General features: G+C 58.3%; 54 protein-coding genes and 2 pseudogenes (2 of these 56 running past the window's edge). 14 read left to right on the top strand and 42 right to left on the bottom strand.

Annotated features, from left to right (window positions below):
• From E2K80_RS05320 to E2K80_RS05250, 16 genes are all read right to left on the bottom strand, one after another.
• Positions 1-96, bottom strand: the beginning of a protein-coding gene (locus E2K80_RS05320) for an NAD(P)/FAD-dependent oxidoreductase (protein ID WP_135373448.1). It extends 1,107 nt beyond the left edge of the window; 96 of the gene's 1,203 nt are visible here — the first part of the coding sequence; it begins with the start codon at positions 94-96; its stop codon lies beyond the left edge, outside the window.
• The gene (locus E2K80_RS05315) at positions 93-908 is read right to left on the bottom strand and encodes an NAD-dependent epimerase/dehydratase family protein (RefSeq protein WP_135373446.1); all 816 of its coding nucleotides are present in this window, start codon (positions 906-908) and stop codon (positions 93-95) included. Before E2K80_RS05315 ends, E2K80_RS05320 begins: the two co-directional genes overlap by 4 nt.
• Positions 905-2,119, bottom strand: coding sequence for a pyridoxal phosphate-dependent aminotransferase (locus E2K80_RS05310; protein WP_135373444.1), 1,215 nt, complete (start codon positions 2,117-2,119; stop codon positions 905-907). The genes E2K80_RS05315 and E2K80_RS05310 overlap by 4 nt, the downstream gene beginning before the upstream one ends.
• Positions 2,116-3,735, bottom strand: coding sequence for a hydantoinase B/oxoprolinase family protein (locus E2K80_RS05305; protein WP_135373442.1), 1,620 nt, complete (start codon positions 3,733-3,735; stop codon positions 2,116-2,118). Before E2K80_RS05305 ends, E2K80_RS05310 begins: the two co-directional genes overlap by 4 nt.
• 2 nt (positions 3,736-3,737) lie before the next feature.
• Complete coding sequence (locus tag E2K80_RS19915) at positions 3,738-4,232, bottom strand: hypothetical protein (protein ID WP_338014580.1); 495 nt, start codon at positions 4,230-4,232, stop codon at positions 3,738-3,740.
• Between the two features lie 155 nt (positions 4,233-4,387).
• Entirely contained in the window at positions 4,388-5,824 is a 1,437-nt protein-coding gene (locus E2K80_RS05300) for a hydantoinase/oxoprolinase family protein (RefSeq protein WP_338014579.1), read from the bottom strand.
• Positions 5,821-7,491, bottom strand: coding sequence for a thiamine pyrophosphate-binding protein (locus E2K80_RS05295; RefSeq protein WP_135373440.1), 1,671 nt, complete (start codon positions 7,489-7,491; stop codon positions 5,821-5,823). The genes E2K80_RS05300 and E2K80_RS05295 overlap by 4 nt, the downstream gene beginning before the upstream one ends.
• A gap of 110 nt (positions 7,492-7,601) precedes the next feature.
• The gene (locus E2K80_RS05290) at positions 7,602-8,333 is read right to left on the bottom strand and encodes an aspartate/glutamate racemase family protein (protein WP_135373438.1); all 732 of its coding nucleotides are present in this window, start codon (positions 8,331-8,333) and stop codon (positions 7,602-7,604) included.
• A 9-nt stretch (positions 8,334-8,342) separates the two neighbouring features.
• Positions 8,343-9,092, bottom strand: coding sequence for an SDR family NAD(P)-dependent oxidoreductase (locus tag E2K80_RS05285; protein ID WP_135373436.1), 750 nt, complete (start codon positions 9,090-9,092; stop codon positions 8,343-8,345).
• The gene (locus E2K80_RS05280; RefSeq protein ID WP_135373434.1) at positions 9,089-9,832 is read right to left on the bottom strand and encodes an SDR family oxidoreductase; all 744 of its coding nucleotides are present in this window, start codon (positions 9,830-9,832) and stop codon (positions 9,089-9,091) included. Before E2K80_RS05280 ends, E2K80_RS05285 begins: the two co-directional genes overlap by 4 nt.
• Before the next feature lie 3 nt (positions 9,833-9,835).
• Complete coding sequence (locus tag E2K80_RS05275; RefSeq protein ID WP_135373432.1) at positions 9,836-10,501, bottom strand: amino acid ABC transporter permease; 666 nt, start codon at positions 10,499-10,501, stop codon at positions 9,836-9,838.
• A gap of 11 nt (positions 10,502-10,512) precedes the next feature.
• Positions 10,513-11,184 carry an amino acid ABC transporter permease gene (locus tag E2K80_RS05270; RefSeq protein WP_135373430.1) on the bottom strand — a complete coding sequence of 224 codons (672 nt, stop codon included), beginning with the start codon at positions 11,182-11,184 and terminating at the stop codon, positions 10,513-10,515.
• Positions 11,185-11,188: 4 nt separating this feature from the next.
• A complete protein-coding gene (locus tag E2K80_RS05265) occupies positions 11,189-12,034 on the bottom strand; it encodes an amino acid ABC transporter ATP-binding protein (protein ID WP_238475665.1) in 846 nt (281 codons plus the stop codon).
• Positions 12,003-12,821: a substrate-binding periplasmic protein gene (locus E2K80_RS05260; protein WP_135373426.1), complete on the bottom strand. Its 819-nt coding sequence runs from the start codon at positions 12,819-12,821 to the stop codon at positions 12,003-12,005. Before E2K80_RS05260 ends, E2K80_RS05265 begins: the two co-directional genes overlap by 32 nt.
• Before the next feature lie 106 nt (positions 12,822-12,927).
• Positions 12,928-14,346, bottom strand: coding sequence for an FAD-binding oxidoreductase (locus tag E2K80_RS05255; RefSeq protein ID WP_135373424.1), 1,419 nt, complete (start codon positions 14,344-14,346; stop codon positions 12,928-12,930).
• A 4-nt stretch (positions 14,347-14,350) separates the two neighbouring features.
• Positions 14,351-15,778: an aldehyde dehydrogenase family protein gene (locus E2K80_RS05250; RefSeq protein ID WP_135373422.1), complete on the bottom strand. Its 1,428-nt coding sequence runs from the start codon at positions 15,776-15,778 to the stop codon at positions 14,351-14,353.
• Positions 15,779-16,256: 478 nt separating this feature from the next.
• Between E2K80_RS05250 and E2K80_RS05245 the strand changes: the two genes are divergently transcribed.
• On the top strand, positions 16,257-17,702 hold the full coding sequence (locus tag E2K80_RS05245; RefSeq protein WP_135373420.1) for an IS1182 family transposase: 1,446 nt from the start codon (positions 16,257-16,259) through the stop codon (positions 17,700-17,702).
• 459 nt (positions 17,703-18,161) lie between these two features.
• Here the strand turns inward: E2K80_RS05245 and E2K80_RS05240 are convergent.
• A pseudogene (locus tag E2K80_RS05240) lies at positions 18,162-18,311 on the bottom strand (IS110 family transposase); the annotation flags it as partial.
• A 48-nt stretch (positions 18,312-18,359) separates the two neighbouring features.
• On the opposite strand from E2K80_RS05240, the gene E2K80_RS05235 reads away from it, so the two are divergent.
• From E2K80_RS05235 to E2K80_RS05225, 3 genes are all read left to right on the top strand, one after another.
• Entirely contained in the window at positions 18,360-18,977 is a 618-nt protein-coding gene (locus tag E2K80_RS05235) for an ATP-binding domain-containing protein (protein WP_135373418.1), read from the top strand.
• Between the two features lie 116 nt (positions 18,978-19,093).
• Positions 19,094-19,822, top strand: coding sequence for an IS30 family transposase (locus E2K80_RS20015; protein WP_135372300.1), 729 nt, complete (start codon positions 19,094-19,096; stop codon positions 19,820-19,822).
• Positions 19,731-20,021 (top strand): IS30 family transposase, encoded by a 291-nt coding sequence (locus tag E2K80_RS05225; protein WP_168193041.1) that lies wholly within the window; start codon positions 19,731-19,733, stop codon positions 20,019-20,021. The genes E2K80_RS20015 and E2K80_RS05225 overlap by 92 nt, the downstream gene beginning before the upstream one ends.
• Positions 20,022-20,232: 211 nt before the next feature.
• Here the strand turns inward: E2K80_RS05225 and hppD are convergent, their stop codons facing one another.
• Positions 20,233-21,330 carry a 4-hydroxyphenylpyruvate dioxygenase gene (gene hppD, locus E2K80_RS05220; protein ID WP_135373416.1) on the bottom strand — a complete coding sequence of 366 codons (1,098 nt, stop codon included), beginning with the start codon at positions 21,328-21,330 and terminating at the stop codon, positions 20,233-20,235.
• A gap of 146 nt (positions 21,331-21,476) precedes the next feature.
• On the opposite strand from hppD, the gene E2K80_RS05215 reads away from it, so the two are divergent.
• Positions 21,477-21,932 carry an Lrp/AsnC family transcriptional regulator gene (locus E2K80_RS05215; protein ID WP_135373414.1) on the top strand — a complete coding sequence of 152 codons (456 nt, stop codon included), beginning with the start codon at positions 21,477-21,479 and terminating at the stop codon, positions 21,930-21,932.
• A 26-nt stretch (positions 21,933-21,958) separates the two neighbouring features.
• Entirely contained in the window at positions 21,959-23,923 is a 1,965-nt protein-coding gene (locus E2K80_RS05210) for a monovalent cation:proton antiporter-2 (CPA2) family protein (protein ID WP_135373412.1), read from the top strand.
• A gap of 25 nt (positions 23,924-23,948) precedes the next feature.
• Here E2K80_RS05210 and cobT read toward each other — a convergent pair whose 3' ends face one another.
• Positions 23,949-24,965, bottom strand: coding sequence for a nicotinate-nucleotide--dimethylbenzimidazole phosphoribosyltransferase (cobT, locus tag E2K80_RS05205; RefSeq protein ID WP_135373410.1), 1,017 nt, complete (start codon positions 24,963-24,965; stop codon positions 23,949-23,951).
• Between cobT and cobS the strand changes: the two genes are divergently transcribed.
• A complete protein-coding gene (gene cobS, locus E2K80_RS05200; protein ID WP_338014578.1) occupies positions 24,964-25,833 on the top strand; it encodes an adenosylcobinamide-GDP ribazoletransferase in 870 nt (289 codons plus the stop codon). The genes cobT and cobS overlap by 2 nt on opposite strands.
• Positions 25,834-25,917: 84 nt before the next feature.
• Here cobS and E2K80_RS05195 read toward each other — a convergent pair whose 3' ends face one another.
• The 6 genes from E2K80_RS05195 to E2K80_RS05170 form a co-directional block, all read right to left on the bottom strand.
• Positions 25,918-26,193, bottom strand: a complete 276-nt coding sequence (locus E2K80_RS05195) for a glucose-6-phosphate isomerase (RefSeq protein WP_135373408.1) — start codon at positions 26,191-26,193, stop codon at positions 25,918-25,920.
• Positions 26,194-26,404: 211 nt separating this feature from the next.
• Positions 26,405-26,923: a CarD family transcriptional regulator gene (locus tag E2K80_RS05190; RefSeq protein ID WP_135373406.1), complete on the bottom strand. Its 519-nt coding sequence runs from the start codon at positions 26,921-26,923 to the stop codon at positions 26,405-26,407.
• Positions 26,924-27,200: 277 nt separating this feature from the next.
• Positions 27,201-27,536 (bottom strand): ferredoxin FdxA, encoded by a 336-nt coding sequence (fdxA, locus tag E2K80_RS05185; protein WP_135373404.1) that lies wholly within the window; start codon positions 27,534-27,536, stop codon positions 27,201-27,203.
• Between the two features lie 98 nt (positions 27,537-27,634).
• A complete protein-coding gene (locus tag E2K80_RS05180; protein WP_443216566.1) occupies positions 27,635-27,994 on the bottom strand; it encodes an RNA-binding S4 domain-containing protein in 360 nt (119 codons plus the stop codon).
• Complete coding sequence (locus E2K80_RS05175; protein WP_135373400.1) at positions 27,988-30,870, bottom strand: helicase-related protein; 2,883 nt, start codon at positions 30,868-30,870, stop codon at positions 27,988-27,990. The genes E2K80_RS05180 and E2K80_RS05175 overlap by 7 nt, the downstream gene beginning before the upstream one ends.
• A 65-nt stretch (positions 30,871-30,935) precedes the next feature.
• Positions 30,936-31,496, bottom strand: a complete 561-nt coding sequence (locus E2K80_RS05170) for a tetratricopeptide repeat protein (protein ID WP_135373398.1) — start codon at positions 31,494-31,496, stop codon at positions 30,936-30,938.
• A 73-nt stretch (positions 31,497-31,569) separates the two neighbouring features.
• Here E2K80_RS05170 and E2K80_RS05165 point away from each other — a divergent pair, with 73 nt between their 5' ends.
• From E2K80_RS05165 to E2K80_RS05155, 3 genes are all read left to right on the top strand, one after another.
• Positions 31,570-31,863: an SCP2 sterol-binding domain-containing protein gene (locus tag E2K80_RS05165; protein ID WP_135373396.1), complete on the top strand. Its 294-nt coding sequence runs from the start codon at positions 31,570-31,572 to the stop codon at positions 31,861-31,863.
• A 4-nt stretch (positions 31,864-31,867) separates the two neighbouring features.
• Entirely contained in the window at positions 31,868-32,821 is a 954-nt protein-coding gene (locus E2K80_RS05160) for an alpha/beta fold hydrolase (RefSeq protein ID WP_135373394.1), read from the top strand.
• A 305-nt stretch (positions 32,822-33,126) separates the two neighbouring features.
• Entirely contained in the window at positions 33,127-34,416 is a 1,290-nt protein-coding gene (locus tag E2K80_RS05155; protein ID WP_135376485.1) for an MFS transporter, read from the top strand.
• Positions 34,417-34,580: 164 nt separating this feature from the next.
• Here the strand turns inward: E2K80_RS05155 and E2K80_RS05150 are convergent, their stop codons facing one another.
• The 8 genes from E2K80_RS05150 to E2K80_RS05115 all read right to left on the bottom strand — a co-directional run bounded on the left by E2K80_RS05150 (position 34,581) and on the right by E2K80_RS05115 (position 44,780).
• Positions 34,581-35,282: an ABC transporter ATP-binding protein gene (locus E2K80_RS05150; protein ID WP_135373392.1), complete on the bottom strand. Its 702-nt coding sequence runs from the start codon at positions 35,280-35,282 to the stop codon at positions 34,581-34,583.
• Positions 35,275-36,621, bottom strand: coding sequence for an ABC transporter permease (locus E2K80_RS05145; RefSeq protein ID WP_135373390.1), 1,347 nt, complete (start codon positions 36,619-36,621; stop codon positions 35,275-35,277). Before E2K80_RS05145 ends, E2K80_RS05150 begins: the two co-directional genes overlap by 8 nt.
• An 875-nt stretch (positions 36,622-37,496) precedes the next feature.
• Positions 37,497-38,894 (bottom strand): proline--tRNA ligase, encoded by a 1,398-nt coding sequence (gene proS / locus E2K80_RS05140; RefSeq protein ID WP_135373388.1) that lies wholly within the window; start codon positions 38,892-38,894, stop codon positions 37,497-37,499.
• 112 nt (positions 38,895-39,006) lie between these two features.
• Complete coding sequence (locus tag E2K80_RS05135) at positions 39,007-40,521, bottom strand: UxaA family hydrolase (protein ID WP_135373386.1); 1,515 nt, start codon at positions 40,519-40,521, stop codon at positions 39,007-39,009.
• Between the two features lie 109 nt (positions 40,522-40,630).
• Positions 40,631-41,836, bottom strand: coding sequence for a mannonate dehydratase (uxuA, locus tag E2K80_RS05130; RefSeq protein ID WP_135373384.1), 1,206 nt, complete (start codon positions 41,834-41,836; stop codon positions 40,631-40,633).
• A gap of 37 nt (positions 41,837-41,873) precedes the next feature.
• A complete protein-coding gene (locus E2K80_RS05125; protein WP_135373382.1) occupies positions 41,874-43,151 on the bottom strand; it encodes a TRAP transporter large permease in 1,278 nt (425 codons plus the stop codon).
• Positions 43,151-43,669, bottom strand: coding sequence for a TRAP transporter small permease (locus tag E2K80_RS05120; protein ID WP_135373380.1), 519 nt, complete (start codon positions 43,667-43,669; stop codon positions 43,151-43,153). The genes E2K80_RS05125 and E2K80_RS05120 overlap by 1 nt, the downstream gene beginning before the upstream one ends.
• A 61-nt stretch (positions 43,670-43,730) precedes the next feature.
• Positions 43,731-44,780 (bottom strand): sialic acid TRAP transporter substrate-binding protein SiaP, encoded by a 1,050-nt coding sequence (locus E2K80_RS05115; protein WP_238475663.1) that lies wholly within the window; start codon positions 44,778-44,780, stop codon positions 43,731-43,733.
• A 321-nt stretch (positions 44,781-45,101) separates the two neighbouring features.
• Between E2K80_RS05115 and E2K80_RS05110 the strand changes: the two genes are divergently transcribed.
• The gene (locus E2K80_RS05110; RefSeq protein WP_168193106.1) at positions 45,102-45,773 is read left to right on the top strand and encodes a GntR family transcriptional regulator; all 672 of its coding nucleotides are present in this window, start codon (positions 45,102-45,104) and stop codon (positions 45,771-45,773) included.
• Here E2K80_RS05110 and E2K80_RS05105 read toward each other — a convergent pair.
• The 3 genes from E2K80_RS05105 to E2K80_RS05090 all read right to left on the bottom strand — a co-directional run bounded on the left by E2K80_RS05105 (position 45,770) and on the right by E2K80_RS05090 (position 50,855).
• Complete coding sequence (locus tag E2K80_RS05105; RefSeq protein WP_210405427.1) at positions 45,770-46,888, bottom strand: mannitol dehydrogenase family protein; 1,119 nt, start codon at positions 46,886-46,888, stop codon at positions 45,770-45,772. The two genes, E2K80_RS05110 and E2K80_RS05105, sit on opposite strands and share 4 nt — an antisense overlap.
• Entirely contained in the window at positions 46,888-47,886 is a 999-nt protein-coding gene (locus E2K80_RS05100) for a zinc-binding alcohol dehydrogenase family protein (protein ID WP_135373376.1), read from the bottom strand. Before E2K80_RS05100 ends, E2K80_RS05105 begins: the two co-directional genes overlap by 1 nt.
• A gap of 689 nt (positions 47,887-48,575) precedes the next feature.
• Positions 48,576-50,855 carry an adenosylcobalamin-dependent ribonucleoside-diphosphate reductase gene (locus E2K80_RS05090; RefSeq protein WP_135373374.1) on the bottom strand — a complete coding sequence of 760 codons (2,280 nt, stop codon included), beginning with the start codon at positions 50,853-50,855 and terminating at the stop codon, positions 48,576-48,578.
• A 106-nt stretch (positions 50,856-50,961) separates the two neighbouring features.
• On the opposite strand from E2K80_RS05090, the gene E2K80_RS05085 reads away from it, so the two are divergent.
• Positions 50,962-51,393, top strand: a complete 432-nt coding sequence (locus E2K80_RS05085; RefSeq protein ID WP_135373372.1) for a DUF1489 family protein — start codon at positions 50,962-50,964, stop codon at positions 51,391-51,393.
• A 42-nt stretch (positions 51,394-51,435) separates the two neighbouring features.
• On the opposite strand, the gene hisG is transcribed toward E2K80_RS05085, so the two are convergent.
• From hisG to hisS, 3 genes are read right to left on the bottom strand one after another with little or no spacing between them, the layout of a single operon-like run.
• Positions 51,436-52,134 (bottom strand): ATP phosphoribosyltransferase, encoded by a 699-nt coding sequence (gene hisG, locus E2K80_RS05080; protein WP_135373370.1) that lies wholly within the window; start codon positions 52,132-52,134, stop codon positions 51,436-51,438.
• On the bottom strand, positions 52,131-53,249 hold the full coding sequence (locus tag E2K80_RS05075; protein ID WP_135373368.1) for an ATP phosphoribosyltransferase regulatory subunit: 1,119 nt from the start codon (positions 53,247-53,249) through the stop codon (positions 52,131-52,133). The genes hisG and E2K80_RS05075 overlap by 4 nt, the downstream gene beginning before the upstream one ends.
• Positions 53,246-54,727 (bottom strand): histidine--tRNA ligase, encoded by a 1,482-nt coding sequence (hisS, locus tag E2K80_RS05070; RefSeq protein WP_135373366.1) that lies wholly within the window; start codon positions 54,725-54,727, stop codon positions 53,246-53,248. Before hisS ends, E2K80_RS05075 begins: the two co-directional genes overlap by 4 nt.
• 140 nt (positions 54,728-54,867) lie before the next feature.
• On the opposite strand from hisS, the gene E2K80_RS05065 reads away from it, so the two are divergent.
• On the top strand, positions 54,868-55,071 hold the full coding sequence (locus E2K80_RS05065) for a SlyX family protein (RefSeq protein WP_135373364.1): 204 nt from the start codon (positions 54,868-54,870) through the stop codon (positions 55,069-55,071).
• 82 nt (positions 55,072-55,153) lie between these two features.
• On the opposite strand, the gene E2K80_RS05060 is transcribed toward E2K80_RS05065, so the two are convergent.
• Positions 55,154-55,606: a nucleoside deaminase gene (locus E2K80_RS05060; RefSeq protein ID WP_168193105.1), complete on the bottom strand. Its 453-nt coding sequence runs from the start codon at positions 55,604-55,606 to the stop codon at positions 55,154-55,156.
• An 83-nt stretch (positions 55,607-55,689) separates the two neighbouring features.
• On the opposite strand from E2K80_RS05060, the gene E2K80_RS05055 reads away from it, so the two are divergent.
• Positions 55,690-56,556, top strand: a complete 867-nt coding sequence (locus E2K80_RS05055) for a pseudouridine synthase (RefSeq protein ID WP_135373362.1) — start codon at positions 55,690-55,692, stop codon at positions 56,554-56,556.
• Here E2K80_RS05055 and E2K80_RS05050 read toward each other — a convergent pair.
• On the bottom strand, positions 56,513-57,133 hold the full coding sequence (locus E2K80_RS05050) for an inner membrane-spanning protein YciB (RefSeq protein ID WP_135373360.1): 621 nt from the start codon (positions 57,131-57,133) through the stop codon (positions 56,513-56,515). The two genes, E2K80_RS05055 and E2K80_RS05050, sit on opposite strands and share 44 nt — an antisense overlap.
• A gap of 11 nt (positions 57,134-57,144) precedes the next feature.
• A pseudogene (locus E2K80_RS05045) lies at positions 57,145-57,400 on the bottom strand (EamA family transporter) (it continues 637 nt past the right edge of the window).

Below are 57,400 nucleotides of genomic sequence, written 5' to 3'. Positions count from 1 at the left end.
GCTGCCATCAAAGTCAGGGTTGGACATCAGGAAGTAAGCTACCGCACTTCCGATCACCGCCCCACCAATGATGACAACATCGTAGGTATTAGTCATGCGCTGGACTCGTCATCAGGATGGCCCAATTCGCAAAACCAACCGCCCAAGTACTGAACGCCCGGGGCTTTGGCATCTGGCAAATCTGTTTTTGCCTCAACCATTTCGCGGAACCCTTCGGCCGTATCCCGTGGTGCATAACCGATATGGCCGGCTTTGCTGTCATCTACGGGCTTCAGACGATTGTCAGACAGGCCATAGCCAATTGTATGGCCGACGCGCGGGGCCTCAAGCCCGCGTTCGACATAGTGAACGCAATCGGCAAACGACATCCAACTCCACAACATGCGCCGGTCGGCCGGTTCTGGGAAAGATGAAAAGATCCGCAAGCAAAGGCTCTCGATCCCAAACTTGTCCCAATAGAGGCGGCTGAGGCTTTCGACAAAATTCTTGGAGACGCCATATAAACTATCAGGGCGCACCGGAGCATCAGCATCTATCTGTGCCCCCATTTCATGATACCCGATGGCATGCACAGACGAGGCATAGATCACCCGGCGCACACCATTTTTGCGCGCGCCTTCATAGATATGATAACTGCCCCGGATGTTGCTATCGAGAATTGTCTCAAAGTCCGTCTCAAGGGGCGCGCCACCAAAATGTACAATCGCATCGACGCCAGAGGTTAATGCAAGAACTGCGTCGTAGTCCCCCAATTCACAGACGATCATTTCCTCGTGGGGTTGCAGGTCTTGTGCCTCTTGGCGATCTGACAAACGGACATGTTCAGCAAGATGCGCCAAGCCTTTGCGCAATTCAGTGCCAAGGCGACCGGCAGCGCCGGTGATGAGAATGCGATTATACAGTTTCATTGGGGGCCTCGGGTCAGACGTTGAATGGCTTTGGATATGCGGGTAACGGCGTTGGTCAGCACATCTTCGGATGTGGCTGTGGACAGCCGAAAATACGGCGACAGACCGTAGGCCTCACCAGGGACGGCGGCCACCTGCGCCTCGTAGAGCAGAAATTTCGTCACGTCGGCATCATCGGCAAGAATCAGGCCGCTGGGGGTCTTTTTGCCAATGATCTCCCCGCATTCGATGTAGGCATAGAACGCACCGTCGGGAGGATCCAAAGCAAGCTCTTTGATCCCAGCGATGCCAGCCACCACAAGGTCACGGCGCGATTCAAAGGCCGAGCGAAACCGCGCAATATTGTCTTGCGGGCCTGTCAGGGCGGCCACAGTGGCCGCTTGCGCAATGGAACATACGTTGGTGGTGGACTGGCTTTGCACAGTTGTCATGCCCTTGATCAACCAGCCTGGTCCCGCACCGTATCCAACCCGCCAGCCGGTCATTGCGTATGCCTTGCTAACCCCGTTCACAATCAACGTCCGATCTTGTAATTCAGGACAGGCTTTGCCGAACGAAATGAATGTTCGTGCGTCGAAAATGATGTGCTCATAGATTTCATCTGACAGGATCAGAACCTGAGGGTGGCGGGCCAAAACTGCACCGAGTGCTTTAAGTTCCGAGTCCAAATAGACCGCGCCGCCCGGGTTGCCCGGCATGTTCAGGATCAGCCATTTGCTGCGCGGTGTAATCGCAGCCTCTAACGCGTCTGGTGTCAGCTTGAATCCGCTCTCTCTGGTCGTAGCAATGGTGACAGGCACACCGCCTAGCATCAGGGCCATATCCGGATAAGACACGAAATAGGGCGCGACCATGATGACCTCATCGCTTCGTTCAAGCGTGGCCAAGAGCGCGTTGAAAATGATGTGCTTGGCTCCATTTGCAACGACGATTTCATCGTGTCCAAAGGTCAGACCATTTTCAGTGTGAAACTTATGCGCAACGGCGTCCTTTGTGGGGGCGGCGCCGCCCGTCGCCGTATATCGCGTATCGCCTGCCAAGGCGGCCTTGTGGGCCGCATCAATGATGTGGGGCGGCGTGTCAAAGTCAGGTTCCCCCAATCCAAGGTCGGCCACATCGACCCCTTGAGCCACAAGCGCCTTGGCGGCCTGCGAGACCGCCATAGAGGGCGACGGTTTCACCAGTTTCATCCGCTGCGCCAGGTTCGTCATGGCTTTGCCTCCGTCAGATACCCTGCAACTCGATCTGCGTCTTGGGCATCATCGGAGCGTTCCTTGGCGGGGCCAAAGCCGCCTCCGCCCGGTGCCATAAGCACCAACCGTCGGCCTGCTGGTACATGTTGCCAGCCCTTGGGGCGCATCTTGGTACCATCATCAAGCTCGACCACGCCGGGCGCACCATTTTCGCCACCGTCGCGCCCACGAGCGGGATGGTTGACGCGGTCAAACATCGCCGAAAAATCAAACTCGTGACCTTCAGCCGCCGCAATCTCGATCACTTGGCCCAGGCCACCGCGCAGCCGTCCTGCGCCGCCACTGTCGGGGCGCAATTCTTTCCGCCAGACGATGATCGGACCCGTTTGTTCCGTCGCTTCAATCGGCATGGTATGCACGCCCGAAGGAAAGGCGGTCGCGGCCAAACCGTCTAGATCCGGTCGGGCACCCGTGCCGCCAGAATTGAACATCAGCACCTCTGCATTGCGTCCATCGACACCCGCCTGTGGCCGCGCCGAGATATGGATATTCCAAAGCGCCGCCGCCCCTTCGGCGATGATCTGTCCCGGCAATGCCTTGGCCAATGCACCCAAAACAAGATCGGGCACCATATGACCCATCACATGCCGCAATGAGACCGGCGCGGGGCGTTCTGCGTTCAGGATATTGACTGGCGAGGTCACAGTGAATGGTTCTAAGGACGCGGAATTGTTCGGGATGTCAGGGGCCACCACACATTTGATGGCATAACAGGCGTAGGCCTTGGAATAAATCAGCGGGCAGTTGATCCCCCATTTGCTGACCCCGTCCGTGCCGGTGAAGTCGGCATTCACCTCAGCCTCGCGGACGGTCAATTTGGCGGCCAGTTTGATCGCCGTGTCATAACCGTCGACCGTCATCGTGTTATCCCAAGCGCCTTGGGGTAAGGCCGCGATCCGTTCCAGTGTCGCCGCGCGAGATCTTTTGAAGACGAAGTCACCCAAGGCATCTAGGCTATCCATTCCCGTCTCGACCATCATGTCGATCAAGCGGCGATGCCCAACTTCATTACAGGCGGACAGCGAATAAAAATCACCAACCACCTGATTGGCCTCGCGGACGTTGTTGCGCAGAATGTTGATCAGATCGCGATTAACGGTGCCGCGCTCTGCAAATTTCATGATGGGGATCAGGATGCCTTCTTCGTAAACAGACTTCCCATCCGCGCCAAAACCGCGCCCGCCAATATCTACGACATGCGCAGTACAGGCAAAGAATGCGACCAATTTTCCGTCCTTGAATGACGGGGCCACCATCGTGATGTCATGCAGATGTCCAGTGCCTTTCCACGGATCATTGGTGACGTAACAATCGCCTTCAAATATGTCCTCGCGCGGAATTTCTGCCAGAAAATGGAACACCGCTTCGGCCATGGTGTTCACATGCCCTGGTGTCCCGGTGACGGCTTGCGCCAGCATCAAACCATCTGGGTTAAAGACGCCCGCCGACAAATCGCCCGCCTCGCGCACAGAGGTCGAAAAAGCGGTGCGCAGCAAGGTGAGGGCCTGTTCCTCAACCACAGAAACAAGTCGGTTCCACATGACCTGCATGCGAATTTCATCGAGTCCTGCCATGCTCAGATCCCTTTCCGGGTTAACAAGATGCTGCCTTCCGGTTGGATTACGGCGTCAAATGGCGAAGTCACGATTGTTGACGTCTCATCTTCTACGATGATCGCAGGGCCGGCGATCAGATCCCCCGCTTTCAAAGATGTGCGCGCAATGATCGCGCTGCCCAACATCACTCCCTGTGCCGGGTCAAACACGGGCCGCGTCGTTGGTGCCGGAACGCCATTCCCCGTCCCCTGTAGCGGCTGCGAGTGCGGGCGGGATAACTCATCCGAGGCCTTCATCGACCACGTCACAATCTCAATTTCCAACCCGTCTAGCCCGTCGATAGCGCGACCAAAGAAACGCGCATAATTGGCCGCAAAGCGATCTCGGATCAGATTAATATCCGCAGTTTCCAGCGCCCGGTCGGGCAGCGCCACCGGAATTTCCCACCCCTGTCCACGATACCGCATGAAGGCTGTCACGTCGCGCCTGATCGGCGCATCGGTGCCTTCGCGCACAAAGGTTTCTGCCGTGTTGCGCAAATCCGCCAACATGGCATTAACGGCATCAACGTCAAATGTTGAAAGCCCCACATGCCGCGAGGCAAGCGCCTCGTACCCAAACGGGGCCTTCAGGAACCCGATGGCCGATCCAACGCCTGCACCCTGCGGAATCACGCATTGATCCACGCCCAGCTTTTCACAGAGCCGCGCCGCATGAAGTGGGGCCGCCCCCCGAATGCGATCATCACATTTTCGGATACATTTTTGCCATTCTCAACCGCATGCACGCGCGCGGCATTTGCCATGTTTTCATCAACGACCTCGCAAATGCCAAACGCGGCCTCAAGCGGGGTGAGCGACAATGCGGCGCCCACCTCCTTTTCGATGGCGGTCTCGGATGCTGATTTGGACAGTTTGATTGCGCCACCGGCGAAGTTGTCAGGATCAATCTTACCCAAAACAACATCTGCATCGGTGATCGTTGGCCGGTCGCCCCCACGGCCGTAACAGGCGGGGCCGGGTTCAGAGGCTGCTGATTCCGGGCCGGTCTGAATGCGCTCCATGGCATCAACCCACGCAATTGATCCGCCACCCGCCCCGATCTCAATCATCTCGATCACGGGAATTGATATTGGCATGCCAGAGCCTTTGCAGAACCGATAGGTCCGCGCGACTTCAAACGTGCGGGCCGTTTGGGGTGTGAAGTCTTCGATCAGGCAAATCTTGGCGGTGGTGCCCCCCATATCAAAGGACACCACCTTTTCCAGATCAAAGCGCGCGGCGATGTCTGCGGCAAAGATCGCGCCACCCGCAGGGCCGGATTCAACCAACCGCACCGGAAATGCGATGGCCGTATCAACCGAGATCAACCCACCGCCGGAATGGATCATAAAGATGGGGCACTGTGCGCCCTGTTCCTTCATGCGCGATTGCAAACGGGTCAAGTAGTCCTGCATTTGCGGGCGCACATATGCATTGGCACACACGGTGTTAAACCGTTCAAATTCGCGCATCTGCGGCGACACTTCGGCACTGATCGAGATTGGAATACCGGGCAGTTTAGCAGCCAGAATGGCGCGCGCGCGCTCTTCATGGGCGGGGTTTTGATAAGAGTGGATAAAGCCTATTGCAATGGCTTCAAACGCTTCGGCAGCCAGTTCATTGGCAAGAGCCTCTAGCCGCACCTCATCCAACGCCAACAACTCACGTCCCTGCGCGTCCAGTCGTCCGGCAATCGGAAAACGGTGTTGGCGCGGAATCAGCGGGGTGGGCAAAACGAGGTTCAGATCATATTGATCGAACCGGTTTTCCGTTCGCATTTCAATGACATCGCGAAAACCTTCGGTCGTCACCAATGCAGTCTTCGCCCCACGTCGTTCAATCAAGGAATTGGTCGCCAGCGTCGTGCCGTGGATCACGATATCGAGGTCGGAAAAACCGATCCCGGCTTGTTTCGTGACAACCCCTATCCCATCCAAGATGGCCTGTTCGGGGGCGGCGTAATTGGTCAGCACCTTGGTCGAAAACAGCGTGCCGCGCAGGTCGAGCGCGACGTCGGTGAACGTGCCACCAATGTCAGCGCCAAGGCGTATTTCTCCCGCGGTCATTGTGCGGCCTTTTGGGCTGCTGCGCGCATTTGGCTGAGGGTCTGCCGCGGTGTTAGGGCTTCTGGCGAAATATCAAGCTCCAGGATTGCACCACCTTGCGATGCCATGGCGCGTTCAAATGCTGGCGCGAACTCTTCTGTTGTCGATACATTCTCAGCGTGAAAGCCATAGGCCTTGGCAAGTGTTACAAAATCGGGATTTTCGAGCGTCGTGCCGGAAACGCGCGCTGGATAATTCTTTTCCTGATGCATCCTTATGGTGCCATAGGTGCCGTTGTTGAGGATCAGAATTATCGGTTGCGCACCCGCCTGCATCGCGCTGCCCAACTCGGTGCAATTCATCTGAAAATCACCGTCGCCTGCAAAACAGACAACCGTTCTGAGTGGATATGTAGCCTTGGCGGCAATCGCCGCAGGCACACCGTACCCCATCGCGCCTGACTGCGGAGCCAACAGGCGTTGATCAGGCCCGAATTTGAAAAACTTGTTGGGCCAGACGGTGAAATTTCCGGCCCCGTTTGTTAAAATGGCATCGCTTGGCAGCCTGTCGCGCAACCATGCCGTGACCGCAACCATATCGACCGGACTGGGTTGGGCGGGCGCATCAAAGCTGGCCTCATACCCGGCACGCGCATCGCTGCGCCAGGTGGCCCAGGGCCCAGCGATGGCCTGCTGCGCTAGTCTGACGGCGAAGGCATTCGGACCGGCATGAATACCAACTGTCGGCACGTAGATTTTTCGCAACTCGCGATCCGAGGCATGCACATGGATCAGCTTTTGCGCAGGAATCGGAACGTTCAACAGCGTGTAACCGTCGGTCGTCATCTCGCCGAACCGAACATTGACCGCGAGGATGACGTCTGCGGAGGTGATCAGCTCTTTGGTGGCAGCCGTCATTCCGACGCCAGCATCGCCGACATAGGTATCAAGGTGGTTGTCAAACAAATCCTGAAACCGAAACGCAGCAAGAACGGGAATATCCGCAGCTTGCGCGAAAACCTGCATAGCCTGTGTGCCCTTAGGCAACCACCCACTGCCTCCCATAAGGATCAAGGGGCGCTCGGCCTCAGCGAGAATTGACGTCACCTCCGAAAGCGTTTCGTCAGACAAAACGGGCTCATGAACCCGGCTTGCCGTCGTCAATGCAGGAACATCTGTTGTCGAGGTTAACATGTCTTCGGGCAGAGCAATCACAACCGGGCCGGGCCTGCCGCTGATCGCGGTCGACCACGCGCGGGCCAGAATTTCAGGAATGCGATCCACATCATCAATTTCCGTGACCCATTTCGCAACCGACCCGAAAAAGGCGTGATAATCGACCTCCTGAAAGGCTTCCCGGCCCTGCATATCGGTCCCCACTTGCCCCACGAAAAGGATCATTGGCGTGCTGTCTTGCATCGCCGTATGTACGCCTATTGAGGCGTTCGTTGCCCCCGGTCCGCGCGTCACAAAACACAGGCCCGGTGACCCTGTCAGCTTGCCATATGCGCTGGCCATGAACGCCGCGCCGCCCTCATTTCGGCACAGCACGAAATCCAACGCGCCTTGGGTGTCGTGCAAAGCATCCAGAACGGCCAGATAGCTTTCACCGGGCACCCCGAAACTTTTGCTGGCACCGAGGCCGATTAAGCAATCAACGAGAAGCTTTCCGCCAGTAGACTGAGACATTTGTGAAGTCCGATAATTAGGGGTTTGCGTGCAAAAAGAGTAGTCAGAGCAAAGCCCGATTTCAGTACAGAAATTGTTAGAATGCCCAAGTAATCATCAAAGAATGGTTTTTAGATAAGGCCGACATAAGGTTTGCACGCTAACGACGTGTGGACGTATTTGATCATTGTGATGAAATCGAAAACCGGCAACCCTGTCGCGGCCTGAATGGCATGGGCGTAGGGGGGCAGATCACTGCATTCCAGCAAGATGGCCCCCAGATCGGGATGGTCGTGCATCAGCTGGTTCGCCACGCCAACCACACCCACACGGATTGCGTCGTCATCCAACGTGCAGTCTGGTTCAAAGATGGCTTGGGTAAAGGCGCGGTTGTGTTCCATGCCTGCGACAGCCAAGGGAGTGGTTTCACTGATGCCCGTGTTTTCAAGGTGCTCAGTGGTCAGGTTCGAACTGCTGGCAGAGATGATGCCGACGCGTTTGCCCGTGATCTGATGGATGAACGGTACTTGGAGCAGGCTGGATAGAAAGACCGGGATACTGACCGCTGCCGCGATTTCCTTTTGGAACAGCGCCATGAATCCGCAGCCACTAGTGATCGCCTTGACGCCTTCGGCCTCCAACTTTTGCGCGGCCTCAATGAAAGGGGCAAGCAGTTCGGGATCACGGTTGTAGATCAGCCGGTCGTTTGTGGCTCCGGCGACAGCGGCGTATCGCACGGGAAAATCATAGGTGGTTGCATTCGCAACATTGCCCGGAATGTAGGGGTATTCGCAGTCCAGGACGATAATACCGATGTTCTCGCCGGCCCAAGACTGTGATTTCAGACGTGATTTGTAGATCATAAGCTAGCCTTACGCATAAATGTATCCGCCAGAGACGATGATGTTTTCGCCGGTCATATAGGTGTTCTTTGGCCCGCCAGCCATCATCACCCACTCTGCCATTTCGCGGGGTTCACCACCACGGCCCAGCGGACTTGCGGCGGCAAGTTCGCCCAAGAAGCCAGAAGCGCGTGCCTTCTCAGTGGCCATCCCAGCAGGCGCAACAGAGTTGACCAGGATGCCATCAGGGGCCACTTCGTGTGCGACGCTTTTGGTCAAGCTGACCACGGCTGCTTTCGTGGCGGCATAATGAGCGTTTTGCGGATGCGCCTTGAAGGCATCGACCGACGTTATGTTTACGATCCGGCCTTTGACCACAACGTCCGTGGTTTGTGCGCGGAACTGCGCGATGGCCGCGACCATCATGTGGTACGTGCCTTTGATATTGACCGCGTTGGACGCATCCCAATCAGCATCGGTAATCTCAAGGAGTGGTTTGCGAGGATAGATCGCGGCAGAATTTATCAACGTGTCCACTCGGCCCAAGTCAGAAGCCACTGCGTTGAGGGCGGCATGGGCATCTGGCCCCTTGCGGATATCGCAAGACGCAAAAGCGGTGCGCAGGCCCGCAGCTTTGGCAGTGGCCAAGGCGGCCTCGGCGGCACTCGCATCAATGTCGATAATACCAATCCCGCTCGCGCCGTATTCCACAGCCATTTCCGCCATCAGCAAGCCCAAGCCCGCCCCACCGCCGACAATCACGACAGATAAATCTTTCATTTCTGATCCTTAGTTGCAAAGCCACCGCCGCCTACAAATTGCGCGGTTGGCAGAATATCAAAACGGGTCACGTCGACATGGGGCGGCATGGCCAACACGGTTGTCAGCATGTGTGCTACATCTTGCGGCTGAACAGCCTGAAACACAGAATACATTTCTGCGCGAGCGTCTTCCGTTAGTGCATCGCGATAAAGCGCTGTTTCAACCCGGCCTGCCACGACTTCCGTCACGCGCACACCATTGCCCGACAGATCGCAGCGCAAACCAGCGGCAAAGCTGGCAATTGCTGCTTTTGAAGCGGCATAAACCGCCATGTTGGGAAAGGGCGCATGTCCGGCGGTCGAGCCCGTGAAAAATACATGACCCTGTCCGCGCGCAATCATAGATGGCAAAACCAGTCGTGTGGTAGCAAGTGTTGCGCTCAGATTCACTTCAAGCGTTGTGTCGATGTCCGATTGCGCCATATCCGCAAACGATCCCATCGGTGGCATAATACCGGCGTTATTAACCAGCACATCAATGGTTTCGTCTTCAATTGCGGCGGCGAGCGCCTCTCGGTCTGTCAGATCCAACGCGAGCGGACGAATACCATTCTTCGCGGACATATCGGCCAGATTGGCTTTGCTTCGCCCAAGGGCAATCACTTCATATCCGGCGTCACACAGCGCAAAGCTGATTGCTTTGCCGATCCCGCTCGTGGCACCCGTGACCAGAGCGCGTGGTTTAGGAGTTGAAATCATGCTTTAGGCCTTAACAACTTTGAGTAGTTTTGCCTCAACCACGCTGACCGCGCGGGTCAAAGGAAAGCCGATTGCAAAATAAATCAGAGCTACGACGGTCAAAATTTCAATCGGACGTGCCACGTTGTTGGCGATGTTTTGGCCGACATACATCAAATCCGCCATGCCGACGGCTGACACCAGCGCGCTTTCCTTGAACAACGACACAACGTTGGACAACAGGTTCGGGATCGCGCGAAGAATGGCCTGCGGCAGTACCACGAAAAGCGTCGTCACACTTTTTGGCAAACCCAAGGCGGTGCAGGCGTCTTGTTGGGATCTCTCAATGGAATTGAGAGCGGCCCGAAAGCTCTCCGATGTGATGGCACCTGAATAAAGTGAAAGGGCAATGACCACTGAGGTAAAGCCGCTGAGGTTGACGTTTAAAAACAAGGGTAGACAAAAGAATATCCAAAACAGCTGGATCAGCACCGGAGTGCCGCGGAAAAACTCGACGTAAATGGTGCTGACCCCGTAAATGAGCCAATTCGATGATGTTCGCGCAAGACTAAGGATGAACCCCCAAACCAGCCCGATAAAGATGGCCAGACCAACGAATTGTAACGTCGTCCAAAGCCCCTTTAATAGCACCCACCGAAAGTCCCACAGGAAAGTAAAATCAAGTTCCATCAGATTACTCCCTATGATCCCATGAGGCGTTTGCTACGCCGCTCAAGATATGTGACGGCCTGCGAGACAGGAAACGACACCGCGAAATACATCAGTGCGACCAGCGTCAGCGTCTCGATCGGGCGGAAGGTTTGCGAAGACAGGTAGCGGCCTTGGTACATCAGGTCTTCGACCGAGATCAGCGCCACAAGTGCAGATTGCTGGAAAATCCCAATGCCGTTTGTGATCAATACCGGCATCGCCAGCAGCAACGCCTGAGGTAGGATCACAAAGAAAATCCGCTGAAACACATTCAGGCCCAAAGCCGTGCTGGCATCGGTGTGGGATTCAGGAATGGATTGGATCGCGGCGCGGTAAGATTCTGAGTTGAAGGCGGCAAGGTTTAGGCCCAAGGCCAGCAGCCCCATGAACTGCGCACTCCACCAGACGTTAAAGAGGATCGGTACGCAGAAAAAGAACCAAACCAGTTGGATCAATGCTGGCGTGCACCGAAAGAATTCCACATAGAAGGTCAGCGGCCAAGTGATCAATTTGATTTTCGACATTATCCCGATGGCCACGATAAAACCAAGAACCAGACCGATGACATTCGCCCAGAGCGTGAGTTCAAGCGTGACCCATAGCCCCTCCACCAAGGTCGGGAGTGCATTTTCGACATGGAACCAACTGAAATCATAATCCATGCCGTTACCCTTCTATGTTGAGAACATTGCGTAGAAAATCACGGGTCCGTTCTTGTTGTGGGTTGCCGAATAGATCATCTGGCGCTGCGGCCTCAATCACCTTGCCGCGTTCCTGAAATACTACTTGCGTAGCGATGTTACGGGCAAAATGCATGTCGTGGGTAACGATCATCATGGGCATACCGGCCTCGGCCAGTTCCATCATGGTTTGTTCAACTTCTTTGACCAATTCAGGGTCCAACGCAGATGTCACCTCGTCGAACAACATCAGCTTGGGATCGAGCATCAAGGCACGGGCAATCGCGACCCGTTGTTTTTGCCCACCAGATAGCTGCGAGGGGTAGAATTTGGCCCGGTCGCCCAAACCAAAGCGTTCCAGCAGCCCCATCGCTTTTTCTTGGGCATCTTTTTTCGCCATACCGCGCGACCGGACGGGGGCCAGACACAGGTTTCCTAGAACAGATAAATGCGGAAAAAGCGTGTAGTGCTGGAACACCATGCCGACTTCTTTTTGGACGGTCTTGTCCAGGCGCATTTTGCCGCGTTCGGCACCGGTGATGTAATCGCCGCCGCCCAACGAGATTTTGCCTCCGGCGATATCTTCCAGCCCCATCATGCATCGCAGCAACGTAGATTTTCCGCACCCTGATGGCCCAATCAGCACCAGCCTGTCAGTGGCGTTCATCGTCAGGTCGAACCCGTCAAATATGGATAAAGTACCGTAGCGTTTGACCAATCCGTCTATTTCTACAAATGCCATAAAATGCCCTTCCAGCTTGGGAATACCGCCCCGTTCAGGGGCGGTACAAAAAGCTAGGTTATTCGACCATTGCGGCAGCTGCGGCCTCATACAGACGCTGTACAGCACCGGTTGCGACCATCTCTTCGAGATAGATGTCGAGAACCTGAATGTCCTCCAAAGGCACGGAGTTGCGTAGTCCAAAGGCGATACCCTGCTTTGCAATTGCTGGATTTGGCAGGACTTGCGCAGCCCAGTCTGGGTTCTGTGCAATCGTGAAGCGGTGAATGTCGCTATCGGTTGCAAAAACGTCAGCACGGTTTGCAATGATCGCGAGACGGCCTTCGTTTGCCCCGTCAAGACGCACGATATTTGCGTTTTCAATTTGAGGCGTGATCGACAGATCGCCGGCCGCACCTTGCATCACCGCAATCGTCATGCCCTCAACGTCGAAATCAGCCAGCGCTGTCATATCAGCCGAAATCTTTGGGTTACGCGTATCATAGAGCAGACCGATCTCATAGCTCCAGATCGGGATAGAATAGTTCAGCGCCAAGGCACGTTGCGGGTTGCGGTTCAGTCCCGAAGAAATATCCCAACGGCCAGCCTGAACACCGGCAACCATGTTGCCCCATGTGGTTTCGACAATTTCGACTTCGACATCAATTGAGGCAGCAAAACCTTCCATGACGTCCAAGAAGTAGCCTGACCATTCGCCCGATGCCGGGTCACGGACCATCAGGGGGGGCGCTTCTGCCACGCCGACGCGCAAAGTGCCGCGCTCTTGCACATCTTGCCAGAGATTTTCGCTCTCTTGCGCGACGGCTGCTCCGCCGAGCGCGATGGTCGAAACTGCGATCGCAGCCACGAAAGATTTCAGATTGCGTAGAATGGTCATGGATTTTCCCCTGTGTGGTTTTGGCTCCTGGGTGAAGCGTATTTAGCAATTACTGTTGCAAGCTTGCGCGCCAGGGGACGGCTGGACAAAACAAGAAATCCATCAGTTAAGAAAGTTTATCTTGTGGTCCGCCGCGAGTCACGATCACACCGGGGTTCATTACATCACTCTGATCGATTGCTTGCTTGATTTGGCGCATCAATTGTCGTTCAACCGGGCTGCGCAGCTCATCAGCATACGCAATTTTGCTGCTACCAAGCCCGTGCTCAGCGGCAAGACTGCCCCCGGCGTCTTCGGCCATTCGGTAAATGTTGGCTGACAAAGTATCCTTGAGATCTCCGAAATCCGACTGTCCCTTCGGTGGGCTCAGATTGTAGTGAATGTTCCCATCCCCAAGATGCCCAAATGGATTGATATGTATACCCGGCAGCAGCTGCTCCAGGATCCCCCCCATCTCGGCTATAAAAGGTGCGACCTTTGCGACAGGGACAGAGATGTCGTGCTTAATTTGAGGGCCTTCCAATCGCTGGCCTTCGGGCATTTCTTCACGCAGACGCCAAAACACTGCGCGTTGTGCATCGCTTGAAGCCAATGCGCCGTCGATGCAAAGTTCCGCCGCAAAGCACTCAGCCAAAACCGCCTCAAGAAGTTGGGCAACATCGATATGTCCCGATGATGTTTCAACCTCAACCAGCACATAGGCAGCACTGCGGGTTTCAAGGGGATATTTCAACCCCTCCAGATGGAGAAGCGCCAGTTCCAAACCGATATCGCTAAAGAACTCTAGAGCGGTCAGGACTTCACCCAACTCGCGTCGTAGTGTTTGTCCCAAAGACATAAGCGCCTGAATGTCCTCGACCACGAGCAGTGCCGTGGCGCGGGAAACCGGTGCCGGAAACAAGCGCAAGCAAGCGCGTGTCACAATGCCAAGTGTCCCCTCAGCCCCGCAAAAGAGCTTGCGCAATTGATACCCGGCATTATCCTTTTGAACACTACGCATCCCATTCCAAACCTGCCCATCAGGTAGAACAACCTCTAGCCCCAACACAAGATCCTGCATCATCCCATAGCGCAACGCGTGGCTACCGCCTGCATTGGTCGCAATCAGGCCACCGATCTGGGCTGTGCCCTCGGCCCCCAGATGCATCGGAAAAATCAAGTCTTGATCGGCAAGCACTTCATGTAGATTTGCGAGAACGGCCCCGGCACCGACCGTGACGCAAAAGGCATCTGACTCAATCGGGCTAATGCCATTCATTCGCGACAGCGACAGAATAATCTGCCCTGCCCTCCCCGGTACTGCACCCGCACACAGACTGGTGTTGCCGCCCTGCGGGGTGATGGACACATCCGCTGCGTTGGCGAGCCTGACAACTTCGGCTACTTCTGCGGTGTTTTTCGGGCGCGCCACACCCATTGGGGTATGATCCTGCATGCGCAGCCAATCGGTTTGATAGGCATCCGTGTCTTCGGTTTGGAACCCGACAGGCCCCAACAAGTCCATCAATTCGTTTGCAAGGGTCATAGGATTACGCGGCATAGGTATAGGCGGTCTTGACCGAGGTATAGAACTCCACCGCGTAACGCCCTTGTTCACGCGACCCGAAAGATGACCCTTTGCGCCCGCCAAATGGCACATGATAGTCCACTCCTGCCCTCGGCAGATTCACCATGACCATTCCAGCCTGAGAGCGCCGTTTGAACTCACGCGCATATTTTAGCGACGCCGTGCAAATCCCGGAGGACAAGCCAAATTCAGTGTCGTTGGCCAAGGCAACGGCGTGGTCAAAGTCATCTGCCAAAATCACACTTGCACAGGGGCCGAAAATTTCTTCCCGACTACTACGCATATCATTGGTTGCCCCAACAAAAAGAGTCGGCGATTGAAAGAACCCTGTCCGTTCCAACTGCATTCCACCGACAATGTCTGCTCCTTCAGACCGTGCCAAATCGACATAGCCAAGGTTTCCGCGCAGCTGGCTTTCGGACACAACCGGACCGATTTGGGTCTTTGCATCCAAAGGATCGCCCAAGACCAGCGCGAACATGGCTTCGGTCATCCGCGCCACAAACGCGTCGTGAATGTCGCGATTGACGATCAACCGAGAGGACGCTGTGCAGCGCTGCCCCGTCGAGTAAAACGCTCCGTTGATGCAAGCAGGCACGGCGACATCCAGATCGGCATCCTCCATCACAACCATCGGGTTCTTGCCGCCCATTTCCATCTGAAGCTTTTTGCGATGACGTGCGCAGCCGTCGGCGATCTGCTGGCCGACAACCTCCGAACCAGTAAAGGAGATCGCAGCAACATCCAGGTGCGCCACCAAGGCTGGGTCGATCACCGACCCCGGCCCCATCACAAGATTGAATACACCCGGTGGGCATCCCGCCTCTAGCAAAATTCGCGCCATCACATGCGCGCTGGCGGGGGTCTGTTCAGCGCATTTCAGAACCACTGTATTGCCAAATGCCAGTGCAGGGGCAGTCTTCCAGGCGGGAATGGCGATCGGAAAGTTCCATGGCGTGATCAAGCCAATAACACCCAACGGCTCGCGCGTAACCTCGACATCCACGCTTTCGCGGATTGAGGCGATGGCATCTCCGGTCATACGCAGGGCTTCACCTGCGAAGAACTTAAACAGCTGTCCAGCGCGCGCTGTCTCACCCGTTGCTTCAGCCAACGTCTTGCCTTCCTCGCGGGCAAGCAACCGCCCGATCTCGTCCTTACGTGCGAGGATTAAACTCCCCGCCTTATCCAAGATGTCCGCACGGACCTGAGGCGATGTCGTCGCCCAGCCGTAAAACGCCTCGCTTGCAGCATTCACCGCCTGATCAACCGTTGTCCCGTCCCCGCGAGTGAAAAGACCGATGACGTCGTCTGGATTTGAAGGGTTCTTATTTTCAAAGGCAGCCTCGTCACCAAGCCAGTCTGAACCGACGAGATTCTTGTAGATCATTGGAACACCTTTTTGCACATTGGTGCCATCGTAACGACCAGACTGCCGACAACATGCGAAAGAAATTCTTCCATTGGCAAGTTTTTGATGTGTTGAAACGGCTGCAGCTCGCAATTGTTGCGCAGGGCTGCAATATGCAAATTCCCCGAACCGACAAGTAGGATTTGGAGGACAAGCTATAAATTGCTCTAGATTTCTCCGCTTCAGGCACTCTTTGCTGCACTCACGCAGTTTCAAATCGGGTCAACGGGGCAACTGCAACGAAAATCCCATTTGAATTGCCGAACGAAGATAAGAATATACAGCCCCTTTGTGGATTTGGGCTGCAGCGCAGCAACCGACTCGCCATGCATGCGAAGGTTTTCTGCATGAGCGAAAGCTGCGACCGCTCAAGTCCGCTTAGTCCGGAGGCTGTGTGGAAACTCCCCCTGTGATCTGAATGGTGGTATGATTTCTGCATTCGGTGCGGAGGCTATCCATGGGACAGTTTATCGAAGGTGTTGAGCGGCAACAGGCGGTATTGTTGCCCGAATGTCTGGATGATTATGTCGACGAGAACAGCCCGGTCCGGTCGATTGATGTGTTCGTTGAAATGCTTGATTTGGCGGAACTGGGTTTCCAAACCACGCCTGCTTCGACGGGGCGGCCCGGCTATCATCCCGGGCTGATGCTGCAAATTTATCTGTACGGTTACCTCAATCAGATTCAGTCCTCGCGGTGGTTGGAGCGGGAATGCGGCCGCAACATGGAACTCATTTGGCTGACCGGCCGGTTGAGGCCGGACTTCAAAACCATTGCTGACTTCCGCAAAGATAACGGGCCAGCGATCCGCAAGGTCTGCCAGCAGTTCGTGGCACTGTGTCGAAATATCAATCTGTTGGATGGGAACTTGGTCGCTATAGACGGCAGCCGATTCAAGGCGGTCAACTCCAAGGCCAAGAACTACACACGTGGCAAGCTGCGCCAGAAGCTGGGTGAGATTGATAAGGCCATTGAGCGTTATCTTGGTGAGTTGGATCGCGCCGACGAGGTGTTTGAGCAGACCGGAACAGTATTGCCAGAGGCGCGCATGGAACGCACCCTGCGAAAGCTGGAACATCTGCAAAAGGAAGCCCGTCGCTACAGATCGATCGAGAAACGCATGGATGAAACGGGCGAGACACAGGTCTCGCTGAGCGATCCTGACGCGCGATCCATGGCCACGACACCTCGCATGCCGCGCGTTGTTGGGTACAACGTGCAGACGGCGGTTGAGGCCGAGAACCACCTGATCGTCGCCCATGAAGTCACCATGCAGGGCTACGACAGGGACGCTTTGTCGATGATGGCGGTGGCTGCGCGCGATGCAATGGCCTCGGACCAGATTGAGGCCATCGCCGACAAGGGATACTACAAGAGCGAAGAAATCCTTGCCTGCGAAGAAGCCGGAATTGCGGTCGTTGTTCCCAAACCTCTGACATCAAATGCCGGTGCACGGGGGCAGTTCGACAAAGCTGATTTTGCCTACGACACTGCGGCTGACGCTTACATCTGCCCGGCAGGCCAACAGTTGATCTATCGGTTCACGGGCCAGCAAGACGGCAAAGCGATCCGGACCTACTGGTCCAGCCATTGCGAGGGTTGCGTGCTCAAGGACAAATGCACGAACAGCAAAGAACGCCGCATCCGCAGGTGGGAACATGAAGATGTTCTGGAACGTGTTCAGCAGTGCCTGGACAAGGACCCCACCCAACTTGCTGTGCGCAGCATGACGGTCGAACACCCCTATGGCACGATCAAGTCATGGATGGGTGCGACGCACTTCAAGATGAGGCGGCTGAAAAACGTCGCCACTGAGATGGCCTTGCACGTCCTCGCCTACAACATGACCCGCGTGATCAAGATTATGGGCATCCCCGCATTGATAGCCGTGATGAAGGCTTAAACGGCAGTAACTTGGCCAGACACGGGCATCTCAGTATCGCCAGATTGTCTCAAGAACGCCATTCCACCTGAATCCGCAGGATCAATCCGCAAAAACTGCACCCAAAACTAAACGGACATGACGCAGCACAAACCCAGCCAGTTTTCACACAGCCTCTCCGCGTTGCAGTCATATGGCCCCCAAAAGCGCTCGCTGCAGCGCCGCAAGTCCGTTTTGAGCCCAGATGTATGTACCGGCTGCTGTTCGCAAGTGAGATTTTGGCGTGGCTAGCGGTAGTCGCTGATATGTATCCGGCCTGTTTATCGGCTCGCGGGCCGTGGCCATTGTGGGTTACGCACGCGCCTTGATCTCATTAGTGACCAGGTCGATCATGACCATCTGGGCTCTCAGATTCTGGGGGCGTATTTTCTCCGTTCCAAGCTATTCTCCTTCGTGAACGTCTTTGTGACTTCGGGCGCGTTAGATTGCGGCCAAAGCCTCATCTCCAACAACCGTGTATTTCTTGCCATGACGTAGAACGCTCCAGGCAGTGCGTGCCAGCTTGTTGGCCAGCGCAACAGCGGCTTTATTGTGCGGCATCCGGCTCACAACCCCGCGCAGCCACGGGCCAGAGGGCGACATGTGGACGGCCTTGAAAAGCTATGAAAACGCGGTGCTGTGTCCCGTGGCTACACGCGCGACACGGCCATTGAGGCAATGGTCGAGACCTACGCCATGGATGTCGCCGCTAATGGTACCGCCAAATCGCGCCTCGCCTTCGCCCACAAACGCAAAGATGTGCACGCGCTCAATCAGGCCATCCGATCTGCGCTGCGCTCAGATCCCAATGCCCTACCCGAAACCCTGTTTGCAACCGACATGGGCAAAAGGGCCATTGCCACCGACGACCGCATCGTCTTCACGCACAACGACAAAGACATCGGCGTCAAAAATGGCATGCTGGGCACCGTCGTAAAAGCGGAGGATGGTCAAATGGCGGTTGCTCTCGACGGAGACAAAGACCGCCTCGTCCGTTTCAACCCATCGGACTTCCGCAGCTTCGACCACGGCTACGCCGTCACCATCCACAAATCCCAGGGAGCCACAGTCGATCAATCCTACATCCTCGCCTCCCGCTCCATGGACCGCCACCTCGCCTATGTCGCCATGACCCGCCACCGTGAAGATATGCGGCTCTTCATCAACAACCAAGATCGTCCAGCCTGGGCGATGGAGCGGGATCAGCAGCGCCGTCAACCGCCATCACACTCAAGGGATGGTCCGGCAATGGGTTAGAGGCGTTTGGCTGCAAGTCCAGCCACACGGTCAAACTGTGGAGAACACTGGCTTAAAGCACCCCTTGGATTCAACGCGCCATCGCAACTTAACGTTTATGACAGTGTAAGGCGGCGATGCTCTTATGCTGCTCACCGACTGAAGTTAAGGAGCATAGAATGCGAGCTTACCGCCGCCTTACAGAAGATGACCGTATAGAGATTTACGCAGCATTGACAGCGGGGGAGAGCCAGGCAGGCATTGCGCGCCGGATCGGATGTCACAAGTCGACCATCAGCCGGGAAGTTCGGCGCAATGCCGGCCTGCGTGGATATCACGCCAGACAAGCCCAACGCTTCAGCATGTCGCGGCGTATCCGTCTTGGACGGCGCCGGGTTTCACGGCAGCAATGGCGGATTGTCGAGGCTGGTCTGCGTCAGGACTGGAGCCCCGAACAGATCAACGGTGTGATGCGGCTCAAAGGCCTTGCCCCTGTGAGCCATGAACGCATTTATCAGCACATCTACGCCGATAAACGTGCAGGCGGCACGCTCTACACCCATCTGCGGGTTCACAAGAGGCGTCGTAAACGGCGCGGTGTCTTCAACAGACGCGGGCAAATCAAGGATCGCGTCTGGATCTCCGAGCGCCCCCGGATCGTCGATGCCAGAGCCCGTATCGGAGACTGGGAAGTCGATACGATCATAGGGCGCCAAAAACGATGCAGCCTTGATCACAATGACCGAACGCAAATCCCGCCTATGCAGGGCCGTAGTGGTCAAAGATCGCAGGGCAAAATCGGCACAGCAAGCCATCTCACGCACGCTCGGGCCTTTGCGGGACCACGTCCACACACTGACCTATGATAATGGGCCGGAGTTTTCGCACCACCAAAAGGTCAATCGCGACCTCGGTGCAAAGAGCTTCTTTGCGCATCCCTATCATTCCTGGGAGCGCGGTTCGAACGAAAATATGAATGGCTTGCTACGGCAATACTTCCCGAAAGGAAAATCCATGAAGGCCGTGACAAAGACGCAGATCAACGCAATCGTTGAACGCCTATAGCGTTTTGCGTTAACATTGAATCAGAATTCACTGCCTCTCAATCAGCAGGTCGCTGATTTCGAACGCGAATTCTGATGCGGACTGTTTCAATGAAAACGCAAAAAGCTTTGAACAACCGACCCAGAAAATGCCTTGGATACGATACACCAAATCAAGTATTCAAAGCGCAAACAGAAGATGTTGCGATGGCGCGTTGAATCCAAGGGGTGCTTTAAGACGCGTCGCTCAACACACCGCGTGCGATCTGATCGGCCTCGATGCTTTCAAACAGAGCTTTGAAATTGCCTTCGCCAAACCCGTCATCGCCTTTGCGCTGGATGAACTCAAAGAAGATCGGCCCGATCACGGTTTTCGAGAAGATTTGCAGCAAAATCCGCGTCTCGCCACCATCAACAACCCCTTCCCCGTCGATCAGGATGCCATGTTTCATCATCTTTTCGAGCGGCTCTTCATGATCCACGACCCGGGTCTTGCTCAGGTCATAATAGGTTGACGGCGGGGCGGGCATGAAACGGATACCCTTTTCCGCAATCGTGTCGGTCGCGGCATAGATATCATTGGTTCCGACAGCGATATGCTGGATGCCTTCGCCCTTGTAACGCTTGAGGTATTCGACGATCTGACCCTTCTCGCCCCGATCCTCGTTGATCGGAATACGGATGCGACCACAGGGCGAGGTCAGCGCCCGGCTGAGAAGCCCGGTAAACTTGCCCTCGATGTCAAAGAACCGGATTTCCCTGAAATTGAAAATCCGCCCGTAGAAATCGAACCAGACATCCATATTGCCCTTGTGGACATTATGGGTGAGGTGATCGAGATAGAAAAACCCGACACCTGCCGGATGGGCATCATGGACCCAGTTGAACTCGGTATTATAGGGGCTGGTGTCGTAATACTGATCCACCAGATAGATCAGGCTGCCACCGATGCCGATGATCGCGGGCACATCCATGGTCTTGTCAGTGCCGGTATATTCCTCGCCCCCGCAGGAGATCGCGTGTTTCAGCGCATGATCCGCGTCGACAACCCGCCAGGCCATGGACGGTGCGCAGGGCCCGTGTTCTTCCACAAAACGGCTGGCGAAACTGCCCGGCTCGGCATTCAGGGCATAGGTGATATCTCCCTGCTGCCACAGCTCGATGTTTTTGGTCTTATGGGTCGCGGTGTGGATATACCCCATGCAGGTGAACAGATCGCGCAACTGCTCAGGCTCGGGATGGGCGAATTCGACAAATTCGAACCCGTCCGTGCCCGCAGGGTTGGCCTCTGAAATGGTTGCACGGGGGGCGTCATGGGGAAACGGGCCCATCTGGTATCCTCCTGAAGGGTAAAGACTCTGTTCGCTGTGAGTATAATAGATCAGATTTCGTGCAAGTCTTGCGCGTATTTCTGGTGTTTTCCGGATAAATATGTAAAACACACGCATATTATCACCTGAAAACGCGGGTTTATCGCATGCTGGATGACACTGACCGCCGCCTTCTGAAAGCCCTGCAGAAAGATGCCAGCCTGACCGCACAGGAGCTTGGCGATCACCTGAACCTGTCGGCCAGTCAGGCCGGGCGGCGGCGGCAACGTCTGGAAACCCTTGGGCTGCTGACCGGCACCCGCGCCACTGTCGACCCGGGTCGTGTGGGTTTGGGGGTGCAGGCTTTCGTACAGGTGCAGATGGCGTCTCATAGTGACGACACTGCCGCCGGGTTCGCACAGCTGGTGCGCGCGCAGGAAGCGATCACCGCCGCGTTCACATTAACCGGAGAGGCCGATTATCTGTTGCGGATCTGGTGCGCCGATTTGCAAAGCTTACACAGGATCATTCACGGTATACTCTTGCCCCATCCCGCTGTCGCACGGGTGCAATCCCAGATCGTTATGGATCAAATGAAACCCGACGCGCCGCTGCCGCTTTAGAACGCGGCCCAAAAGGACGCCCGCTTATGGACGATTTCCTGCTACAGGCCACAATCTATCTTGGTGCGATGGTCATCGCCGTGCCGCTGTCGGTGCGGTTCGGCATGGGGTCAGTTCTGGGCTATCTGCTGGCGGGGATCCTGATCGGCCCGGTTCTGGGTCTGGTTGGTGCGGAAACCGAAGACCTGCAGCATTTCGCGGAATTCGGCGTGGTTCTGATGCTGTTCCTGATCGGGCTGGAACTGGACCCCAAGGGCCTGTGGGAGATGCGCAAGAAGCTGATCGGGCTGGGGGGCGCGCAAATTCTGCTTAGCACCGCAGCCCTGGCAGGCGGTGCGGTGATGCTGGGATTTGACTGGCAGACGGCGCTTGCGATCGGGATGATCCTGGCCCTGTCCTCGACCGCGATCGTTTTGCAGACATTGAACGAAAAGGGGCTGATGCAGACCGATGGCGGGCGGTCGGCCTTTTCCGTGTTGCTGACGCAGGATATCGCAGTGATCCCCATGCTGGCCCTGTTGCCATTGCTGTCGATCCCCAATCTGGTCAGGCTTGGCGGCGATGGCTCGATCCAGCGCGGGGTCGAGGAAAACACCCATGCCACCCTGTCCCTGGTCGAGGGCCTGCCCGGCTGGGGTGTGACGCTGGTGACCCTGGGCGCGGTCGCGGCGGTTATTCTGGCGGGCTATTACCTGTCGCATCCGCTGTTCCGTTTCATCCACATGGCGCGCCTGCGCGAGATGTATACCGCCGTGGCGCTGGTCATTGTTGTCGGCATCGCCTTTCTGATGATCCTTGTGGGTCTGTCCCCCGCCCTTGGGGCTTTTGTGGCCGGGGTGGTGCTTGCGAACTCGGAATTCCGGCATGAGTTGGAGGCGGATATCCAGCCTTTCAAAGGTCTGCTTCTGGGGCTTTTCTTCATCACCGTGGGGGCGGGTATCAATTTTGCCGTGCTTTGGGCCGATCTGTTCATCGTGGTCGGGCTGACCCTTGCGATCATGATCATCAAGGGTCTGCTGCTGTTTGCGATCGGTCTGGTGTTCCGGTTGCGCGGGCGCAATCTCTGGCTGTTCACGCTTGGTCTGGCCCAGGCAGGCGAATTCGGCTTTGTGCTGATCGCCTTCTCACTGCAGCAATCGGTTCTCGCCGCGCATGTGGGGCAATCGCTGCTGCTGGTGGTGGCACTGTCGATGCTGCTGACACCGCTGTTCTACATCCTCTATGAGATGCTCAGCCAACGGATGGCCGATACGGCGGAAGATTTGCCCGAGCCCGACAAGATCGACACCAAGGCCCCGATCATCATCGCAGGGATTGGCCGTTTCGGGCAGGTTGTGAACCGGATGATCCAGGCTTCGGGTTATAAAACCGTGGTGCTGGACAATGATCTGGCGATGATCCGGCTGATGCGCAATTTCGGGTTTCGCGGCTTTTTCGGGGATCCGACCCGGCCTGAATTGCTGCATGCGGCGGGGCTGGAGAATGCAAAGGTTCTGGTGGTGGCGGTGGATGACAAACAGGCGGCCCTGCGTCTGGTGGCCTATGCCCGCCGTCTGCGGCCCGATATTTCCATCACCGCCCGGGCCCATGACCGGCTGCATGTGTATGAGCTTTATAATGCGGGCGCCGATCATATCGTGCGCGAGATGTTTGACAGTTCCCTGCGCGCGGCGCGCTATGTGCTGGAGGATATGGGGCTGACCGATTACGAGGCCCATGAGGTGGAAACCGCGTTTTATCGCCATGACCGGCATAACCTGCGGACGCTGGCAGAAGTCTGGAAACCCGGCACCCCCGTGGCCCAGAACGAGGCCTATATGGCCCGCGCGCGTGAGTTGAACAACAATCTGGAAACCGCTTTGGTCAGCCAGCTGGATGAGATGGTGGATGAAGAGCCGCCGCAATCCGGGGCACGACGGACCCGCAGCGATGCGGGTGCCCTGCAAGGCGTGATCACCCGGCACAGTGAAACCGGACAGGGCGAAGGGTAAGGCGCGCCTGCCCGACCGGCAGGGCTCACCCCGCTGCGACACCTGCCTCGGCAAATGTCGCCATCCCGGAATGGCAGGCCAGTGCGGCTTTGAGGATCTGTATCGCAAGGGCGGCGCCGCTGCCTTCGCCAAGCCGCATATCCAGCGCCAGCAGAGGTTCTTTCCCAAGCGCGGCCAGCAGGCGGCCATGGGCCTGTTCGGCCGAGGCATGGCCCGCCACCGTATGATCAAGTGCGCCGGGCACAGCCTGGGCAAGGGTCGCAGCCGCCGTAGTGCAGATAAACCCGTCCAGTATCACCGGAATGCGCAACAGGCGCGCATGGGCGATGGCCCCGGCCATGGCGGCAAGCTCCCGCCCGCCCAGACAGCGCAGCGCCTCCAGCGGATCACCCGCAGCACCGGGATTGGCGGCCAGCCCGTCGCGCACAGTTTTCATCTTCACCGCAAGCCCGTCCGCGTCCACACCTGTGCCCCTGCCTGTCCAATCCCCCGCATCGCCGCCAAACAGTGCCAGGGCGATGGCAGCGGCAGAGGTTGTGTTGCCGATCCCCATTTCACCGGTGATCAGCAGATCAGCCTCCGGGTTCACCGCTTCCCAGCCGGTGGCGATGGCAGCCATCAAGCCGGCCTCGGACATGGCAGGCCCTTGGGTGAAATCCTCTGTGGGGTGATCCAGATCCAGCGCATGCACGCTCAACTCCGCACCCGCAGCTTTGCAAAGCTGGTTGATCGCCGCGCCCCCGGCCTGAAAATTCGCAACCATCTGCGCGGTCACCTCTGCCGGAAAGGCGCTGACACCCCGTGCGACAACCCCGTGATTCCCCGCGAAGACAAGCGCCTGCGATCTCGTGATCTGCGGTTGTGGATCGCCGCGCCAACCCGCATACCAGATCGCCAGATCCTCCAGCCGGCCAAGCGCGCCGGGGGGTTTGGTCAGTTGCCCGTTGCGCGCACCCGCGGCCCGGGTCGCATCCGCATCCGGCCCCGGGGCCTGTTTCAGAGCCGCACAAAGGGCGGTCCGGGTTTTGGGCGTGTCTGCCATGGCCAATAATGTCTTTCGTTGCGATGATCCCAGCTTTGGTGTTTATCGCAGCTTTGGCGACGCACCACGCGACAGAAAGGCCCAGTTGATGTCCAAGGGCAACATCTCCGATACGCAGCTTGCCCGGGCAAGCGACATCTGGCTGGCGCTTGGCCTGCTGACCCGCCTGCCCCTGCCTGCCGGTGGCGCGCCTGAACGCGGGGCGCAGGCGGCCTGGGCCTGGCCCCTGGCGGGTCTGGTTCTGGGCCTGTTGGGTGTGGGTATGATCTGGCTGGGTCGCTGGTTTGACCTGCCCGGGGGGCTGATATCTGCGCTGGTGCTGGCCGTGATGATTCTGGCCAGCGGGGCGCTGCACGAGGATGGTCTGGCCGATATGGCCGATGGTATCTGGGGCGGCTGGACGGTGGAACAACGGCTGGACATCATGCGCGACAGCCGGATCGGCACCTATGGCGTTCTGGCCCTGGTGCTCAGCCTGCTGGCGCGCTGGTCATTGATCGGCGCGCTGCTTTCCACACCTCTGGCCCTCGTCGCAGCCGCAGTGATTGGCCGGGCCCCGATGGTTACGGTCATGGCGCTTGTCAGGCCCGCGCGGGAAGACGGCCTGTCACGAAATACCGGGCAGCCAGAGGGGCGCACGGCCTGGCTGTCTGCCGGAGTAGCAATGATAATCGCCATCACCCTGACCGGTTGGGCCGGGGTGATGGCGTGTGTTGTGGCCTATCTTGTGGCGGGCGCGGTGGCCTGGCTGGCACATTCAAAAATCGGCGGCCAGACGGGCGACGTTCTGGGCGCCAGTCAACAACTGGCCGAAATCGCCGCCCTTGCCGTACTTGTTACGTCGCTGTCTTATAGCGTTTTCGATTAAACGTGATGTACCCAATATCATCTAACGCGTTGAAATATTTTATTTCAGGCAGCGTTAGATGATTCAGGTTTATCGAAAACTGCTCTAGGGGCAGGCAGCGTAGTAAACTGTCGAACCATCACCGGTTGCATAGGCGCAGCGATCCTGCTGCGTGCCGCGCGCAATCATCGTACCGGCAGCAGCGCCTGCAATTCCTGCGACAATGGTCATTTCAGAGTTGGCATCCAGCGCGTCCGCCAGAAGCACACCGCCGGCAGCGCCACCGAGAAGGCCAAGATTAGAGCGGTCCTGATTTGACAGCTGGCAACCCGCCAGCGCGAAAGTGCCGCCAATCAGGGCGATGATAAGGGTCTTCGACATTGTTTTGTCCTTTCAAATGGTCGTCGTTCTGAACCGGTCCTACCTATATGTCGGACAACGCCTGAACTTGGTTCATTCTTCCATCAACAGATGGGGTGGGCGATAGCCCGTATGATCAGGCTGACCCATAGGCGCATTCGTGCCGATCAATGTCCACGAAAAAACCCGCCGCAAAGGATGCGGCGGGCGGTTTTCTGTCAGTCAGGCGGGATCAGGCAGCGGCAGCGCGGGCCGAAAGCACATCATCGACACGTTTCTGCGCCCCGGCCTCATCCATGCCGTTCACAGCAGCCAGTTCCCGGGTCAGACGCTCCAGTGCCGCTTCATAAAGCTGACGCTCGGAATAGCTCTGCTCGCGCTGGTCATCGGCGCGATGCAGGTCGCGCACCACCTCGGCGATCGCGATCAGATCGCCCGAATTGATCTTTTGTTCATATTCCTGGGCCCGGCGGGACCACATGGCGCGCTTCACCCGGGCCTTGCCCTTCAGCGTATCCAGCGCCTTGGTCACCACATCGGGGCTGGAGAGTGAACGCATGCCCACCTCGGTTGCCTTGGCCGTTGGCACCCGCAAGGTCATTTTGTCTTTCTCGAAAGAGATCACGAACAGTTCCAGGACGAATCCGGCGATCTCCTGCTCTTCGATAGAGACGATCTGACCGACCCCATGGGCCGGATAGACCACGTATTCATTGGGGCTGAAATCCTGCGATTTACGTGATTTACTCATCTATATCTTCCTCTCGGGCCCAAGATATCAGGCGCCAAAAACACCGGCGGAAAGACAGGCTTTCCACAAGCAGTTTCTAATATTCTGATATATCGTTCCGGGCTGGCAGGCCCGTTATTGATGTCACAACTCTGTTTGTAACGAATATATAGCACAAATTTCGGGGGTTTCAAAATCTGACGTAGCGCGCAGAAAGGAATGCCCTGTTTTTACAGGGGTTTGCTGCACTGCAACAGATTTCACATAAGCCCCACATTGCGCCCATATGGCGAATCGGTCAACCACCTTCGCCCGCCGCTTCGGAAAACAGCTCCATCTTGCCGGGTTTACCGTCCATGTCCTCGGCTTCGGGCAACTGATCTTTCTTGGTGATGATCACCGGCCAGGCCTCGGAATACTTACGGTTGAACTCAACCCAGCTTTCCATATCCGGCTCTGTATCCGGGCGGATCGCATCGGCGGGGCATTCGGGTTCGCAAACACCGCAATCAATGCATTCATCGGGGTGGATCACCAGCATATTCTCCCCCTCATAGAAGCAATCCACGGGGCAGACCTCCACACAATCGGTGTATTTGCAGGCGATGCAATTTTCAGTGACGATGTAGGTCATGGAGTAAAACTCGGCTGTCTCGATAAACGGTTAGCTACGCAACCCCCGGACAAGTTGCAAGATGGTGCGACGCCATTGCCGCAGAGCCGCCAAGGGCCCTATTCCGTGTCCCGGTGAAGCGCATCCAGATCGCGCCGGACCTTCTTTGTTGGGCGGGCGCCGACACGGTCGGGAACCGGGTCTGATGGCGGGGTCATATCCTCATACAGCGCCTGCGCCTCCGGGGCCGGGCCGCGCCGTGTGGCCAGCCCGACGATGCGCACAACCCGGATCAACCGCCCCTGCGGGAAGGTCAGCACATCACCGGGGCTGACCAGGGTGGCCTTTTTATGCACTTTTTCGCCATTCACCCGGACATGGCCCTCCGACACACGTGTCGTGGCCCGGCTGCGGGTCTTGAAAAACCGCGCCTGCCAGAGCCATTTGTCCAGCCGGTCTTTGGTCTTGTCGCTCAGGATTTGTCCTTCAGCCCCGCAAGCGCTTGCGCAAACGGGTTGTCCGGGTCGATCCGGTCTTTCTTACGCTCAGGCCGGGCCGAAAAGTTCTGCGGTTTGTCCTTCCGCTGTGGTTTGCCACCGGGTTTGCCCTGCGGCTTGCCTTTCCTGCCCCGGGGTTTTCCACCACCGCCATCATTGCGACGCTGGCCCTGCTGGCTGGGGCGTCGGCGCGGGGCCCAGGCAAAGGTGTAGAACACCTCCATCTCGGGGCTTTGATCTGCGGCGGTTTCCTCAGCGGGTGCAATATCGGCTGCGGCTGCCTCGGCGGGGGCTTCCGGCGTGGTATCCGCCGATATCTCGGGGGACATTTCCGGCGGCGGCGCCACCGGCGGGGTCTCGACCGGGGGCGTCACCGGGGTTTCCTGCGGCGTATCGGGCGGGGTTTCGCCGGGCGTTTCCCCAGGCACTTCTGCCGGTGCCGGATCGGGCGTGTCAGAGGCCGCAGGGGCAGGTATTGCTTTCACCTTCACCCGTTCCCCGCGATCCGCCTTATAGCCAAGCCCGCCCATCAGATCGGCAAACTGTTCCAGCGTCATACCGGTGATCGACAACATATCCGCCGTCGCCTCGAACCCGCCGCGTGTATCCTGCTGACGCAGCATATCGGCCAGACGCTCCAGCATGTCGATACGGATCGCCCGCGCGCCCGCCGGGCGATAACCCGACATGGTGTAATAGCCAGCGGGCGGATCTTCGGCATTGGGGATGGTGACCAGGCCAGGGGGCGGGCTTTCGGGAAATTCGTCCAGCCCCTTGGCCAGACCCCAAAGAACCAGACGCAGGCGCGTAGGCGCCGGTTTCAGCAACAGATGCTGGAAGATGGTGAACTGGCCAAAGCGCACCCCGTGCTTGCGCAGCAATCCGCGCGCATCCTGATCCAGCGCCTTCACATCCCCGGCCACATCCGGGCGGGGCAGAACGCCAAGCGCCTCGACCATGCGAAAGGCAAACCCGCGCGCCAGACCGCTCAGCGCCTCATCTTTCGACATCGCCAGCAGCGGCTCGAACAATGTGGCCACCTTGCGGTCGATGAAATGCTGCAAGCGCCGCTGAACCTTCTGCATGACCTCGGGGCCCGCGTCGTCATCGACAAACGCCTCAGCCACGGGTTTCAGCGCATCCGCCCCCGCCACCAGCTTGCCCACCGCCTGATCGCCCCACATCAGGCCCCCCTGTTCGGTGTAATCGAACTCGGTATCCGGCGCGTTATAGAACCGGTCGGCGCGCAAGTGGAATTCAGGCCGCAGGGCCACGACCGCGGCCTGTTGCAGGGTTTTCGCCTCATCCGCGCTTGCCGAGGCATCCTGCCGAAACCGGAATCCCTCCAGCCGGCCGACAAACTGGCCCTCGACTGTCACTTCGCCTTTGTCATTCACCTCGGCCACAAGGCTCTCCTTCTGCTTCAACCGGCGCATCAGCACAGAGGTGCGCCGGTCGACAAATCTTTGCGTCAGACGCTCATGCAACGCGTCTGACAGGCGGTCTTCTACGGCACGCGTGGCGCCACGCCAATGGGATTCATCATCAACCCAGCCCTTCCGCTGCGCCACATAGGTCCATGTGCGGATATACGCCAATCGTTTCGACAACGTGTCAATATCGCCATCGCTGCGATCAATCCGCTTGACCTGGCGCGCCAGCCAATCATCCGGGACCCGGCCCAGATCATGCAGATAGTCGAAAATTCCCGCCAGAAGACTGATATGTTCGGCATGGCTGACCCCCCGGAAATCGGGGATACGGCACACATCCCAAAGGCGTTTCACATCCTGCGCACCACTGATCCGCCCGGCCACATCCGCCTGCCCCGAAATCGCCTTCAGCGCCATAAGATCATCGGCTTCCCGGGCCCGCGACAGCCATTCATTCTGTGTGTGATCCTGCAGCGAGGCGATCAGGCGGTCGACAGTGCCGAATTCCAGCCGCGTATTGCGCCATTGCAGTTTGCGCACCGGCGCAAACCGGTGGGCGCTGATCGCCTCCACCACCGGGTCGTCCAGCGGGTGCGCCTCCCCCGTCACGCCGAATGTGCCGGGTTCCGTATAGCGCCCGGCACGGCCCGCGATCTGGGCCAGTTCATTCGGCATTAAATCGCGCATTCTGCGCCCGTCGAATTTGCGCAGACCCGAAAACGCCACATGCCGGATATCGAGGTTCAGCCCCATGCCGATTGCATCGGTCGCCACCAGCACATCCACATCGCCATTCTGATACAGGTCCACCTGCGCATTGCGGGTCCGTGGGCTCAGCGCGCCCATGACAACCGCCGCCCCGCCTCTGGTGCGCCGCAACAGTTCGGCAATCGCATAGACATTCTCGACCGAGAAGCCGACGATGGCCGCGCGCGGCACCATCCGGCTGATCTTTTTCGAACCGGTATATGTCAGTTCTGAAAACCGCTCCCGCCGCATGAACTGCACACCGGGCACAAGTGCGGCAATGGCGCTGCGCATGGTGTCGGCGCCCAGAAACAGGGTTTCATGCAATCCGCGCGCATGCAGCAGCCGATCCGTAAACACATGGCCCCGTTCCGGGTCGGCGCAAAGCTGAATCTCATCGACCGCCAGAAAATCCGAGCCATTGCCCTGCGGCATCGCCTCGACCGTGCAGACCCAATACTGGGTGCGCGGCGGCACGATCCGTTCCTCGCCGGTGACCAGCGCCACGACGGACGGTCCACGCAAGGCGACAAGCCTGTCATAGACCTCGCGCGCCAGAAGCCGCAGCGGCAGGCCGATCACACCGGTCCGGTGGGCCAGCATCCGTTCAATCGCGTAATGGGTTTTGCCGGTATTGGTGGGGCCCAGAACGGCCACGATCCGACCCTGATCTGACATCGTGCCTGTCATCCTGCATGACCACCCGGATCCGGGCGGCCCCCTTTCAGACCTGAATTGTGAAATCAGAGGGTTTCGCCCTCAAGCATCCGGTTCAGCCGGTCCACGGCCTGACTTATGTCTGGGCGGTGCGGATGTATAGACTGGGCGGTTTCATATGCCTCAAGCGCGGCGTCAAACTCTCCCATTTCCTCCAGCATCAAGCCCAGACCGGTCAGCGCGCCGAAATGACGCGGGTTCAGCGCCAGCACCCGCTGCACATCAGAAATCGCAACCCCATACCGCCCGGCCCGGAAATAGGCCGTGGCCCGCGCATTCCAGCCTTCGGCGAAATCCGGCGCATGGTCGGTCAACGCCGTCAGATGATCCAGCGCCGCAGCCAGATCGCCCTGCTCCAGCGCCTCACGCCCCCGCATCAGCAGAAAATCCGCCGAGGCCGAACCGGAAAGGGACCAATACTGATAAATCTCATCCTCAACCAGTTGCCAGGTCCCCAAATCCGGCAGCTGCAACCGTTCCAACAGCTCGTCAAGCCGATCACTTTGGGCCACGGTTGAGCCAGTTCCCGCCAAAAGCGCCAGCCCTGCCGCAAGGAGACTGTTGTGTATGTTGCGGAATGCTTTCATTCTGTCTGTGACATTAGCAGTTTGATGCGCGGGTTCCAGACCAAAGCCGCGTGATTATAAACAGGAGGTTTTGATGAGTAATATTATTGATGGTGCCGTGGCCGCCCTTGGGGCGAAAATCGGCACCGGATTTGACGGCAGTGCAAAATTCGCAATCGAAGGTGAAGGCGCGATTATCATCGACGGCGCGGGCGTGCGCGCAGCCGAAGAAGATGCCGAGGCGGATGTGACGATGACCGCAGATGCCGATACGTTCAAAGACATCCTGTCAGGCGATCTGAACCCGACCGCCGCCTTCATGGGTGGCCGGCTGAAGGTCGATGGCGACATGGGCACCGCAATGCGCCTTGGCAGCGCATTGGGCTAGTCGGATGATCCAGGCCGTACAAACCCAACCGCTTGTGGAACCCGCGCCCTATCTGGAAGATGTGGCAGACGGGCCCGAGAAGGCCGGGGCCTGGTGGGTACGGGCCGCTGACAACACCCGTATCCGGGTCGGATACTGGCCAGGGGGCACCAAAGGTACGATTCTGATGTTCCCGGGCCGCACGGAATATATCGAGAAATACGGGCGGATGGCCCGGGATATGGCCGCGCTCGGCTATGGCATGGCGGCCATCGACTGGCGCGGCCAGGGGCTGGCAGACCGGCCTGCACATCGCCGCGACATGGGCCATGTGCGCAGTTTCGATGAATATCGCCAGGATGTCGTGGCCGTGCGCCATGTGCTGGATCAGATCAGCCCGCCGAAACCCTGGTATCTGATCGGGCATTCCATGGGCGGGGCCATTGGCCTGCGCGCCCTGCATGACGGGCTGCCGGTTGACCGCGCGGTGTTCACTGCGCCGATGTGGGGCATTCAGATGTCGCCTTTCATGCGCTCCATATCCGGGCTTGTCATGGGGCTCAGCGGGCCGCTTGGCTTTGACACACGGTTCGCGCCAACCACAGGCCCGGCCGAGATCATGGCTTTTGACAACAACCCGCTGACCTCGGACCGGGATAATTTCGACTATATGTGGCGACAGGTGAAAGCATATCCTGATCTGGCCCTTGGCGGCCCGTCGATCCGGTGGGTCAGCGCCGCGCTGGACGAAACCACAGCCTTGTTGGAGAGACCCGCACCGGATGTGCCCGCCCTGACCATCCTTGGGGAACTGGAACAGATTGTGGCCCCCGAAGCGATCAAGCACCGGATGGCGCGCTGGCCCGGGGGGCGGCTGGATATAATCAAAGGTGCCGAGCATGAAGTGCTGATGGAAGCACCTGCCATCCGCGACGGCATTCTGACGTCAATTACAGACTGGTTTGACGGGGCGGGTTGAACGGGCCGCGCCCGGGGTTCAGAATGTCTGGCCGGTTTGAACGGGCTGTTGAACGCCGCGCATCTTTGACTCGATACAGTGGTTTTTCTGAATGCTATCTCCAGGCCGCGTGATGCAATATTGGCCTAAACGTCAAGCATTTCTGACCCAGACCGGCCATTGCATTGCTCTGGAGACGACAAGAGCAGTGCGGGGACCAACCAGACCTTCGCCCCGTGTGCACGAACGGCCGCTTTGGTGCGTGGCATAGGTTCTGGCTCGCTTAATGTATTGTGCATGTCGACACCAACGGCGATGCTGCAAAGATGGCCACCGAAATCGAGTTTTCTTTCGCAACGCTGAATGAGTCAGCGCGACGGCACATTCGCGTGTTTCAGATACACCAGTTCCTTGACCGTTTTGCGATGGGATTGACAGTCGCCGTTGTTGCTCTGGCATTGACTGACCGTGGCATGGACCTCTTTCAAATCTCGCTTCTCTTCGGGGTCTACTCGCTTACGGCGATGGTGATGGAGCTGCCGTTTGGTGGCCTCGCCGACAGCATTGGCCGCAAGCCGGTCTTTCTGGCGGCGGTCGTCGCTAGCCTAGTCTCGCTGGCACTATTTTTATCAACGAGCGATTTCTATGTTCTCGCGCTTTCATTTGCATTCATCGGTTTTGGACGCGCGCTCAGGTCAGGTACGCTTGATGCGTGGTTTGTCGAAACTTTCAAGGCCGCCGCGCCCAATGTGGATGTCCAACCCGCACTGGCCAATGCGCAATGGGCCAATGCCGTAGGGTTGGCCATTGGTGCCGTCTTGGGAGGTCTTCTGCCCGATATTCTGGGCGAGGTCGCAAAAAGCCTTGGGTTCAGCATCTATGATGTGTCCTACGTGGCAAGCTTCGGTGTGATGTTGGGCGTGTTTGTTTTCACGATGTTGGCCATTGCCGAAAAACCGCGTCCGATGAACGTCACGGCTGTCATGCGCGGCTTCGCCAATGTCCCAACGGTGATAAAAGACGCGAGCCTTTTGGCTCTTAAACATCCCGCTCTGTCGATACTTCTGGCAGCGTTGGCGTTTTTCCTGATGGCGACCAACCCGGTCGAGTTGATCTGGCCGACCCATGCAAAGCCCATGTTGGAGGAAGGCTATGCAAACACCATCATCGGTGTCTTGACCGCGACCTATTTTTTCTCAATCGCTTTCGGCGCGTGGCTGTCTCCACACATCAGTCGGATTTTTAAACGACGGCACGCAGTTACCCTTGCGGCGGCTTTTGCCTGCATGGCGGGCGTTCAGATCGCATTGGCTTTGCAGGGCAGTATCGTCGGGTTTGTGTTGGTTTTCATTGTGTATTCTGTTGTCCTTGGCGTTTCTGAGACGCCAGCCAGCAGTGTTCTGCATAGATGCGTAGAGGACCGCCAACGATCCACAATGCTGTCTTTGCGGTCGCTGATACAGCAACTTGGGGCAGCATTGGGCCTGATTTTGGCGGGAGCCATCGCCGATGTTTACTCCACACCTACGGCTTGGCTTGTCGGCGCGGTGTTTCTTGTTATTGCCGTGATCCTGACCGGTGTCCTAGCCAAACGGCTCGGTGCAGAGACCGAGTAGCTGACATTCGTGCACAACGCAGCATCCGACACTTTGGCCTCGTTCCAGACATTCGCTGCATCTTGTATCAAAATCCGCTTTCGCCAGATTTTCTGAACTTGGGTCCGTCTATGACGCAAAAGTCAAAACCGTCTGACGTTTCACACAGGCGGCAGCGGCCTGCTTCAATCCCCTGCCCCGTCGGTCGCATCCACCAGCACGCCGTCCTTCAGTCGCAGCACCCGGTCCATCCGCCCGGCCAGTTCCAGATTATGGGTGGCGATCAGGGCCGCCAGCCCGCGACCGCGCACCAGCCCCATCAGCGCCTCGAACACCCGGTCAGAGGTTTTCGGGTCCAGATTTCCGGTCGGCTCATCCGCCAACAGCAGGGCAGGCCGGTTCGCCAGTGCCCGGCAGAAGGCGACGCGCTGTTGTTCGCCCCCTGACATCGCCGCAGGCCGGTGGCCTGCCCGTTCCCGCACGCCGACACTCTCCAGCAGGTCTTGCGCATGCAGCTCTGCCTCCGCGCGCGGGATCCCATGGGCCAGTTGCGGCAGGATGATGTTTTCTGCGGCGGTGAATTCCGGCAGCAAATGGTGGAATTGATAGATGAACCCGACCTGTCCGCGCCGCGCCGCCGTGCGGGCCCGGTCCGACGCGTCACCAAGATCGACGCCACCAATCTCCACCGCCCCCTGATCCGGCGTGTCCAGCAGCCCGGCAATATGCAGCAATGTCGATTTTCCCGCCCCCGAAGGCGCGACCAGGGCCACAATCTCACCAGGATGCACCGAGACAGAGGCCCCCCGCAACACGCGGACCTCATTGGGCTTGCCGTGGTTATAGCCTTTTTCGATCCCGCCGAGATGCAGCACTGCCTTATTCATAGCGCAGCGCCTCCACCGGGTTCATCCGTGCCGCACGACGGGCCGGAAAGATCGTCACGACAAAAGACAGGCCAAGCGACAGGCTGACCGCCGAAACCACATCCCCCCATTCCAGCCGTGCCGGCAATTGCGACAGCAGCCGCACCGACGGATCCCAGACGCCGCCGCCCGCCACCCAGTTCACAAAGCTGAAAATCGGGTCGATCCAGATCGCAAAGGCGCAACCAAGACCCACCCCCACCACCGTGCCCGCCAGACCCACAGACGCGCCGCAGATGAAGAACACCCGCAGGATTGACCCTTCGCTCAACCCCACGGTGCGCAGAATGCCGATATCATGGCTTTTGTTCTTCACCAGCATAATCAGGCCCGAAACAATGTTCATCGTCGCAATCAGCACCAGGATCGAGAGGATCACGAACATGATGTTATCCTCCATCTGCAACGCCTGCAGATAGGCGCCGGAACTGTCCTGCCAGGTCCGCAGATAGGTGCCCTGCCCCGCCGCAAGCGCCACCGGTCCGACCAGCGGCTCCACATGTTCGGGGTCATCCACGGCGATATCCACGCTATCGGCCACGCCATCGCGGTCAAAAAAGCTCTGCGCCTCGGCAAAGGGCATGTAGATACGCACATTGTCGATATCCCAGCGCCCGACGCGGAAGATATACACCACCTCATACCCGCCGACCCGCGCGGCCCGCCCGCCCACGGTCTGCGCACCCGAGGGCGATGTCAGGCGGATCGTATCACCGACACGCAGCCCCAGACGGCGCGCCACACCCTCGCCGATGGCCACGCCTTCGTCAAAGCGCTCCAGAGAGCCAAAAGACGCCTCTGGGTCGCGCACAAGGGGCACGGTGGCCAGATCTTCAGCCCCGATCCCGATCACCTGGCCCAGAGTGTTTTCATTGCCCGCGCTGGCCATGACCTCGACCCGGATCACCGCGGCCGCATGCACAACACCCGGCACGGCGCGCACCGCATCGGCGATGGCGGCGGGGTTTTGCAGGGTGCGGGTGGTCGCCGCCCGGCCCGCCAGCGCATCCGCAACGGCCGGGTTGGCCGCGATCAGCGCCTGTTCTTCCTCGGTATAGTCGAACCGTTCCATCCCCAGAACGGTGATATGCGGGTTCGCCCCCACAATCGTGCCGACAAATTCATGCCGAAACCCGGACCGCACGGCCAGGGTCGCAATCAGCGCCATCACCGCCAGGGCGATGCCAAGGAAGCTGATCCAGGTCATCACACTGACCCCGCCTTCGGCACGGCGCGCGCGCAGATAACGCCAGGCAATCATGAATTCGAAGCCTGAGAACGGTTTGGTACGGCCAGACATCTGGCACCCCCTGCTCGTTTCTTGTTGGGCTGAAACTGGGGGCTTTATGGCCGGGGGTCAAGCATCGTTCATGTCATAGCCGATGATCGCGGCCCATATCGGGCGGGCGGGTTCAGCCCATACGGTCATTATGATGCGGTATTCTGTCTGTCCGTCGCAATACCCTTCGGGCGCCCGAACCTGTCCCACCGGCCCGGGCGCCGCCTTTCGCTGTCCCGGGCGGTTCACCCCGGGGCGAGAGGCATGCACGACACCCAGGAGCGACCTGGGCATCATGCACCGATCTCAAAGCATGACTGTGTCCATCACAAAGCCGGTGAAGGCCTCACTCCGGCCTGCGCTGTTCTGTATATGTCTCGCCATACCCATCTCGCTAAACTCTCATCTCATCCTCACATAAGATGAGAGTTTAGCGAGACAGCGGGTCAAAGCCGTCTGGACAATGGGATATCCTGCAGCACATTCGGATAGGTGGCCTGTACCAAAGTACAGGCTGAGTCAGATATGCAGGCCGGAACACGGGATCGTCGTCGCAACACCTAAAGCACCCTGCCTTAAACTTGAATCACAAATACCCTGCCACGCTTCGCGTTCACAGGGTATTTGTGATGCGCGATGTCTCAGGTTTAAGGCAGCATACTGTAAGGCACAATTTTACCGGACAGGGCTGTGCGGGCGCAACATGGCCCCAAGCAATGTGTGGGCTTTAGCTTCAGCCTGAAATTCTTCGCCATCCCCCACCACCATTCTGCCCGGCGGCACCGCCGGGCAGCGCCCGAACCGCCCCCACAGGGCGGGCGCTTCTCGCCCACCCTTCGGCTCAGACGCTGCCCTCTGCACAGTGTATATGTGATGCAGATGAAATGGACGATGTTCTAAAGCCAGGTATGAAAGCTCCGCTCGGCCATCGGCTCGATCATCGCGGCGATATGGGCGTGATGGGGGGCATAAATCTCGGCCACCTTGTCCACGGCGGCCTCGGCACTCATCTCTTCGCTTTCACCGGTCTTGCGGCTGGTCAGTTCAACCACGCCCTTGTCCAGCCCGCGCGGCCCGACCGTGATCCGCCAGGGCAGCCCGATCAGATCCATGGTCGCGAATTTCGCCCCGGCCCGTTCCTCGCGATCATCATAAAGCGGCTCCAGCCCTTTGGCTTTGAGCGCTTTGTAAAGACCGTCACAGGCGCCATCGGTGCCGGTGTCACCCTGGCGCAGATTGACGATCCCGCAATGGAACGGTGTCACACCCTCGGGCCAGATGATGCCTTTATCGTCATGGCTGGCCTCGATGATCGCGCCCAGAAGACGGCTGACACCGATCCCGTGGCTGCCCATATGAACCGGAACCTTCTGGCCGTCGGCGGTCTGCACAGTGGCCCCCAGGGCTTCGGAATATTTGGTCCCGAAATAGAAGATCTGGCCCACCTCGATCCCGCGCGCCATCCGGCGGCGGGCCTCGGGGATCTGGTTGAACAGCACCTCGTCATGGGTTTCATCGGTGCGGGCATAGCGGCTGGTGAATTCTTCCAGCACCGCCTGGCATTCCGCCACATTGTCGTAATCCACCTCACGCTCACCGAAGGTCAGATCGGTGATCTCTGCATCGTAGAACACCTCGCTTTCGCCGGTCTCGGCCAGCACCAGAAATTCATGGGTGTCATCGCCGCCGATCGGCCCGCTATCGGCGCGCATCGGGATCGCCTGCAGGCCCATCCGCTCATAGGTCCGCAGATAGCTGACCAGATGGCGGTTATAGGCATGCAGCGCCGCCTCTTTCGAGACATCGAAATTATACCCGTCTTTCATCAGAAACTCGCGGCCCCGCATCACCCCGAAACGCGGCCGGATCTCATCGCGGAACTTCCACTGGATATGATACAGCGTCAGCGGCAGATCCTTGTAGCTGCCCACATGAGACCGGAAGATATCGGTGATCATCTCTTCATTCGTGGGGCCATACAGCATGTCACGATCCTGCCGGTCACGGATCCGCAGCATCTCGGGGCCATAGGCATCATAGCGCCCGCTTTCGCGCCACAGATCGGCGGATTGCAGGGTTGGCATCAGCATCGGGATATGGCCCGCGCGCTGCTGTTCCTCATGCACGATCCGTTCAATATTGCGCAGCACCCGATACCCAAGCGGCAACCAGGAATAGATACCGGCGCTGGCCTGTTTGATCATACCGGCCCGCAGCATCAGCCGATGGCTGACAATCTGCGCCTCGGCGGGGGTTTCCTTCAGAACGGGCAGGAAGTAACGGCTCAGGCGCATCAGGTCTCTCACATCAGGTCAGGTTTGTCTGGCCTACGCGATTGGCTTTCAGCGGGCAAGAGATCACAGGCGCGCGCCGCCCCTTGAAGGACCCTCATATGTTCCGGGCAGTCTATAATGTGGCTCCGATTTGCCAGGGTACGAATTCGACACCGCCAAACCCCTGTAATTCACTCTTGGTTCTCTGCCCCGAGGCTATTTGCAACAGGGCCGCAAACAACTCCTGGCCTTTTTGCTCCAGACTCACACCATCGGAAATGACATCGCCGCAATTCACATCCATATCATCGACCATGCGCGCATACATTTCCGTGTTCGACGCGATCTTGAGACATGGTGTCGGCTGATACCCCGAAACGGAGCCCCGGCCGGTTGTGAACGCGATCAGATTGGCACCTGACGCAATCTGGCCCGTGACAGAACATGGGTCATATCCCGGGCTGTCCATAAAGACCAAACCCGCACAGTCGATTTTTTCGCCGAACTTGAAAACACCGTTCAGGCTTGTCGACCCGGCTTTAGCGACCGCACCCAGAGATTTCTCCAGAATTGTTGTCAGACCCCCCTTCTTGTTGCCGGGGCTTGGGTTGTTGTTCATCTCTGCGCCATTGCGCTTCAGGTATTCTTCCCACCACTCCAGCCTTTCGACCAGATCGTCGCGAATATTGCCGGCGGCGGCGCGGCGCAACAACAGATGCTCGGCCCCGAAAATCTCGGGCGTTTCAGACAGCACAACAGTTGCCCCCTGATGCACCAGCAGGTCTGCGGCATGGCCAAGCGCAGGGTTGGCGGAGATACCCGAATAACTGTCTGAACCGCCGCATTGCAGCCCCAGGGTGATTTCGCTGACCGGAACCGGGCTTCGGCGGGCCTGATCGGCAATCGCCGCAATCTCGCGCAATTCCGCGATGGCCCGTTCAATCGTGGCTTTCGTGCCATGCTCGCCCTGGATGGTCATGAATCTCAGGGTTTCCCCCAGATCCGCCGAGCGTTCGCCTGCCAATTGCGCCACTTGCATGACCTCACAGCCAAGCCCCAGCAACAGGATGCCCCCAAAATTCGGATGTTGGGTATACCCCATCAGGGTGCGCAGCAAAGTGTCGAAGCCTTCCCCCTGATCGGACATGCCGCAGCCCGAGCTATGCACAATCGGCACAATCCCGTCGATATTGGCGAAGTCATCCGCAAAGCCCGATTTGGCGGCCTCTTCCGCGATAAACCGCGCGACCGAGCCCGAGCAATTCACCGTTGTGATGATCCCGATATAATTTCTGGTCCCGACACGCCCGGTACTGCGGCGATATCCCAGAAATTCCAGAGGGGCCGGAATATGCCGGTCCGGCACGAATTCCACCGCGACAGGGTCGGTGTTCCCGCGGGATGACATGCCCAGATTATGGGAATGGACATGTTCCCCCACAGCGATATCTCTGAGGGCCTGGCCAATCACCTGCCCGAACCGGAGGACAGGCGCGCCTTTGGCAATATGTGCAGACGCGATCTTATGGCCTCGCGGGATATCATCCACCACGGGCACAGACAGCGTGTTCAGATCGCTGCCGGACGGCAAATCCCGCAAGGCAAGCACGATATTATCGCCGCTATGAAGCCGAAGGCTGTTATTCAAAGGCGTGCCCTTTCCCGGACGTGACCATTGGGTCCCAACAAATCGCCTAGAGCATCCCGGCCCGGGAAACCATTCGCGCCATAGCTCAAGGCGAGTTGATGAGGTGGTTTCAGACCATGGCGTGCCGAAGTCCCTGCTCAAGACCCATAATTTCTGCCATCCCTTTCAACCGGCCGATACACGGATATCCCGGCAGTGTGTTTTGCGAAAAATCCGAAATCAGACGCCAGCCGTGGTCGGGACGGAAGATAAACTCGAACGGCGTGCCACTGGCGTGTGAGCGTGCGATCTCTTCCTCGACGATTTCACACACCAGATCATCCATTGCCACCGCGCCCGCCAGATGTTCGGCCTCATGGAAGCTTGTCGGAACCGTCTCGGATTCCCGGGCCACATTTCTCAGATGCAAAAAATAGATCCGGTCTTTGAGCTGTTTGAACATATCGACCAGATCATTGTCACCCCGCGCGCCCAGCGACCCCGAACACAGCGTAAACCCGTTGGCGGGGCTGTCATGCATCTGACCAATCGCCTTGTAATCGCCCAGCGTGGAAACAATACGCGGCAATCCCAGTAACGGAAACGGCGGATCATCTGGATGAATGGCCATCCGTATCCCCGATTGTTCCGCATGGGGCACGATCTCTGCCAGGAAAGCCCGCAGATTGTTCCGGAGCCCGTCCGGCGTAATGTCTTTATACGCGTCAATCGCCTTGCGGAATTCATCCAGATGATACCCTTTTGCAGAGCCTGGAAGCCCGGCAATGATCGTGTGGATCAACCGGGTCTGCCCCTCTTGTGAAAGGGAACCGTATCGCAACTGCGCCTCGGCAATAACTTCGGCGGGGAAATCGGCTTTGGCATTCTCTCTGCGCAGCAGGAAGACATCAAATACAGCGAAATCAACATAGTCAAAGCGCATGCAGGTGGCGCCGTTGGGCTGGCGATGTTCGGTGTCGGTACGTGTCCAGTCGATCACCGGCATAAAATTGTAGCACACAGTCCTGATCCCGGCCGCCGCAAGATGTGTCAGGCTGTCCTTATAGGCCAGTATGTGATCCTCAAAATTGCCCTTGCGCTGTTTGATCTCTTCGGAGACCGGCAGGCTTTCAACCACATCCCAGGACAGGCCTGTGGCCTCTCCCGATGGCGTGTTGCAGATCTTTTCCTGATGCGCCGCAATCTCGGGCCCTGACCACACCACACCCGGGTCGAGATGATGCAAAGCAGAGACAACACCCTTGGCGCCGGTTTGGCTGACCGCGTTGATCGAGATCGGGTCTGTATCGCCGAACCATCTCCATGTTGGTTTCATTTTGCAAATCCTCGGCAACGGAGGGCAGGGTTTTTGGTCACCGGTACAACAGCTCCGGCAGAAACAGGCTGAGTTGCGGGATGAATGTCAGCGCCAGCAGGACCGCAACCAAGGGAATAAGGAACGGCGCCGTTGCGCGAACGCAATCCTCGAAAGGCACATTGGAGACCTTGGACAAGACGAAAAGGACCATGCCCACCGGGGGGGTCAGCAACCCGATCATCAGGTTCAGGATGACAATGATGCCAAGATGCACAGGATCAATGCCCAATTGCGATGTAATCGGCAGCAGGACGGGAACCAGAATCGAGATCGCCGCGATGGTCTCCATGAACAGGCCGACAACCAGAACGGTCAGCATGATCATCAGCAGGATCACATGTTTGTTGTCCGAAATGCTCAGCAGCACCTCGGCAAATAACGGGGCGGCCTGATTGGCCGTGAGGATCCAGGCAAACACCGTTGCCGCGCCCACGATCAGAAGAATGGATGCCGTCGTTTCAATGGTTTCGAGGCAAACGACGATCAGCTTTTTCATGGATAAAGAGCGATAGACGAACAGGCCCAGAAACAGGGCATAACTGGCCGCGCAGACCGCGGCCTCGGTCGGGGTGAACGCGCCGGTCACAATGCCACCAACAATAATCGCAGGGGTCATAAGCGGCAGAAATGCCCGGCCAAACGTGGTGACAACCTGTTTCGGGCTAAAAGCCTCATCACGCGGATAAGAGCGTTTTTTGGACACGTACCACACCATCAACATCAGGGATGCAGCCATCAGCAGGCCCGGAATGATCCCGGCCACGAACAACTCGCCAATGGAGGTCGAGGCCATCACGCCAAAGATCACCAATGGCAGTGAGGGTGGGATGATCGGGCCGATTGTCGAGGATGCTGCGGTGACGCCAACCGAAAAATCATCATCATACCCCGCCTCGCGCATGGCTTTGATTTCAATGGCTCCCAATCCGCCCGCATCGGCAACAGCGGCGCCGGACATGCCGGCAAAAATGATGCTTGCGCCAATATTCACATGGCCCAGGCCACCATTCATCCATCCGACGATAGACCTGGCAAACGCGAAAATCCGGCTGGTGATCCCGGCGGAATTCATCAACCCGCCCGCCATGATGAAGAACGGAATCGCCAGAAGCGGGAAACTGTTCATGCCATTCACGACATTATGCGTCAGAAGCGTCGGCGGCAGGCCCTCGATGACGATATAGCCCAGCGACGACAGCCCCAACGCAACCGCAATCGGGACGCGCAGGATCATCAGCGCAAAAAGCGCGAGAAACAAAAGAACGACGGTCATTATTTTGATCCCGGGATGCGCTTATAAAGTTGCGCCACCTGCACATAGATCAGTGCAGCAAGGCCAAACAACATAAGGATATAAAGATAGTATTTGGGGTAAGGCAGCGACACCATATTCTGAAAGCTTGTCTGTTTGGCAAGCAGCACAAGCGCCCAGCTGAGATACCCGAAAAAGAAAGTAGTCAGAAGCAGGGCAAATGTCTTGAGGCCCTCCACGTAACGCCCGGCAAAATTGTCGATGAATTCCAGCCGGATATGGCTGTCCAGCACCTGACATTTCACAACCCCGACAAAGGCCAGAAGGATCAGCAGGTATCTGGCGGCCTCTTCGGTCCAGGACAATGAATCATTCAACACGTATCGTGTAAAAAACTGAAGGAAAACAACGGCGAAAAGGGTGCCAAATACCAGAAGAACCGGAATATCCCATTTTGAGAATTTCAGCTCCTGCAGGCGCGTTTCCGGGTCGATTTCCGCTTCTTTTGACAGCTCTTCAATCGAGTCTGTGATGCCCATGATCCCCTCCCTTAAGCGCGGCGTGACCGGTCCCGAAGAACCGGTCACGCCATTGGTTTGATTATTCGATTGCCTGCAGACGCTCGAAGATCACAGGGGCCCAGGGCATATCAGGCCCTGTCAGATGCGGCGCGACCACTTCGATAAAGGGGCCACGATCAACTTCATTCACCGTCACGCCCTGTTCACGGAACCAGTCAGCCAGTTCATTTTCAGAAGCGACGATTTCGCTGGAGGCCCATTCTGCCGCCTCGACGAGGATTTCGTCCAGAATGGCAAGATCTTCTTCACCCAGTTCACTGCTGGTAATCGGCGAGACCAGCGACACCAGAGAATTGGTGATGTGACCGGTCAGGTTGATGTTGCTCTGGACCTCGTAGAACCTTTTGAACTGAATGGTCGGCAGAGGGTTTTCCTGCGCGTCAACAACGCCTTGCTGCAAGGCAAGATAGACCTCCGAGAACGCCATCGGTGTCGGGTTCGCGCCCGTCACTTCAGGGAAAAGCAGATAGGCCGGTGCGTTTGGCACGCGGATTTTCAGGTCTTCCATATCCGACGGGGCCAGGATCGGCACATTCGATGTCACATGGCGCGCGCCATAATAGGTCAAGGCGGAAACGTGGTTTCCGGTCACGCCGGTATAACCGTCGGCAAGTTCCTCAAACAGGTCGCTTTCGCCATAGGCCTGCCAGTGCTCAAAATCCCTGAGCGTAAACGGGAAATCCGAAATCGCGATGGGCGGATAGGATTGCCCCATAAACGCAACGCCAGTGTAGATGATGTCAACGGTGCCAAGGGTCAGACCCTCGTTCAACGCAACCTCATTGCCCAGTTGGGAGGCCGGGAAAACCTCGATCGTATACCGGCCGTCCGTCGCTTCTTCAAAGGCTTCAGCCGCGCGCAGGGCCGCTTCGTGGTATGGTGTGGCAGCCTCATAAACATGGCCCCATTTCAGGACGTCTTGCGCGAAGGCAGGCGCAGTCATCATCAATGCGCCGGATGCAGCAAACACACCGCCACGGATAAATTCGTGAAGTTTCATAAGTTCCTCCCTTGAAACATATCTACTTGTGTCAGTAGTGTCTTTAATGGACAAAAAACACCCGGCCATCGTCAAATGTTTTTAATGCTTAATCGTCAGACTTAAGGACAGACCATGCCGCGCCCGAGCTATGTCTTCAAACGCAGCTACAATGCGGCTCTGGATCACATTGCACCCCCCGCACAGGACATGTTGAATGTGTCGTCCCTGGCCAAAGCCGTGGATGTAAGCCGCACGACATCCCGGCGCATTCTGGAAAAGCTGTGCGTTGGCGGGTTTGTCCAGAAAACCCCGGATAGCAGCTACCGGATCATATCCAGGCCCGAAGCCGAAGACTACTTTCCCGATGAAGAAACCCTGTCCACAATCGAACAGCTTGAGACCAAGTTCATGGACTGGATTCTGACCAAGCGCATGGGCCCGGGGTCGACAATCAATGAAGCTAAATTTGCACATGAAATGGGAATATCCAACACCAGTGCGCGTGAATTTCTGCTCAAGCTCAGCCGGTTCGGATTTCTGCGTAAGGAGCCATATAAAACCTGGAGTCTTGAAGGGGTTTCCGATGAATATGCCGATGAAATTATGGAAGTCAGATTACTTTTCGAAACCTCTGCGGTTGCGCGGCTGGCCCGCAAAGACGACAATGATCCGTTCTGGAACGACCTCAACAGGATCAGGAAAAAACACGAGACACTGATCGCGCATCTTGAACACGGGGCCATTGAAATGCCCGGTCTGGATGCGGAATTCCACAACCTTCTGAATGCAGCAGCCGGGCGACGCCTGATCCTCGCCATCCAGGATGTTATTTCGATGATCTTCCACTATCATTACCACCATATATGGAAGGAAGAACAAAGACTTGCGATGGCCGCTCTGGCCTTGCAGGATCATATCGAAATCATTGATGCCATTCAGACGAAAAACGAGGAACTGGCCCGTGAGCGGATGCAAAAACACCTGTCAAATGCGCGATATGCGCTCAAACGGCCGCCATACAGGTTCATGACCCCGGCGATCCAGACGCACACACCACACGACACCCGAAGTGAAGGTTAACTGCGGTTCCTGTCCAGTATTGCCGACAGGCTCGGCGCCGACAAAACCCCGCCAGTCGAAGCCCAATCAAAAAAAGCCGCGATCCGGCGGTCAAGCTTTTCACTGTGATTGCCCGCAATATCCGAGATCAGATGTCTTAAAAACGGGTTCGAGAAGCGTTCCAGTGTTGCGGTGATGAAGTGCTTTGCGTCTTCCTCCAGCCCGCGCGCCGCAAATCCAGGAAGAACGTCTGATATCAGAATATGTTCCAAGGCGCCTCGGCGTTCTGACTGCATGACATCAAGAACCGTCTGTCCCTCCGGACGACCGTCCTGAAGCCACCAATCTGCCATGATCGTATGCCCCAGATTGAGAATATGCAGTTTCAGCCGTTCCGGACCTTCCAGCGACGGCACAATCTGGATGGACGGGTGATCACAGGGCGCGCGGACACCAGGCGCAGCCTCGATCGCCCAGAGAGCATAGGGTTCGGCGATGGCCCCCGCCGGTTCAAGCGGTTCAGAGACGATCCGGTCAACAATCGAGTTTGCGGCCACCATCTGCTCTAGCCAGTCCCGGAACCCTGCATCTGCAAGTGCGGTTTCTGCAATTTCAAGAAGGCGCGATTTCAACGCATGGCCATTATTCGGCAAAAGCTCGGTCGGCAAAAGCAGAGGCGGCGCAGACCCCGCATGATACCGCATGAACAGCAGATGCGTCAGCTTTGCCGGAAAGCTCGCCGTGGGTGCCAATATGGCATCCATATCCTCGGGTCGGGCGGCAAACCCGATGTCAGATGTGTTTGAGACGACGAAATCAACATCCTTGAAGACCGCACAAACCGCATCCCAATCCGTATGTGTTGAAAAAGCCTGCTTGAGGCTTGTCACCCGCTGCTCCTTGTCGATCACCTGCCCGTCCAGCAGGCCCCTGATCTTTATCGGGATGCCATCAGGGTCTGCCAGCGCGGGCAGCCGTTTCGCACGCTCCGGGTTGCCGGATGTCTGCACAACAGTCACCGAGCGCGGCACCCTGGCTTCGGAAAAAAACAAATCCGCATGGGCCTGCAAAAACCGGCTTGTCCCGAATTGCAGCACGTCGGTTTTCAATGGAGGTTTGGCAGCCATGTCAGACATCACGCCACCTCGATAATGGCCTTGATCACAGTATCCCGCGCAACCGACCAACACGCGATATCCTGAGCGGCCTTGGTGAAATCCGTGCGATGGGTGTTCAATAACCCGGTGTCAATCAACCCGTCCGAGATCGCCTTGATCACAAATTCAAAATCCCCCTTCAACGCATTCCGGCTGCTCAGAAGTGTGGTTTCGCGTTTGTGAAATTCAGGATCGGCAAATGACAGGTCCCCCTTCACGACACTCACCAGGGTGTAGGTGCCGCCATGCGCAACAAACCGCAACGCGTCATTCATCGCGCCAAGATTGCCCGTCGCGTCATACACAAAGGTCATCGCCAGTTCCCTGGCGGTCATTTGATCTTCATCGCGGGCGTCACAGGTGCGAAACCCGAAGCTCTGCTCCATAAGCCTGCGTTTTTCCGCGGACACATCGGCGATTGTGACATCACCGCCATCAATGCGCGCAAACAGGGCACAGGCAAGCCCGATCGGGCCGCCTCCGATCACCAGAACCGGTGCGCCCGCCGTCAAACGTGACCGCATGACCGCATGACGCCCGATCGCCAGAAATTCAACCATCGCCGCCTGATCCGGCGTCAGGTCCCCGGCGCTGATCAGATTTTCCGGCGGCACCGCAATCTGTTCACACATGGCCCCGTCCCGGTGCACGCCAAGAACCTGAATATTCTCGCAGCAATTGGGTTTGCGCATTTTACAGGCGTGGCAATCGCCACAGGACAGATAGGGGTTTACGATCACATGCGCCCCTGGCGCAACATCGCGACCCTCATAGTTTTCCGAAACATGGGCCGAGATTTCGTGCCCCATCACCCGGGGATAGTCCAGAAATGGCTGTGTGCCCGCAAAAATATGATAATCGGTCCCGCAGATCCCGACCCGGGTCACATCCAGAGGCACCCAGCCCTTCGGGACAGGGGCCAGATCCCGATCGACAAGATCCAGGGTTTGAGGCTTGAGGCAGAGCAAAGCTTTCATGAAAATCTCGCAGGTTTCGCATCTCGGGATACCGCGATGCAGGGCAGAACCATACCGCCGCCTTCAGCGCGTCCTCCTCACACCATCGGTCCGGTATGGTTTAAAATTTCCGCATCCCGGTCAACTGTCTTTAACTTAGAAAGCCAGCCCATTCGGAACAGCGTCCTGTTTGAACTTGCCCACAAACCGAATGCCCTTGTTCATATCTGCCGCTCCCTGGTTCCAAAATGATCAGGCAAAGCGTCTGTAAATCTGGGGCAGCTCAATCATATATCTCTCAAACCTTTGGAAAATAAAGGAAAGTGGACATGTACGGCACGCAAGTTGATGCTCAAACCAGCCGTAACAGACCGTATCACGGTGACCGTGTCCTTCATCCACAAACGCAACAACACGTTCGCGTAACTCTATCGGATGTGGCTTGCCCATCTGTGACCCCCATATCTGCCGCAACCGAAGGGAATCACATCACAACCAATCTGGGAAGCCTGAATCGGCATGACTGCGACACGCTCTAATCCTGACCTCAGCCGACTTCCCTTGGTCGAGTATTGGTGGTTCCCGTCTAGTGAGACGCCAAGGCTGAACTATTGTCTACACCTCAATGGCAAAACTATGGGATCAAAATGGCAATCGCTGGTGCCAAAATGGCAAAACTTTGGGTACGTCCACAAGGTTACGCCATGCGGCTAGCCACATTTCGAATAGCCGCAATCGGCACAGGTCAGGCAACCTTCGATCATCCGCATCTGATGGCTGCCACAAGAGGAACAGACCGGCCCCCGGGGCCGTGCGCCGATTTCCATCACCTCTGCCTGCGGGTCGGTTTTGAGGCCCATCCCTTCCCCGTCAATGAACCCGATCGAGATCAGATGCCGCTCAATCACCCCGCCGATCGCTGCCAGAATCGAGGGCACATATTTGCCCTGCATCCAGGCTCCGCCCCGGGGATCGAAAACCGCCTTGAGTTCCTCCACCACAAACGAGATGTCCCCGCCCCGCCGGAACACGGCCGAGATCATCCGGGTCAGCGCCACGGTCCAGGCGAAATGCTCCATATTCTTGGAGTTGATGAACACCTCGAACGGGCGCCGGTTGCCGTTCTGGATGATGTCATTGATGGTGATATAGATCGCATGGCTGCTTTCGGGCCAGCGGAGTTTATAGGTCTGGCCTTCCAGTGACTGGGGCCGGTCCAGCGGTTCGGAGATATAGACAACCTCGCCTTCCTGGCTGATTTCCTCAACCGTGGTGCCTGCGTGTTTCTCTTCGCTTTCGCTGACACTCAGCACAGAACCGGTCACCTCATTGGGCCGGTAGGTGGTGCAGCCTTTGCAGCCACTGTCCCAGGCCTGCATATAGACATCCTTGAAATCCCCGAAGCTGATATCTTCCGGGCAGTTGATGGTTTTCGAGATTGAACTGTCGATCCAGCGCTGCGCGGCGGCCTGCATTTTCACATGATCGGCGGGTGGCAGGGTCTGGGCATTCACGAAATGATCGGGCAGGTCGATATCGCCGAATTTCTCGCGCCAGAGATGAACCGCATAATCCTCCACCTCTTCCTCGCTGCGCGAGCCATCGCGCTGAAGCACCTTGCGGGTATAGCTATAGGCAAAGACCGGTTCGATCCCCGAACTGACATTTCCCGCATAAAGAGAAATCGTGCCGGTGGGCGCGATGGAGGTCAGAAGCGCGTTGCGGATGCCATGGGCCGCAATGGCCGCGCGCACATCGTCATCCATCCCCTCCATATTGCCCGAGGCAAGGAAGCCTTCAGCCTCGAACAGGGGAAAGGCGCCTTTCTCTTTCGCAAGATCCACCGAAGCGAGATAAGCGGCCCGCGCGATCTGATGCATCCAGTCTTCGGTCTGTGCCGCCGCGTCGTCAGACCCATAGCGCAGGCCCAGCATCAACAACGCATCGGCCAGCCCGGTCACGCCAAGGCCGATACGGCGTTTGGCCTGTGCCTCCTGCGCCTGCGCCTCCAGCGGGAAGCGACTGGCATCCACCACATTATCCATCATCCGAATGGCGGTGCGCACAAGATCATCCAGCGCCGCTGCATCCAGACGGGCATCGGCCTCGAACGGGTTGGCCACAAGCCGCGCAAGGTTCACCGACCCAAGCAGGCAGGCTCCGTAAGGCGGCAGGGGTTGTTCGCCGCAGGGATTGGTGGCGGCAATCTCCTCCACATAGTTCAGATTGTTGGCGGCATTGATCCGGTCGATGAAGATCACGCCCGGTTCGGCATAATCATAGGTCGATTGCATGATCCTGTTCCACAGATCCTGCGCCTGAACCGTCTGATACACTTTGCCGTCAAAGACCAGATCCCAGGAGGCATCGTCTTTCACCGCCTCCATAAACGCATCTGTCACCAGCACGCTGACATTGAACATGCGCAGCCGCGCGGGATCGGATTTCGCGGTGATGAAGGCCTCGATATCAGGATGATCGCAGCGCATGGTGGCCATCATCGCGCCGCGACGACTGCCCGCTGACATGATGGTGCGGCACATGGCGTCCCAGACATCCATGAAGGACAGCGGGCCGGATGCATCCGCCGCCACACCCTTCACATCCGCCCCCTTGGGCCGGATGGTGGAGAAATCATAGCCGATCCCGCCACCCTGCTGCATGGTCAGGGCGGCCTCTTTCAGATTGTCGAAAATGCCGCCCATACTGTCCGGGATCGTGCCCATGACAAAGCAGTTGAACAATGTGACCGCCCGGCCGGTGCCCGCGCCTGCGGTGATCCGCCCGGCGGGGAGGTATTTGAAATCTTCCAAGGCGGCGTAGAATCGCTTTTCCCAGGCCGCCGGGTCTGCCTCGACCGCGGCCAGATCCCGCGCGATGCGGCGCCATGTATCCTCAACACTCTGGTCAATCGGTGTGCCATCCGCCTCTTTCAGGCGATATTTCATATCCCATATCTGTTCAGCAATCGGGGCAGAGAAACGGGACATTCTGGACATCTCCCTTGGCACGGGCGGGGTAAGAAATTAGCAGGAAGCTGTGGATAAGTCCACCATACCTTGTGGAACTCAGTGACAGCTGGCTAGATATATAGGTATGGCTGCGAATCTCAATCTCATCAAGCTTTCCGTTGGCACCGAGGCGGTGGAAGATCTGATCCGCTGGCAGGCAAGCACGCGTGCCCAGGGCGCTGACGGGTTGCCGCGCCATGTCACCCGGATGTGGCCCAGGCGGGCCGATGAGCTGCTGGATGGCGGCTCGATCTTCTGGGTGATCAAAGGTGTGGTGCTGGCCCGGCAGCGCATCCTGCGCCTGGATGAGGTGGACCGGGGCGATGGCATTGCCCGCTGTGGCATTGTGCTGGACCCCAAACTGATCCGGGTCGAGGCAACCCCGAAACGCGCCTTTCAGGGCTGGCGCTATCTGCCGGGATCAGATGCGCCAAGCGATCTGAGTGCTGCGCGCCACCATGAGGACAGCCTGCCGCCGGAGCTGCAATCCGCCCTTGCCGAAATCGGCGTGCGTTAAGGCCGTCACTGACGCAGGCAACCCGCCCTGAAGCGTTTCGCCCTAATAATCCGCGATGCCCAGCCTGGTTTTCAACCCAGTCAGCGCCGCACGATCAGCCTCGCCCCACTCCGCTGCGCGGGATTTGAACAGGGTTGCCTGACTGCGGTGGATCAACCCGTCTTCCAGCACTTTCAGGTGGTTGGCCCTGAGCGTATCGCCGGTGGATGTGATATCGGCAATCGCCTCGGCGGTGAGATGTTTCACCGTGCCCTCTGTCGCGCCCTGACTGTCGACCAGCCGGTAATCGGCCACCCCGGCCTCGCGCAGGAATTCCCGCACCAGACGGTGGTATTTCGTGGCAATGCGCAGGCGGGTCCCATGGGCCGCGCGGAAATCGGCGGCGGCGGCATCCAGATCATCAAGAGTATCCACATCCACCCAGATCTTCGGCACCGCGATGACCAGATCGGCAAAGCCAAAGCCCATCGGCGCCAGTTCCGCCAGCACCTGATCCCAGAGCGGAATACCTTCGCGCACCAGATCGCTGCCGGTGACGCCCAGATGCACCCGGCCTGCCTGCAACTCACGCGGAATTTCCGACGCGCTGAGCAACAGCAAATCCAGATCAGCGCCATTGACCCGGGCGGCATATTCCCGGTCCGATCCGCTGCGCTGCATCTCGATGCCGCAGCTGGCGAACCAATCAAAGGTCTTTTCCATCAGACGGCCCTTGGAGGGGACGGCAAGCTTCAGGCTCATCCCGCGCCCTTTCCAAGGTGGCTCTGCAACTGATGGACCAGTTCGGGGCGGATCACGCCGCCAACCGCCGGAATATCGCGCCCGCCACCCAGAACATGGCACAGCGCGTCATACCGTCCGCCCGTGGCCACAGGCGGAAAATCCGGCTGCCCCCCGGCCAGGAACCCAAAGACGAACCCGTCATAATATTCCATGTTCGTGCGGCCATAGCTGGCCTCGAATGGCAGGCCGGCAACGTCAATGCCCGCCGCGTCCAGCGCCTCCATCCGGCGGGCCATGCGGGCCACCGCGTGGGAGATGCCGGGCAGGTCAACAGCAATGTCGCGCAAATGCTCATGGGCATTGGTCAGCGTCTCGCGCAGCGACAGGATCACATCCAGCACCTCGGCCTCTGCCGCCCCGATGGCGCGCGCGCCTGCATCCTGTTGCAGATGACGCATGCGGGTGGCGATTTCATCCGCACTGCGCAGACCGACCATCGGCCCGGCCCCGGCAATCAGACCCTCAACACCGGTTTCCGCCATCTGTTCCAGCAGGGTCGCGCGGGTGGCAGGCGCGGGTTTGCGGCCGGTAAACCGGTCCAGCAGCACCCGAAACCGGCGCGGTCGCCAGATATGGCGGCGCAACGCGCGTTTGCGCCGCTCGGTGGTTGCCAGACTGTCCACCGCAGCCAGAAGAATGCCGATATCGCCGGTGACCGGTGTCAGATCAAAGGGCGACAGAACCTCGGAGAACAGCGCGAACACTTCCGCATCCGCAGCTGCCGGGTTCTCACGGTCAAAAACCTCATAGCCCACCTGCAGATATTCGCAGGCCCGGTTGCTGCCGGTCTGCTGTTTTCGAAACACCTCCCCCAGATAGGTATAGCGCGCGGGTTCTGCCCCGCCCGCCATATGGGCCTGCACCACGGGCACCGTGAAATCGGGGCGCAGCATCAACTCCCCCCGGTCCGGGTCATGGGTGGTATAGGCCCGCGCACGAATGTCTTCGCCGTACAGGTCCAGCAGCGTGTCGGCGGGTTGCAGCAGATCAGCCTCGACCGGGGTGGCACCGGAAGCTTTGAAAACCGCCTGCAACCGCGCGGCCTCGGCCCGGATTGCGGGTTTATCAGTCACGTCTGACGATCCAGAATGGCGCGCACCTGCGCGACAAGCTCATCCAGCGGCACTTCACGCTGCGCGGGCTGGGATTTCCACTCTTCCAGGCTGGCATTTGCGGCAATCTCGGCGCCCAGGATCAGATCCTTGATCTGCACGACACCGCGCGCAGCCTCGTCCGAGCCCTGGATGATCGCCACCGGACTTTCGCGTTTATCCGCATATTTCAACTGATTGCCGAAATTCTTCGGATTTCCCAGATAGACCTCGGCCCGGATGCCCGCCTGACGCAGCGTGGCCACCATCGCCTGATACTCGCCCATCCGGTCGCGATCCATGACCGTCACGATCACCGGACCCTCTGCGGTGCGGCCGATGCGCCCCTTGGCGCGAAGCGCGGCCAGCAGACGGTCAACACCAATAGAGATACCCGTGGCGGCCACCTCCTGCCCGGTGAAGCGCTTGACCAGATCATCATATCGCCCGCCGCCGGCGACCGAGCCGAATTGCCTTGGGCGGCCTTTTTCATCTTTGATTTCAAAGGTCAGTTCGGCCTCATAGACCGGACCGGTGTAATAGCCGAGGCCACGAACAACGCTTGGATCAATCTCGATCCGGTCGGGGCCATAGCCCTGGGCAGCCAGAAGATCGGCAATGGTTTCAAGCTCTTGCACGCCCTGCCTGCCGACATCGGAGCCTTCGACAAGCTGGGTGAGACGCGCAACCGTGGCCGGGCCATTCTCGCGTTTCGCCGCCATGAACCCCATGATCACCCCGGCCCGATCCGGGCCCAGACCCGCCCCTTTGGTGAAATCGCCGGAGGCGTCCTCGCGCCCCTCTCCAAGCAGTGCGCGAACGCCTTTTTCTCCAAGCCGGTCCAGCTTGTCGATGGCGCGCAGCACGATGCCACGTTCGGCCTCTTTATCGTCACCGGCAAGGCCCGCAACCTCCATCACGCCGTTCAGCACCTTGCGGTTGTTCACCCGGATGATGTAATCCCCACGCGGGATGCCAACCGCCTCCAGCGTGTCGGCCAGCATCGCGCAAATCTCGGCATCCGCAGCCATGGAGGCCGAGCCGACTGTATCCGCATCGCATTGATAAAACTGCCGAAACCTCCCCGGCCCGGGTTTTTCATTGCGCCAGACCGGCCCCATGGTGAAGCGCCGGTAAGGGTTGGGCAGATCATTGCGGAATTGCGCGGCGACACGGGCAAGCGGCGCGGTCATGTCATAGCGCAGCGCCAGCCAGTCACCCTCTTCCTCCTGCCAGGCGAAAACGCCCTCATTCGGACGGTCCACATCGGGAAGGAATTTGCCCAAAGCCTCGACCGTTTCCACCGCAGAGGTTTCCAGCGGGTCAAACCCATAGCGATGATAGACCTCGGCAATCACCCGCAACATCTCGTTGCGTTCGGTCACCTCGGCGCCGAAATAATCGCGGAACCCTTTTGGCGTTTCGGCCTTGGGGCGGGGCTGTTTTTTCACTTTGGCCATGGGCGGTCCCGTGCGGGGTTTCAGGGTCGCGGGACGTGTAGCCGAGGGGGCGTGCCGGGGCAAGGCAGGGGTTAAAAGAGACATGCAGACCCGGCGCGGATCCGATACATGAAAGAATACGCGTGACCGAAAGGGTGAACATGGCCGATATCACCGATCTTGAGGAACAGATCGCCCATCTGATGCGGGTGGTTGAGGACCTGTCAGAGGTCGCCGCCCGGCAGGATGGCGAGATTGCAGCCCTGACCCGGCGGGTGGAGATGCTGATGATGCGCGAAGCAGAGCGGGAGGTGGATGGCGGCGGAACGGTGACGATGGCAGACGCGAGGCCGCCGCATTGGTGACCCCAGGTGTTTAGTCCCACTGTGTGATATCTGACACGGGGGAGGCGCGGGAGGCGCCGGGGGCAGCGCCCCTGAAACATTCTCAACCGCGTCGCGACCGGAAGAAATCGCGCAGCAAAGCCGCGGCCTCCTGCTCCGCGATGCCGCCATAGATCTCGGGCGCATGATGGGCCTGGGGGTGGTCAAACACCCGTGGTCCCTGCACCACACCGCCTGATTTCGGGTCTGCCGCAGCATAGTAAAGCCGCGCCACCCGCGCCGCTGCAATCGCGCCGGCACAGGCCGGGCAGGGTTCCAGCGTCACATAGAGATCGCAACCGGTCAGCCGTTCGGTCCCAAGGGCCGCACAGGCGGCGCGGATCGCCAGCATCTCGGCATGGGCTGTCGGGTCCAGCAATTCGCGCATCCGGTTGCCCGCCCGTGCGATCACCTCACCACCCTGCACAATCACCGCGCCCACGGGCACCTCGCCCCGGGCGGCGGCGGTGCGGGCCTCTTCCAGGGCCGTTTGCATATGGCTGCGAAACATCGTCATCGCCCCCCGCGACATCCGGGTTTGTAGTGAAACGCCTTACTTGCCGCTTTCCAACACCCTGTCAAACCGCTAGGCCCGGACATATGAGCACGGAGACCCCAAAAGGTGATCGCATCGCCAAGACGCTTGCCCGCGCGGGCGTCGCCTCGCGCCGTGAAGCCGAACGGATGATCGCCGCCGGGCGGGTTGCCGTGAATGGCGAGATCATTGCCAGCCCTGCTCTGAATGTGACCGGGGCCGACATGATCACCGTCGATGGCGCCCAGATCGCCGAGCCTGAGCGGCCCCGCCTCTGGCTTTATCACAAACCCCTTGGTCTGGTCACAACCAATGCCGATGAAAAGGGCCGCAAAACAGTGTTCGACACGCTCCCGCCCGAGATGCCCCGGGTGATGAGTGTTGGCCGCCTTGATATCAATTCCGAGGGGCTGTTGCTGCTTACCAATGACGGGGGTCTCAAACGCAGGCTGGAACTGCCCGCCACCGGATGGCTGCGCAAATACCGGGTGCGCGTGAAAGGCCGCCCCAGGGAGGAGGATCTTGCCCCCCTGCGCAAAGGTCTGAACATCGAGGGTGAGCGGTTTCAGCCGATGGAGGTCACATTTGACCGCCAGCAGGGCGCCAATGCCTGGCTGACCATTGGCCTGCGCGAAGGCAGGAACCGCGAAATCCGGCGCGCCGTGGGGGAAATCGGTCTGGATGTGAACCGCCTGATCCGCGTCAGCTATGGCCCGTTCCGTCTGAACCAGGTGAAGCCGGGCGCGGTGGAGGAGATCAAACCCCGCGTCCTGCGGGACCAGTTGGGGCTGGAGGCCGCGACCGAGGGCCATGCAGAGGCGAAGCCGAAACCCAAACGCCCCGGTCTGCGCAAGGCCCCCCCCAGATCCGGCAGCGCAAAAGGCAAATCTAGCCTGCGTCCCCCGCGTCATCCTCCGTCTCGGAAAGGCTGAACCGTTCGATCAGCCGGGCCTGGAACATGAAAACCGCAAACAGGAAAACAGGCAGTCCAAAGGTCTCGAATGTCACCCAGAATTCCGTCGATTGGGTGCGCCAGACCAGTTCATTGGCCAGCGCCATCAGCGCGAATGCGCCAGCCAGACGTCTGGTCAGGATCAGCCAGCCTTCCTCGCGCATGGGCAGCAGATCACCCATCACGAATTGCAGCCAGGACTGGCCGCGCAGCAGGCCGATCCCCAGGACAATGGCGAAAAATCCGTAGACCAGCGTCGTTTTCATCTTGAAGAAACGTTCATCGTTGAACCAGACGGTCAGCGCCCCGAACACCACCACCAGAACCGCCGTAAACACCTGAATGCGCGAGATCTTGCGCGTCAGACCCCACAATACCGCAATCGAGGCAAGCAGAAGCGGCACGAAAGCCGCCGTGACGATGATGAACCCGTCATATTCGGTGCCCGCAATGGTCACCTGCGCATCCTGAAACTTCATATAGGCCAGAAAGAACAAAAGCGGCGGGCCCAGTTCCAGCGCTGTTTTCAGCCAGGGTTTGATCTGTCTCTCGGCCATGTCCGGCTCCTTCATCCACCTGCCTCAACTATCACCGCCCCCGCCGCAATCAACCCCATCAATGCCACCCGGCGCGGTCCCACCCGTTCTCCCAGAAGCAGCCAGCCGATCAGGGCGTCGAGGTCTCGCGCAGCACGGCGGCCTCCCCCACCTGATCCAGCCGGGTGGCCAGCATGACCGCCCCGAAAGAGCCAAAGGCCACCAGCCCGCCGATCATCCCGCGCAGGGCCAGCGGCGCCAGAGCCGGGGGCATCTCCATCCGCAGAT

The organism is Rhodophyticola sp. CCM32 (genome assembly GCF_004751985.1).
Taxonomy (GTDB): domain Bacteria; phylum Pseudomonadota; class Alphaproteobacteria; order Rhodobacterales; family Rhodobacteraceae; genus Rhodophyticola.
Note: the sequence above shows the minus strand (reverse complement) of the source record. Positions and strands in the feature narration are given on the sequence as shown.

Excerpts from the sequence above, each read along its gene's own strand:
- hppD (WP_135373416.1), bottom strand. The coding sequence starts at position 21,330 with ATGGGCCCGTTTCCCCATGACGCCCCCCGTGCAACCATTTCAGAGGCC.
- E2K80_RS05065 (WP_135373364.1), top strand. The coding sequence starts at position 54,868 with ATGGCCGATATCACCGATCTTGAGGAACAGATCGCCCATCTGATGCGG.
- E2K80_RS05265 (WP_238475665.1), bottom strand. The coding sequence starts at position 12,034 with ATGAGGCCGCAGCTGCCGCAATGGTCGAATAACCTAGCTTTTTGTACC.
- E2K80_RS05105 (WP_210405427.1), bottom strand. The coding sequence starts at position 46,888 with ATGTCTGACATGGCTGCCAAACCTCCATTGAAAACCGACGTGCTGCAA.
- E2K80_RS05160 (WP_135373394.1), top strand. The coding sequence starts at position 31,868 with ATGATCCAGGCCGTACAAACCCAACCGCTTGTGGAACCCGCGCCCTAT.
- E2K80_RS05145 (WP_135373390.1), bottom strand. The coding sequence starts at position 36,621 with ATGTCTGGCCGTACCAAACCGTTCTCAGGCTTCGAATTCATGATTGCC.
- E2K80_RS05310 (WP_135373444.1), bottom strand. The coding sequence starts at position 2,119 with ATGACGAACCTGGCGCAGCGGATGAAACTGGTGAAACCGTCGCCCTCT.
- E2K80_RS05120 (WP_135373380.1), bottom strand. The coding sequence starts at position 43,669 with ATGGGCATCACAGACTCGATTGAAGAGCTGTCAAAAGAAGCGGAAATC.
- E2K80_RS05100 (WP_135373376.1), bottom strand. The coding sequence starts at position 47,886 with ATGAAAGCTTTGCTCTGCCTCAAGCCTCAAACCCTGGATCTTGTCGAT.
- E2K80_RS05305 (WP_135373442.1), bottom strand. The coding sequence starts at position 3,735 with ATGGCAGGACTCGATGAAATTCGCATGCAGGTCATGTGGAACCGACTT.
- cobS (WP_338014578.1), top strand. The coding sequence starts at position 24,964 with ATGGCCAATAATGTCTTTCGTTGCGATGATCCCAGCTTTGGTGTTTAT.
- E2K80_RS05050 (WP_135373360.1), bottom strand. The coding sequence starts at position 57,133 with ATGGCCGAGAGACAGATCAAACCCTGGCTGAAAACAGCGCTGGAACTG.
- E2K80_RS05165 (WP_135373396.1), top strand. The coding sequence starts at position 31,570 with ATGAGTAATATTATTGATGGTGCCGTGGCCGCCCTTGGGGCGAAAATC.
- E2K80_RS05260 (WP_135373426.1), bottom strand. The coding sequence starts at position 12,821 with ATGACCATTCTACGCAATCTGAAATCTTTCGTGGCTGCGATCGCAGTT.
- E2K80_RS05175 (WP_135373400.1), bottom strand. The coding sequence starts at position 30,870 with ATGTCAGATCAGGGTCGGATCGTGGCCGTTCTGGGCCCCACCAATACC.
- E2K80_RS05110 (WP_168193106.1), top strand. The coding sequence starts at position 45,102 with ATGGACTGGATTCTGACCAAGCGCATGGGCCCGGGGTCGACAATCAAT.
- E2K80_RS20015 (WP_135372300.1), top strand. The coding sequence starts at position 19,094 with ATGCTCTTATGCTGCTCACCGACTGAAGTTAAGGAGCATAGAATGCGA.
- E2K80_RS05210 (WP_135373412.1), top strand. The coding sequence starts at position 21,959 with ATGGACGATTTCCTGCTACAGGCCACAATCTATCTTGGTGCGATGGTC.
- E2K80_RS05275 (WP_135373432.1), bottom strand. The coding sequence starts at position 10,501 with ATGGAACTTGATTTTACTTTCCTGTGGGACTTTCGGTGGGTGCTATTA.
- E2K80_RS05190 (WP_135373406.1), bottom strand. The coding sequence starts at position 26,923 with ATGAGTAAATCACGTAAATCGCAGGATTTCAGCCCCAATGAATACGTG.
- E2K80_RS05250 (WP_135373422.1), bottom strand. The coding sequence starts at position 15,778 with ATGATCTACAAGAATCTCGTCGGTTCAGACTGGCTTGGTGACGAGGCT.
- hisG (WP_135373370.1), bottom strand. The coding sequence starts at position 52,134 with ATGAGCCTGAAGCTTGCCGTCCCCTCCAAGGGCCGTCTGATGGAAAAG.
- E2K80_RS05215 (WP_135373414.1), top strand. The coding sequence starts at position 21,477 with ATGCTGGATGACACTGACCGCCGCCTTCTGAAAGCCCTGCAGAAAGAT.
- cobT (WP_135373410.1), bottom strand. The coding sequence starts at position 24,965 with ATGGCAGACACGCCCAAAACCCGGACCGCCCTTTGTGCGGCTCTGAAA.
- E2K80_RS05255 (WP_135373424.1), bottom strand. The coding sequence starts at position 14,346 with ATGACCCTTGCAAACGAATTGATGGACTTGTTGGGGCCTGTCGGGTTC.
- E2K80_RS05290 (WP_135373438.1), bottom strand. The coding sequence starts at position 8,333 with ATGATCTACAAATCACGTCTGAAATCACAGTCTTGGGCCGGCGAGAAC.
- E2K80_RS05155 (WP_135376485.1), top strand. The coding sequence starts at position 33,127 with ATGGCCACCGAAATCGAGTTTTCTTTCGCAACGCTGAATGAGTCAGCG.
- E2K80_RS05055 (WP_135373362.1), top strand. The coding sequence starts at position 55,690 with ATGAGCACGGAGACCCCAAAAGGTGATCGCATCGCCAAGACGCTTGCC.
- E2K80_RS05150 (WP_135373392.1), bottom strand. The coding sequence starts at position 35,282 with ATGAATAAGGCAGTGCTGCATCTCGGCGGGATCGAAAAAGGCTATAAC.
- E2K80_RS05295 (WP_135373440.1), bottom strand. The coding sequence starts at position 7,491 with ATGTCTCAGTCTACTGGCGGAAAGCTTCTCGTTGATTGCTTAATCGGC.
- E2K80_RS05125 (WP_135373382.1), bottom strand. The coding sequence starts at position 43,151 with ATGACCGTCGTTCTTTTGTTTCTCGCGCTTTTTGCGCTGATGATCCTG.
- E2K80_RS05315 (WP_135373446.1), bottom strand. The coding sequence starts at position 908 with ATGAAACTGTATAATCGCATTCTCATCACCGGCGCTGCCGGTCGCCTT.
- hisS (WP_135373366.1), bottom strand. The coding sequence starts at position 54,727 with ATGGCCAAAGTGAAAAAACAGCCCCGCCCCAAGGCCGAAACGCCAAAA.
- uxuA (WP_135373384.1), bottom strand. The coding sequence starts at position 41,836 with ATGAAACCAACATGGAGATGGTTCGGCGATACAGACCCGATCTCGATC.
- E2K80_RS05090 (WP_135373374.1), bottom strand. The coding sequence starts at position 50,855 with ATGTCCCGTTTCTCTGCCCCGATTGCTGAACAGATATGGGATATGAAA.
- E2K80_RS05270 (WP_135373430.1), bottom strand. The coding sequence starts at position 11,184 with ATGGATTATGATTTCAGTTGGTTCCATGTCGAAAATGCACTCCCGACC.
- E2K80_RS05280 (WP_135373434.1), bottom strand. The coding sequence starts at position 9,832 with ATGATTTCAACTCCTAAACCACGCGCTCTGGTCACGGGTGCCACGAGC.
- E2K80_RS05170 (WP_135373398.1), bottom strand. The coding sequence starts at position 31,496 with ATGAAAGCATTCCGCAACATACACAACAGTCTCCTTGCGGCAGGGCTG.
- E2K80_RS05195 (WP_135373408.1), bottom strand. The coding sequence starts at position 26,193 with ATGTCGAAGACCCTTATCATCGCCCTGATTGGCGGCACTTTCGCGCTG.
- fdxA (WP_135373404.1), bottom strand. The coding sequence starts at position 27,536 with ATGACCTACATCGTCACTGAAAATTGCATCGCCTGCAAATACACCGAT.
- E2K80_RS05060 (WP_168193105.1), bottom strand. The coding sequence starts at position 55,606 with ATGACGATGTTTCGCAGCCATATGCAAACGGCCCTGGAAGAGGCCCGC.
- E2K80_RS05085 (WP_135373372.1), top strand. The coding sequence starts at position 50,962 with ATGGCTGCGAATCTCAATCTCATCAAGCTTTCCGTTGGCACCGAGGCG.
- E2K80_RS05285 (WP_135373436.1), bottom strand. The coding sequence starts at position 9,092 with ATGAAAGATTTATCTGTCGTGATTGTCGGCGGTGGGGCGGGCTTGGGC.
- E2K80_RS05300 (WP_338014579.1), bottom strand. The coding sequence starts at position 5,824 with ATGACCGCGGGAGAAATACGCCTTGGCGCTGACATTGGTGGCACGTTC.
- proS (WP_135373388.1), bottom strand. The coding sequence starts at position 38,894 with ATGCGCCTGAGCCGTTACTTCCTGCCCGTTCTGAAGGAAACCCCCGCC.
- E2K80_RS05245 (WP_135373420.1), top strand. The coding sequence starts at position 16,257 with ATGGGACAGTTTATCGAAGGTGTTGAGCGGCAACAGGCGGTATTGTTG.
- E2K80_RS05115 (WP_238475663.1), bottom strand. The coding sequence starts at position 44,780 with ATGGCCGGGTGTTTTTTGTCCATTAAAGACACTACTGACACAAGTAGA.